This is a genomic window from Aeromonas taiwanensis, from assembly GCF_000820165.1.
Lineage (GTDB): Bacteria > Pseudomonadota > Gammaproteobacteria > Enterobacterales > Aeromonadaceae > Aeromonas > Aeromonas taiwanensis.
Window position 1 is genome coordinate 1 of record NZ_CDDD01000094.1, and the last position, 42,584, is coordinate 42,584.

44 protein-coding genes, 4 tRNA genes, 1 other RNA gene and 1 riboswitch are annotated in these 42,584 nt (G+C 61.4%); of the genes, 16 read left to right on the forward strand and 33 right to left on the reverse strand.

The genetic code is table 11. The annotated features are described in order from the left end of the window. Nucleotides 1–5 precede the first annotated feature (5 nt). The 4 genes from BN1136_RS16120 (at nt 6) to katG (ending at nt 3,109) form a co-directional block, all read left to right on the forward strand. Nucleotides 6–82: transfer RNA gene (locus BN1136_RS16120), tRNA-Pro, on the forward strand. Nucleotides 83–119: 37 nt separating this feature from the next. Continuing rightward, a tRNA-Arg gene (locus BN1136_RS16125) sits at nt 120–196 on the forward strand. A 49-nt stretch (nt 197–245) separates the two neighbouring features. Then, nucleotides 246–321: transfer RNA gene (locus BN1136_RS16130), tRNA-His, on the forward strand. Between the two features lie 613 nt (nt 322–934). Then, a complete protein-coding gene (gene katG / locus BN1136_RS16135) occupies nt 935–3,109 on the forward strand; it encodes a catalase/peroxidase HPI (protein WP_043760041.1) in 2,175 nt (724 codons plus the stop codon). Nucleotides 3,110–3,359: 250 nt separating this feature from the next. Here the strand turns inward: katG and BN1136_RS16140 are convergent, their stop codons facing one another. From BN1136_RS16140 to BN1136_RS16160, 6 genes are all read right to left on the reverse strand, one after another. Beyond that, the gene (locus tag BN1136_RS16140; RefSeq protein WP_043760038.1) at nt 3,360–4,793 is read right to left on the reverse strand and encodes a 6-phospho-beta-glucosidase; all 1,434 of its coding nucleotides are present in this window, start codon (nt 4,791–4,793) and stop codon (nt 3,360–3,362) included. Nucleotides 4,794–4,806: 13 nt separating this feature from the next. Then, nucleotides 4,807–5,955, reverse strand: a complete 1,149-nt coding sequence (locus tag BN1136_RS16145; RefSeq protein WP_197068461.1) for a PTS transporter subunit EIIC — start codon at nt 5,953–5,955, stop codon at nt 4,807–4,809. Beyond that, nucleotides 5,841–6,314 carry a PTS transporter subunit EIIB gene (locus BN1136_RS20440; RefSeq protein WP_197068462.1) on the reverse strand — a complete coding sequence of 158 codons (474 nt, stop codon included), beginning with the start codon at nt 6,312–6,314 and terminating at the stop codon, nt 5,841–5,843. Before BN1136_RS20440 ends, BN1136_RS16145 begins: the two co-directional genes overlap by 115 nt. Before the next feature lie 118 nt (nt 6,315–6,432). Continuing rightward, nucleotides 6,433–7,191, reverse strand: a complete 759-nt coding sequence (locus BN1136_RS16150) for a MurR/RpiR family transcriptional regulator (RefSeq protein ID WP_043760036.1) — start codon at nt 7,189–7,191, stop codon at nt 6,433–6,435. A gap of 229 nt (nt 7,192–7,420) precedes the next feature. Then, nucleotides 7,421–8,185: a DeoR/GlpR family DNA-binding transcription regulator gene (locus BN1136_RS16155; protein ID WP_043760034.1), complete on the reverse strand. Its 765-nt coding sequence runs from the start codon at nt 8,183–8,185 to the stop codon at nt 7,421–7,423. 43 nt (nt 8,186–8,228) lie between these two features. Further along, on the reverse strand, nt 8,229–9,038 hold the full coding sequence (locus BN1136_RS16160; protein WP_043760032.1) for an HAD family hydrolase: 810 nt from the start codon (nt 9,036–9,038) through the stop codon (nt 8,229–8,231). Between the two features lie 267 nt (nt 9,039–9,305). Here BN1136_RS16160 and BN1136_RS16165 point away from each other — a divergent pair, with 267 nt between their 5' ends. Then, nucleotides 9,306–9,821 carry a phosphoribosyltransferase gene (locus BN1136_RS16165; RefSeq protein ID WP_043760030.1) on the forward strand — a complete coding sequence of 172 codons (516 nt, stop codon included), beginning with the start codon at nt 9,306–9,308 and terminating at the stop codon, nt 9,819–9,821. Nucleotides 9,822–9,881: 60 nt separating this feature from the next. Here the strand turns inward: BN1136_RS16165 and BN1136_RS20010 are convergent. The 3 genes from BN1136_RS20010 to BN1136_RS16175 all read right to left on the reverse strand — a co-directional run bounded on the left by BN1136_RS20010 (nt 9,882) and on the right by BN1136_RS16175 (nt 10,994). Beyond that, nucleotides 9,882–10,010, reverse strand: a non-coding RNA gene (locus BN1136_RS20010) — RtT sRNA. Between the two features lie 206 nt (nt 10,011–10,216). Then, nucleotides 10,217–10,304 (reverse strand) — tRNA-Ser (locus BN1136_RS16170). A gap of 234 nt (nt 10,305–10,538) precedes the next feature. Further along, complete coding sequence (locus BN1136_RS16175) at nt 10,539–10,994, reverse strand: type III secretion system chaperone family protein (protein ID WP_197068463.1); 456 nt, start codon at nt 10,992–10,994, stop codon at nt 10,539–10,541. Nucleotides 10,995–11,151: 157 nt separating this feature from the next. Here BN1136_RS16175 and BN1136_RS16180 point away from each other — a divergent pair, with 157 nt between their 5' ends. After that, entirely contained in the window at nt 11,152–12,489 is a 1,338-nt protein-coding gene (locus BN1136_RS16180) for a flavohemoglobin expression-modulating QEGLA motif protein (protein ID WP_043760027.1), read from the forward strand. 68 nt (nt 12,490–12,557) lie between these two features. Here the strand turns inward: BN1136_RS16180 and BN1136_RS16185 are convergent, their stop codons facing one another. Both BN1136_RS16185 and BN1136_RS16190 read right to left on the reverse strand, forming a co-directional pair. Then, entirely contained in the window at nt 12,558–13,139 is a 582-nt protein-coding gene (locus BN1136_RS16185; protein ID WP_043760026.1) for a thymidine kinase, read from the reverse strand. An 85-nt stretch (nt 13,140–13,224) separates the two neighbouring features. Next, on the reverse strand, nt 13,225–14,805 hold the full coding sequence (locus BN1136_RS16190) for a Na+/H+ antiporter NhaC family protein (protein WP_043760024.1): 1,581 nt from the start codon (nt 14,803–14,805) through the stop codon (nt 13,225–13,227). Nucleotides 14,806–14,892: 87 nt separating this feature from the next. Beyond that, a riboswitch (Lysine riboswitch) is annotated at nt 14,893–15,064 on the reverse strand. Between the two features lie 317 nt (nt 15,065–15,381). Here BN1136_RS16190 and BN1136_RS16195 point away from each other — a divergent pair. Continuing rightward, nucleotides 15,382–15,786, forward strand: coding sequence for an H-NS family histone-like protein (locus tag BN1136_RS16195; protein WP_043760023.1), 405 nt, complete (start codon nt 15,382–15,384; stop codon nt 15,784–15,786). A gap of 70 nt (nt 15,787–15,856) precedes the next feature. Here BN1136_RS16195 and BN1136_RS16200 read toward each other — a convergent pair whose 3' ends face one another. From BN1136_RS16200 to BN1136_RS16220, 5 genes are all read right to left on the reverse strand, one after another. Next, nucleotides 15,857–16,420, reverse strand: coding sequence for a cob(I)yrinic acid a,c-diamide adenosyltransferase (locus BN1136_RS16200; RefSeq protein WP_043760022.1), 564 nt, complete (start codon nt 16,418–16,420; stop codon nt 15,857–15,859). Further along, nucleotides 16,417–16,647, reverse strand: coding sequence for a DUF3820 family protein (locus BN1136_RS16205; protein ID WP_043760020.1), 231 nt, complete (start codon nt 16,645–16,647; stop codon nt 16,417–16,419). Before BN1136_RS16205 ends, BN1136_RS16200 begins: the two co-directional genes overlap by 4 nt. A 1-nt stretch (nt 16,648) precedes the next feature. Then, nucleotides 16,649–17,320 (reverse strand): 7-carboxy-7-deazaguanine synthase QueE, encoded by a 672-nt coding sequence (gene queE / locus BN1136_RS16210; protein ID WP_043760166.1) that lies wholly within the window; start codon nt 17,318–17,320, stop codon nt 16,649–16,651. A 61-nt stretch (nt 17,321–17,381) separates the two neighbouring features. Then, nucleotides 17,382–18,089 (reverse strand): 7-cyano-7-deazaguanine synthase QueC, encoded by a 708-nt coding sequence (gene queC, locus BN1136_RS16215; protein ID WP_043760164.1) that lies wholly within the window; start codon nt 18,087–18,089, stop codon nt 17,382–17,384. Between the two features lie 22 nt (nt 18,090–18,111). Next, nucleotides 18,112–18,771: a tRNA-uridine aminocarboxypropyltransferase gene (locus tag BN1136_RS16220; protein ID WP_197068464.1), complete on the reverse strand. Its 660-nt coding sequence runs from the start codon at nt 18,769–18,771 to the stop codon at nt 18,112–18,114. On the opposite strand from BN1136_RS16220, the gene rrtA reads away from it, so the two are divergent. Continuing rightward, nucleotides 18,737–19,315 carry a rhombosortase gene (gene rrtA / locus BN1136_RS16225; RefSeq protein WP_231557904.1) on the forward strand — a complete coding sequence of 193 codons (579 nt, stop codon included), beginning with the start codon at nt 18,737–18,739 and terminating at the stop codon, nt 19,313–19,315. The genes BN1136_RS16220 and rrtA overlap by 35 nt on opposite strands. 94 nt (nt 19,316–19,409) lie before the next feature. Here the strand turns inward: rrtA and pyrF are convergent, their stop codons facing one another. From pyrF to cmk, 6 genes are all read right to left on the reverse strand, one after another. Then, entirely contained in the window at nt 19,410–20,108 is a 699-nt protein-coding gene (gene pyrF, locus BN1136_RS16230; RefSeq protein ID WP_043760018.1) for an orotidine-5'-phosphate decarboxylase, read from the reverse strand. 151 nt (nt 20,109–20,259) lie between these two features. Continuing rightward, nucleotides 20,260–21,426 carry a lipopolysaccharide assembly protein LapB gene (lapB, locus tag BN1136_RS16235; RefSeq protein WP_043760016.1) on the reverse strand — a complete coding sequence of 389 codons (1,167 nt, stop codon included), beginning with the start codon at nt 21,424–21,426 and terminating at the stop codon, nt 20,260–20,262. 9 nt (nt 21,427–21,435) lie between these two features. After that, nucleotides 21,436–21,720, reverse strand: coding sequence for a LapA family protein (locus BN1136_RS16240; RefSeq protein WP_010675000.1), 285 nt, complete (start codon nt 21,718–21,720; stop codon nt 21,436–21,438). Nucleotides 21,721–21,876: 156 nt separating this feature from the next. Then, the gene (gene ihfB, locus BN1136_RS16245; protein WP_005337145.1) at nt 21,877–22,161 is read right to left on the reverse strand and encodes an integration host factor subunit beta; all 285 of its coding nucleotides are present in this window, start codon (nt 22,159–22,161) and stop codon (nt 21,877–21,879) included. Nucleotides 22,162–22,253: 92 nt separating this feature from the next. Beyond that, a complete protein-coding gene (gene rpsA / locus BN1136_RS16250; RefSeq protein ID WP_005299919.1) occupies nt 22,254–23,924 on the reverse strand; it encodes a 30S ribosomal protein S1 in 1,671 nt (556 codons plus the stop codon). A 93-nt stretch (nt 23,925–24,017) separates the two neighbouring features. Beyond that, nucleotides 24,018–24,710 (reverse strand): (d)CMP kinase, encoded by a 693-nt coding sequence (gene cmk / locus BN1136_RS16255; RefSeq protein ID WP_043760001.1) that lies wholly within the window; start codon nt 24,708–24,710, stop codon nt 24,018–24,020. A gap of 261 nt (nt 24,711–24,971) precedes the next feature. Here cmk and ribA point away from each other — a divergent pair, with 261 nt between their 5' ends. Next, a complete protein-coding gene (gene ribA / locus BN1136_RS16260; protein WP_043759999.1) occupies nt 24,972–25,565 on the forward strand; it encodes a GTP cyclohydrolase II in 594 nt (197 codons plus the stop codon). A gap of 60 nt (nt 25,566–25,625) precedes the next feature. On the opposite strand, the gene BN1136_RS16265 is transcribed toward ribA, so the two are convergent. Then, complete coding sequence (locus BN1136_RS16265; RefSeq protein ID WP_043759997.1) at nt 25,626–26,522, reverse strand: LysR family transcriptional regulator; 897 nt, start codon at nt 26,520–26,522, stop codon at nt 25,626–25,628. Between the two features lie 93 nt (nt 26,523–26,615). Here BN1136_RS16265 and BN1136_RS16270 point away from each other — a divergent pair, with 93 nt between their 5' ends. After that, nucleotides 26,616–27,863 carry an MFS transporter gene (locus tag BN1136_RS16270; RefSeq protein ID WP_043759996.1) on the forward strand — a complete coding sequence of 416 codons (1,248 nt, stop codon included), beginning with the start codon at nt 26,616–26,618 and terminating at the stop codon, nt 27,861–27,863. On the opposite strand, the gene BN1136_RS16275 is transcribed toward BN1136_RS16270, so the two are convergent. The 5 genes from BN1136_RS16275 to BN1136_RS16295 form a co-directional block, all read right to left on the reverse strand. Then, the gene (locus BN1136_RS16275) at nt 27,848–28,402 is read right to left on the reverse strand and encodes a VOC family protein (RefSeq protein ID WP_043759994.1); all 555 of its coding nucleotides are present in this window, start codon (nt 28,400–28,402) and stop codon (nt 27,848–27,850) included. The two genes, BN1136_RS16270 and BN1136_RS16275, sit on opposite strands and share 16 nt — an antisense overlap. Continuing rightward, nucleotides 28,396–29,160: a hypothetical protein gene (locus BN1136_RS16280; RefSeq protein WP_043759992.1), complete on the reverse strand. Its 765-nt coding sequence runs from the start codon at nt 29,158–29,160 to the stop codon at nt 28,396–28,398. The genes BN1136_RS16275 and BN1136_RS16280 overlap by 7 nt, the downstream gene beginning before the upstream one ends. A 150-nt stretch (nt 29,161–29,310) precedes the next feature. Next, nucleotides 29,311–30,036 carry an oxygen-insensitive NADPH nitroreductase gene (nfsA, locus tag BN1136_RS16285; RefSeq protein WP_043759990.1) on the reverse strand — a complete coding sequence of 242 codons (726 nt, stop codon included), beginning with the start codon at nt 30,034–30,036 and terminating at the stop codon, nt 29,311–29,313. 68 nt (nt 30,037–30,104) lie between these two features. Continuing rightward, entirely contained in the window at nt 30,105–31,667 is a 1,563-nt protein-coding gene (locus BN1136_RS16290; RefSeq protein ID WP_043759988.1) for an AbgT family transporter, read from the reverse strand. A gap of 154 nt (nt 31,668–31,821) precedes the next feature. Further along, nucleotides 31,822–33,762, reverse strand: coding sequence for a putative bifunctional diguanylate cyclase/phosphodiesterase (locus BN1136_RS16295; RefSeq protein WP_043760007.1), 1,941 nt, complete (start codon nt 33,760–33,762; stop codon nt 31,822–31,824). Between the two features lie 170 nt (nt 33,763–33,932). On the opposite strand from BN1136_RS16295, the gene BN1136_RS16300 reads away from it, so the two are divergent. The 4 genes from BN1136_RS16300 to BN1136_RS16315 all read left to right on the forward strand — a co-directional run bounded on the left by BN1136_RS16300 (nt 33,933) and on the right by BN1136_RS16315 (nt 37,221). Beyond that, entirely contained in the window at nt 33,933–34,634 is a 702-nt protein-coding gene (locus BN1136_RS16300) for a DUF2982 domain-containing protein (RefSeq protein WP_043759987.1), read from the forward strand. Between the two features lie 82 nt (nt 34,635–34,716). Next, nucleotides 34,717–35,661: a LysR family transcriptional regulator gene (locus BN1136_RS16305; RefSeq protein ID WP_043759984.1), complete on the forward strand. Its 945-nt coding sequence runs from the start codon at nt 34,717–34,719 to the stop codon at nt 35,659–35,661. A 46-nt stretch (nt 35,662–35,707) separates the two neighbouring features. Beyond that, on the forward strand, nt 35,708–36,730 hold the full coding sequence (locus BN1136_RS16310) for a response regulator (protein ID WP_043759982.1): 1,023 nt from the start codon (nt 35,708–35,710) through the stop codon (nt 36,728–36,730). A 59-nt stretch (nt 36,731–36,789) separates the two neighbouring features. Beyond that, entirely contained in the window at nt 36,790–37,221 is a 432-nt protein-coding gene (locus BN1136_RS16315; RefSeq protein ID WP_043759980.1) for a PAS domain-containing protein, read from the forward strand. Between the two features lie 63 nt (nt 37,222–37,284). Here BN1136_RS16315 and ltaE read toward each other — a convergent pair whose 3' ends face one another. From ltaE to BN1136_RS16330, 3 genes are all read right to left on the reverse strand, one after another. After that, nucleotides 37,285–38,301 (reverse strand): low-specificity L-threonine aldolase, encoded by a 1,017-nt coding sequence (ltaE, locus tag BN1136_RS16320; protein ID WP_043759978.1) that lies wholly within the window; start codon nt 38,299–38,301, stop codon nt 37,285–37,287. A gap of 86 nt (nt 38,302–38,387) precedes the next feature. Continuing rightward, nucleotides 38,388–39,095 (reverse strand): SDR family oxidoreductase, encoded by a 708-nt coding sequence (locus BN1136_RS16325; RefSeq protein ID WP_043759977.1) that lies wholly within the window; start codon nt 39,093–39,095, stop codon nt 38,388–38,390. Between the two features lie 74 nt (nt 39,096–39,169). Then, nucleotides 39,170–39,577 (reverse strand): transcriptional regulator, encoded by a 408-nt coding sequence (locus BN1136_RS16330; RefSeq protein WP_043759975.1) that lies wholly within the window; start codon nt 39,575–39,577, stop codon nt 39,170–39,172. A 159-nt stretch (nt 39,578–39,736) separates the two neighbouring features. Here BN1136_RS16330 and BN1136_RS16335 point away from each other — a divergent pair, with 159 nt between their 5' ends. Then, the gene (locus BN1136_RS16335) at nt 39,737–40,636 is read left to right on the forward strand and encodes an aldo/keto reductase (protein WP_043759973.1); all 900 of its coding nucleotides are present in this window, start codon (nt 39,737–39,739) and stop codon (nt 40,634–40,636) included. Nucleotides 40,637–40,705: 69 nt separating this feature from the next. On the opposite strand, the gene BN1136_RS16340 is transcribed toward BN1136_RS16335, so the two are convergent. Then, complete coding sequence (locus BN1136_RS16340; RefSeq protein ID WP_167332224.1) at nt 40,706–40,984, reverse strand: RNA recognition motif domain-containing protein; 279 nt, start codon at nt 40,982–40,984, stop codon at nt 40,706–40,708. A gap of 212 nt (nt 40,985–41,196) precedes the next feature. Then, nucleotides 41,197–41,739, reverse strand: coding sequence for a hypothetical protein (locus BN1136_RS16345; RefSeq protein WP_043759969.1), 543 nt, complete (start codon nt 41,737–41,739; stop codon nt 41,197–41,199). 175 nt (nt 41,740–41,914) lie between these two features. On the opposite strand from BN1136_RS16345, the gene mepA reads away from it, so the two are divergent. Further along, nucleotides 41,915–42,584, forward strand: a 670-nt coding sequence (mepA, locus tag BN1136_RS16350; protein ID WP_043808913.1) for a penicillin-insensitive murein endopeptidase, incomplete at its 3' end; no start/stop codon positions are given.

The window sequence follows — 42,584 nt, forward strand, 5'->3', positions numbered from 1 at the left end:
ATTTTCGGTGATTAGCGCAGCCCGGTAGCGCATCTGGTTTGGGACCAGAGGGTCAAAGGTTCGAATCCTTTATCACCGACCAGGTTCATCGGGAAGTCCTCCGGATTTCTTGATACAACGCGCCCTTAGCTCAGTCGGATAGAGCAACGGCCTTCTAAGCCGTGGGTCGCAGGTTCGAATCCTGCAGGGCGCGCCATCAATGTCGCGGCGTTATAATAAGCGCACATTGACGGCAGATTTCAGTGGTGGCTGTAGCTCAGTTGGTAGAGTCCCGGATTGTGATTCCGGTTGTCGTGGGTTCGAGCCCCATCAGCCACCCCATTATTCCCCCAGGTTGCCCACAACCTGATGATGCGACACTGCGGTGTCGCCTTGACCGGCCCAGTGCCGGTCTTTTTGTTTTTACGCTCTTCTCCCTTTTTCCTATTTCTCTTCCCCCCTCTTTATCTCTTTGCTCCCCTATCTCTCACTCTCTGGGGGCGCCTCCTGGAGGCGCAATCTGCCCGTCTTGGCCCCTTTCCCCACTTTTATCCATTATCCCTCTACGCTTTATACCGTCGTCAGGCCGGGTGATGCGGCTCAAGTGCCTGGGTCACAGAAATGGACGAAAGCACCAGCCAGAGCCCGTGATCCCGGCATGCCATGACACAGCGCAAATTTCGGGGCTGGCGCCCATGATATAGATAAATAAATCAATAAGATCCCAGATCCCGCCGAAACAGGGTCACGGCAGATCGCCAAACTCGATGGCCGTGATTCATCTTTTCGTAATCCATTCCCATCAAATTCAATCAATTAATTGAAAAGCAAGGAGTAATTGAAAATCCACCCGTCGTGGCGAGAGGAAAACAGCCTCATGGTACCCCACCGTCCGGTGGAAATGTTTCCATACTAAGTTGTCAGCAATGTAGATGCCCTCCAAGGAGAGACCGAGATGAGTGAAGAAAGCAAATGCCCCTTCAACCACACCGCCGGCGTCGGCAGAACCAATCGTGATTGGTGGCCGAACCAGTTGCGGCTGGATCTGCTGCACCAGCATTCCACCAGCTCCGATCCCATGGGCAAGGATTTCGACTACGCCAAGGCCTTCGCGAGCCTCGACTATCAGGCCCTCAAGAAAGACCTGGTCAAACTGATGACAGATTCCCAGGAGTGGTGGCCGGCGGACTTCGGCCACTACGGCCCCCAGTTCATCCGCATGACCTGGCATGCCGCGGGCACCTATCGCACCACAGACGGCCGTGGTGGCGGCGGTCGCGGTCAGCAGCGCTTCGCCCCGCTTAACAGCTGGCCGGACAACGTCAACATCGACAAGTCGCGCCGCCTGCTCTGGCCCATCAAGCAGAAGTACGGCAACAAGATCTCCTGGGCCGATCTCTTGATCCTCGCCGGCAACGTCGCCCTGGAGAGCATGGGATTCCGCACCTTCGGGTTCGGCGGTGGTCGCCCGGACGTGTGGGAGCCGGATCAGGACGTGAACTGGGGGGATGAAATCGCCTGGCTCGGGGTCGACCCGGATCGGGTCAAGGGGGACCGCGAGCTCACCGCCCCCTTCGGCGCCACCCACATGGGTCTCATCTACGTCAACCCGGAAGGACCGAACGCCAGCGGCGACTATATGGAGGCGGCCAAGGACATCCGCTCCACCTTCGGTCGCATGGCGATGAACGATGAAGAGACGGTGGCCCTTATCGCGGGCGGCCACACCTTCGGCAAGGCCCACGGCGCCGCACCAGAATCCCACAAGGGACCCGAGCCGGAAGCCGCCCCCCTGGAGGCCCAGGGGCTCGGCTGGATGAGCAATTACGGCAGCGGCCACGGCAAGGACACCGTCTCGAGCGGCCTCGAGGTGACCTGGACCAAGACCCCGGCCCTGTGGAGCAACAACTTCTTCGAGAACCTGTTCAAGTACGAGTGGGAACTGACCAAGTCGCCGGCCGGCGCCAAGCAGTGGGTGGCCAAGGATGCGCCCGAGATCATTCCCGATGCGCACATCCCGGGCAAGTTCCACAAGCCGACCATGCTCACCACCGACCTGACCCTGCGCTTCGACCCCGAGTTCGGCAAGATCTCCCGCCACTTCTACGAGGATCCGCAGGCCTTCGCCGATGCCTTCGCCCGTGCCTGGTTCAAGCTGACTCACCGTGACATGGGACCCATCGCCCGCTACCTGGGGCCGGAAGTGCCCAAAGAGGAGCTGATCTGGCAAGACCCCATCCCCGCAGTCAATCATCCCCTGATCGATGACAAGGACGTGGCCATGCTCAAGGAGAAGATCCTGGCGGCCTCCCTGTCCGTGGCCGAGCTGGTGTCGACCGCCTGGGCCTCTGCCTCCACCTTCCGCGGCTCCGACAAGCGTGGCGGCGCCAACGGTGCCCGCATCCGCCTCGCCCCGCAAAAGGATTGGGCCGTCAACCAGCCGGCCCAGCTCGCCAAGGTGCTGCAGGCCCTCGACGGGATCCAGCAGGCCTTCAACGCCTCGGCCACCGGTGGCAAGCGGGTATCCCTCGCCGACCTCATCGTGCTGGCGGGTGGCGTGGGGGTCGAGCAGGCCGCCAAGCTGGCCGGTGTCGCTGTGACGGTGCCTTTCTCCCCCGGCCGGATGGATGCCTCCCAGGCCCAGACGGATGTCGATTCCTTCGCCGTGCTCGAGCCCCTTGCCGACGGGTTCCGCAACTACGCGGGCGAGTGCGCGGGCTTCGCAGAGGCCATGCTGATCGACAAGGCGCAACTGCTCACCCTGAGCGCGCCGGAGATGACGGTACTGGTGGGTGGCATGCGGGTGCTCGGCACCAACGCGGGCAACTGCCACGGGGTCTTTACCGCCACCCCGGGCACCCTCTCCAACGACTTCTTCGTCAACCTGCTCGACATGGGCACGGAGTGGAAGCCGGCGGCGGGCAGCCCGGGTGTCTATGAAGGCAGCGATCGCCAGAGCGGCAAGGTCAAGTGGACCGGCTCCCGGGTCGATCTCGTGTTCGGATCCAACTCTCAACTGCGCGCCCTGGCCGAGGTGTACGCCAGTGGGGATGCCAAGGAGAAGTTCGTGAAGGACTTCGTGACGGCCTGGACCAAGGTGATGAACCTGGATCGCTTCGACCTCGCCTGAGGACGCTGACAGACGCCCCGTTCCCGACGCCCCGGGAACGGGGCATTTTTTATGGATCGCCTCCTGCTCCCTACCTCTTTCCCCTCTTCTCGCGGCGATAGAGCTCCCTTCACCAGCCCCCTCACGACCAGGACCGGCCCCTCTCCCTTCCACACAACGCGCCAATAAAAAGCCTCCATCAGGTTCCTACGCCGTGATGGAGGCTGCGATGACCGTGGCCTGTCAGGCCAGCTCGACTCGGTCTGCCGGGTCAGAGCGTCTCGCCGTTGCTGGCGATGACCTGCCGATACCAGTCGAAGCTGCGCTTTCTGGTGCGGGCGAAGCTGCCGCTACCATCGTCATGCCTGTCCACGTGGATGAAGCCATAGCGCTTGCTGTACTCCCCCGTGGTAAAGGAGACACAGTCCAGGCACCCCCAGGGGGTGTAGCCCATCACCTCCACCCCGTCCTCGACGATGGCGAGCTTCATCTGCTCGATGTGGGCTCGTAGATAGGCGATGCGGTAGTTATCGTCGATCTCGCCCTGCTCATTCTTGACGTCCCGCGCCCCGAAGCCGTTCTCGACGATGAAGAGCGGTTTCTCGTAGCGCCCGTAGAGCTGGTTCAGGGTGTAGCGCAGCCCTACGGGGTCTATCTGCCAGCCCCACTCTGACGCCTTCACATGGGGATTGGGCACGCTGCCCTCGAAGCCCGACAGGGCGGTGCCCGTGCCGGCCCCCAGGGCCCGCACCGCGTTGCTCATGTAGTAGCTGAGCCCGATGTAGTCGGCGCAGCCCGCCCGCAGTATCTCTTCGTCCTCCGGCTCCATCGCGATCCGGTAGCCCTTGCGTTGCCATTCCCTGCGGATATAGGCGGGGTAATGGCCGCGCATGTGCACATCCCCGAACAGGAAGCGCTCGCGCATGGCGATCTCGGCATACATGACGTCGTCCGGGTGGCAGGAGTAAGGATAGAGCGGCACCATGGCCAGCATGCAACCGATCTGCAAGTCCGGATTGATGGCATGGCCCAGGCTGACCACCCTGGCGCTCGCCACGAACTGGTGGTGCAGCACCTGGTACATGCACTCCTCCGGGTTCGGCTCCTGGGGATAGATGACCCCGGAGCAGCAGTAGCCGAACAGGGGGACCTTCCAGTTGCGCTGGTTGTTGATCTCGTTGAAGGTCATCCAGTATTTGACCTTGTGCTGGTAGCGGCGCAGCACCACCTCGCTGAAGCGCACGAAGAAGTCCACCAGCTTGCGGCTCTTCCAGCCTCCGTATGCCGTCACCAGGTGGTTGGGCATCTCGAAGTGAGAGAGGGTGATGACGGGCTCGATGCCATGGCGCAGCAACTCGTCAAACATATCGTCATAGAAGCGCAGTCCCTCCTCGTTCGGTTCCAGCTCGTCCCCCAACGGGAAGATGCGCGACCAGGCGATGGAGGTACGAAAACACTTGAAGCCCATCTCGGCAAAGAGCGCGATATCGTCCCGATAGCGGTGGTAGAAGTCCACCGCCTGGTGGTTGGCGTAGCGATGGCCTTCTTCAATCTTGTCGGTGATGATGCGCTCCACCCCGTGGGCGCCGCTGGTGAGCACGTCGACGATGCTCATCCCCTTGCCCCCCTGATCCCAGCCCCCTTCGACCTGATGGGCGGCAACCGCCCCGCCCCACATAAAATCTTTCGGCAATGCGTTCTTCATGACTTGTCGCTCCTTAAACGGCTTTGGATGTCAGTGGCTGGGGCTGGATCACCTCGGCATCGGTCTGAAAGCCCGCCAGCCAGGAGAAGATGACGCCGAGGGTAAAGGCGACGCCGATGGAGAGCAGGAAGCCCAGGAACTGCGCCATGTGGCCCTCCTTGAAGAAGACCGGCAGCACGGCGATGCCGGGGATGCAGTAACTCCAGGAGACCGCATTGAAGGCCCCCGCCACCGTGCCGCCCAGGGCGCCTGCCAGGCAACCGCAGATGAGGGGGCGCTTGAAGCGCAGTGCGACCCCGTAGATGGCGGGCTCGGTGATGCCAAACAGGGCGGTCACGCCGGCCGAGAGGGTGACGCTCTTGAGCTCGGCGTCTTTCGCCTTGAGATAGACCCCGAACACGGCCCCGGCGATACCAAACACGGCGGAGGCCTGCAGCCCGGTGAAGGTATCATAGCCCAAGGTGGCGTAGTTGCCGACGGTGACCGGGGTGATGCCCCAATGCACGCCCAGGGTCACCAGCGGTGTCCAGACTGCGCCGACCACGAACCCGGCGATGGCGGGGCTCAGGTGATAGAGGGTGTTGTAGATGCCGCCGATGGCGCCACCGATCAGGTTGCCGATGGGGCCGAACGCGAGCAGGGTCAGCGGCACCATGATGGCGAGGCAAAACATGGGGGTGAAGAGGTTGCGCACCACCACGGGCAGGATCCGCTCGAAGAAACGCTGCACATACGACATGGCCCACACCATCAGGATGATGGGGATCACCGCCGCGGTGTAGCTCAGATATTGTACCGGCAGGCCGAAGAAGGTGAGCGGCGCACTGTTGAGGGGGATCCCCGTCAGGTTGACGATGGCCTCGTTGATGGCCGGGTTCTCCATGGCCGACTGCATCAGCGCCTGGACCGCCGGATCCGCGGAGTTCGCCAGAACGATCTTGTTCGCGGTCAGCATGTTCATGTAGTCAGGCGAGACCAGGGCACAGGCCGCGATGACCGCGGTGAAGGGGTTGACGTTGAACTTCCTGGCGGCGGTGAAGGCCACCATCACCGGCAGGAAGGTGAACCCGGTCCAGGAGACGAAGTTGAGAATGCGGAAGGTCCCGCTGCCTGCGTCCATCCAGCCGATGGCGGCGAAGAAGGAGATGAGCCCCTGCAACACGCCGCAGGCGGCCAACGGATAGAGGAAGGGGCGAAGATGCTGGAGATGATGTCCATCAGGTGGTTGACGAGCCCTACCCTGGGGGCGCTGACCGCGGCGCCCTCGTCGATCTGCACCAGACGCAGCACCTCCCGGTAGGCATCCCCGACGTGATTGCCGATCACCACCTGCAACTGGCCGCTGGATTCGATGACGGTGATGACCCCCTTCACCCGTTTCAGCACCTCCTTGTCGACCCGCCCCGTCTCTTTGAGGACGAACCGCAGGCGCGTGGCGCAATGGGTGACGCTCACCACGTTGTCATCACCACCGATTAATTCGACGATCTGTTTCGCCGAATCCGCATAGTTAATTGCCATAGTTATTCTTCCCTGCCATGAATTAATTAATATCGACGTTATGCAAATTTCGATAATGGATGGTAGGGAAAGCATTTCACCTTGTCACGGCATAACAAATCCCCAACGATGTCACTTGTTACGGAAAAGACACGCCCTGTGACAACTCGGCGCTGATTGTTTTTGCCAATTGGCGACCAATGGATTCGATAATATAAATCACCGGCACCTGGGTAGTAATATCATATTCATTGTCGACCACCACTCTCGCCGCATGATATGAAATATTGAAATCCGCCATCTGTGCCAATGTGGATTTATTGTCGCTGGTGATGGTGATGACCTTGCAGTGATGCAGCAGGAATTGCTCCGCCAGCTTGATGATCTCCGTCGTCTCTCCCGAGACCGAGAGCACGATCGCCACCGCCTGCTTGTACATGTCGGTGTTGACCGGGTAGTAGGGATCGTCGATGTGGTTGCTGAACTTGCCGATGTTGGAGAAGAAGCGCGCCCCGTAACGCCCGAGCGTGCCCGAGGTGCCGGCCCCCACGAAGATCACCCGCTCGGCACCGGCGATCTGCTCCGCCGCATTCAGGATCAGGGCATCGAACTCCTCGTTGTTGATGCTCTTGAAAAATGCGAGAAACTCGTTGGCACCGTGGGGAACGGATATTTGACTGCGCTTCTCGGCATTCATCTTGAGATAGGCTTTTAATTCCGCATAGCCACTGCAATTCATTTTCTTGCAAAAGCGCAATATGGTGGCTGTTGACACATCGCTCGCTTCGGCCAGCTCCCTGATCGTCATGTAAATAACCATCTGATGATGTTTCATCACATAGTTATAAACTTTAAACTCAAAGGTATTTAACGTGGAGACCAATTGATTATTAAACATTTCCGCTCACCCTGAGTCGATATAAATTTGATTTGTAGCGATGTCACGCAGTGTAACAAAAGGACCAAATCAATCGAGAAGGGCGAAAATTAAATGCGGGAAACGTGATGATTATCACGCCAGACTCATGGAAACGCGGCCGGGCAATACCACGGGTGCCGTGCTCATCCTGATGAGCAGTGCGCCCGGGATCCACGGCCGATGCTTTCTGATTAGGCCGGGCCCGGCGTCAGCCGGCGGTGATGACGGTGCAGCCCTCCCCTTCGAACGCCTTGAGCAGGGCGGGGTCCTGCCGGGTGCAGATCAGGTAGTCGAGATCCGCGGCGTGCAGATAGGGGTAGGAGGCCAGGGACTCCAGCTTGTCGTCATTGCACAGCACCGCCAGCGAGCCGGAACGCTCCGCGACCCGGCGCTTGAACTCGCTGTCCTGGTAATGCACGGCGCTGAAGCCGAGATCCGAGGACCAGGCGCAGACCCCCAGGAAGCCGAGGTCGAAGCGGAACTTTTTGATGGTCTCGGCCGCCGTGATGTCGACGGCCCCGCCGACCAGCGGATCCTGCTCGCCACCGAGGAGGATGGTCCTGATGCCGGGTCTCTCCAGCAGCCGGCAGGCGATAGCCGGGCTGTTGGTCACCACCGTCAGGCCCTGATGCTCCGGCATGAGGGAGGCCAGTAGCAGGTGGGTGCTGCTGGCATCCAGGAAGATCAGCTGGTTCGGTTTGACCAGGCTCAGGGCGGCCACGGCCAGCGCCTGCTTCTGTGCCACATGCTGGGTACTGCGCTCGGTCAGGGTCCCCGTCTGGGGCGACAGGGAGATGGCGCCACCGTGGATGCGCTTGCAGCGCCCCTCATCGGCCAGATAGCGCAGATCCCGCCTGATAGTCGCCTCCGTGGTGCCCAGCGGCTCCGCCAGCTCCGCCGCCATCACCTTGTGGTGCGCGGCCAGCAGATCCAGAATGAGGAGGCGTCGCTCCTCCGGTGAATACTTGTCCATGGTGTTCCCTTGTAATGGCCGGGCGATCATCGCCCGGCCCGTCTCACGACCCCTGCCGCTGCAGTGCGAGCAGTTGCAAGATGGTGTGCATGACGGCGTCTTCATCGTTCGAGCGGGTGATGAAATTGGCGGCGTCCTTGGTCTCGTCGTGGCCATTGCGCATGGCGAAGCTGAAGTCGGCGCACTCCATCAGCTCGATGTCGTTGAGCCCGTCGCCAAAGACCAGGGTCTCATGGCGACCGGCGCCAACCAGCTGCTGCAACCTGGCCACCGTCGTCCCCTTGTGCACGCCGGCATTGGCGATGTCTATCCACTGCTTGTCGGACGCCACTATGTAGGCCTCGTCATCAAACTCGTCAAGCTGGCCCCGCAGCTCCAGGCAGCGGCCCTGCTCGTCATAGACGGTGATCTTCACAAAGTCCGCGGTGATGTCGCCAAAATCGGCGACCGTCTGCACCTGGGTGTAGGAGCGGCGCACCAGGGCTTTCAGATGATCCGGCACCTCCTCCCGGATCGCCGCACAGGCCGCCGTGCAGGCGATGACGATATGCTCGCCCGGCAGACGCTCCAACCGACGGATGATGGCCTGGCCCAGGGCGTTACCCAGCAGCGACTGATAGACGTAGCGCCCCTGGTGCTTGATGCGGGTGGCGCTGTCTCCCAGGATCCAGAAATTGGCGCTCTGCGCCCCCAGCAGCTCCTCGACCCGGTCGACCTGTTTTCCCGTGCAGGGCGCAAAATGTATCCCCTGCTGTGCCATGGCGGCCACCACCTCGGCGAACAGGGCTCGGTTGTAATCCCCCCTGCTATTGAGGAAGGTGCCGTCCATGTCCGTGATGATGAGTTTGATCATGCTGTTACCTCGGATGTATCCATTCTGACCGCGGTCATCATATCGCCACAATGAACACACACAAACAAAAACAAGATCATTTATGTTCATATTTAAACGATATGATCATAGCATGACCTCCTCGCTCGGAGGATCCCAGGCACAGCCCCCTCTTTCGATTGTCATTCAAGGAGACCCCATGTTGTCCACACTCTCCAGCCGGCGGCCCCGGCGCAACCTACTGACACCGCAGACGGCCCCTCTTTCAGCACTCTGTCAGGAGGGATCATGAGATACCCGATTTTCGGCGACGTGGTATTGAAAACCGAGGACATTGCGCTCGGCGTCGAGGTCATCGCGAAGCGGCTCAACGAGCGATTCACGGAGGCGGTGGTGATCACCGTGGTGCCGGGCGGCATGCTCTTTACCGCCGATGTCGTCAGGGCGCTGCGCTTTGATGTCGCCATGGACTATATCTCCTGCCCCCACACTCCGGGGGAGCGCCATAATGCCTCCCCCATCGTCTTTCACGACAATGTCGGCATCCGTGGCAGAGACGTCATCCTGATGGACGACGCCATCGAATCGGGCGGCACCATGAAGCGGCTGGTCGCACATCTGCAGGCGTTCGCGCCACGCTCGCTGTCCATCGCGACCCTGTTTGTCAAACCGGGGCGCGTGGCTATCCCCGCCGAGCAGTTTTATGCCTACGAAATGACGAGCGATGACCTGCTGGTGGGCTACGGCCTGCCCTGGGAGCACAAGTACCGGAATATCCCCTATGTCTCCAGACTGAGGCGATAACGAGAGCAACGGGCAAGGCGGCGGAAAGGCTGAGAGCAAAAGACCCTTCAGGGTAAAGCCTGGCGGTGAGGGAGGAATGATTCACCACTGCGTGACTCACTCCTTCGGGGCGGCCCCCGGCCGTTCATCGCAGCCAGCTACTCTGCACGAACCCGGCGAGGGTTCTCACCCTCCCGAAGTTCTGAGCGAGATGCGAAAAGGGCCCACCTGAGTGGACCCTTCTGAAGTGAGCTTCCCGGTCGGGATTGTCCCCCTCCCTGACGCCCGCCCTGCGGGCGGCCTCTGGTCGTCCAGGCGGGCTATTCTGCCCGCCTGTCGAACAGGGTTCGAACCGAGCCACCCATCATCGGATAAAGCAAAAGGCCCCGTCGCAAGACGGGGCCTTTTGCTTTATTTGGCGGTGAGGGAGGGATTCGAACCCTCGATACGTTGCCGTATACACACTTTCCAGGCGTGCTCCTTCAGCCACTCGGACACCTCACCAAATTTTTACTTCTTGAAGTGGCTTTCGGAGCACGCTGCGCGTGCATCTTGCCGACTTCGTCGGTGGGCAGCCTCTCGGTCACCTCACCTAATTTTGGTCTGCAGTTTAACGTATTCAGCCAACACGAGTCCGCTGCGCCGTTGCGCTGGAACGGGGCGTAATGTAGGGGAAAGCCCCGCCGCCGTCAACGGCTTTTTGGCCGCAGCGAACCGTTCGCACATTAAACGCACAAATCAGTGCACGGACTCCGGCGCAACCTGGATTTCCGGCAGGTTCAGGAAGCCCAGACGCTCGCATTCGGCCACCACTTCGTGAGTGGCAGACGTGGTGCTCTCCACGAACAGCAGGAACTGCTCGACACTGAGCCCCGCCCGGGTAAAGACGGTGTGACCGACGATGAGGCGCGGCAGGTTGTCGTCGATGATGTCGAGGAACACCTTGAGAGAGGGATACTGCATGTTGAGACGCCCCAGCTCGGCCATCAGCGGCAGCAGGGATGAGGGGCGCACCTCCAGCTCGGATGAAAACAGCAGCCCTTCCTCTTCGACGAAGATCCGGCTCTCCTGAATGCCCTCGACGGACTGCAGGGAGACCATGTGGATGCCGTGGCACTGATCGCACACATAGTGCTCGATCCGGGCCTGCTGCAACCAACGCATTATCATTTCAGAGCTGGGGATATTCATCATTTCCACGACGCTATAGGGATCAAGGGGCGCAGTCTAAACCAATTTTCAGACAACCAAAAGCACACAGGCCGGATCAGCCGCGGTCCCGCTTCTTTTTGCCAATCCCTGTGCCTATACTCAGCCATTCTCGTCGCTCCCCGCCTCCATGGAAGGCCAGATGACCATCCAAGAAAAGTATCGCCTGCACCTGAAATCCCTCTCGGATGAACTGCTCGCCCTGCAAAAGCCCATCCGCATCCTGGATGCGATCAAATGGCCCCGCCACCTGCAAGACGGCTTTCTCGCCAAGGGTGGGAGGGCGCTGCCCGCCATCGACGCAGACTTCTATCACGCCCTCCCCCTGGGATTCGATCCCCGCAACAAATACCTGGAGCTCAAGGAGCTGAGGGACCGGATCCGCCGGCGCCTCGGCCCCCAGGACGATCTGGGGCGGATCCTGCAAGAGACGGTGGATCAGTACATGGTGGTGATCGAGATGCTGCGCCAGCGCGGGCAACCGGATTTCCAGCGCTACAGCCAGCGGCTTTATGGCTCGGCCAGCGATCACCTGCGCGGGGATCGCAAGACCCTGAAAGAGCTGGGGGCGAGGCTGTGCGACATCTTCTCCCTGCCCGGCGCCCGCCATCTGGTGCGCCCCTACCCCAAGGAGTTCGAGGGGGACGCTGCGGTGGCGAGGCTGCAGGGCAAGCTGTCGAGTTACTTCAGCGACGGCACCGTGCAGGTGAAACTCAGCGATGGCATCGTCTCCGATGCCGCCGCCGGGGGGGATTACATCAAGCTCAACTCCCACGCCCGCTTCTCCGAGCTCGACCTGCAGGTGCTGGAGGTCCACGAGGGCTGGGTCCACGTGGGCACCACCTTGAACGGTCGTCAGCAATCCTACGCCACCTGGCTCGGCGCCGGTTCGCCGCGCATCACCGCCTGCCAGGAGGGGCTGGCCGTGCTCATCGAGACCCTCACCTTCAGCTCTTTCCCGGACAGGGCCAAGCGCATCTCGGATCGGGTCATGGCCATCGACATGGCGGAGCGGGGAGCGGACTTCATCGAGGTGTTCCGGCACTTCGTGGACAAGGGGGCCAGCGAGCACGATGCCTACAAGATCACCCAGCGGGTCTTTCGCGGTGGCATGGTGGCCGGTGGTGCCTGCTTCACCAAGGATCTCTCCTATGTAAAGGGCTATGTGGAGACGGTCAACTTCATCCGTAGCGCCGTGCTGGAGGGGGTGCCCGAGATCCTGCCCATGCTGTTCGTCGGCAAGGTGACCCTGGACGACATCCCTGTGCTCTACCAGCACTATCTGGAGGGGCTCATCGATGCTCCCCGCTACCTGCCCCCCATGTTCCGGGATCTCACCGGCCTCTACGTCTGGATCGGCTTCGCCTCCGGCATGTCCCTGGTGGACATAGGCCGGGTGCAGCAGCATTTTCGCCAGCTGTTCCACCGCCTGCCGGTGGCCGATCCCATCATCGCCCCCGTCGATATCGAGATCGACTGAACCGTCAGAAACAAGAAAGGCGCCATATTGGCGCCTTTCTTGTTCACGTTGCACACATCAGCCACGGGTTACTTGAAAGCCCGCCCCTCCAGATAGTGCTTGCGGCAGAGCGACACATAGCGATCGTTGCCGCCGATCTCCACCTGCTCGCCATCACGCATCACCTGCCCTGCTTCATTGACGCGAGAGTTCATGTGGGCCTTGTTGCCGCACCAGCAGATGCTTTTCAGCTCCTCGAACTTGTCGGCCAGGCAGAGCAGGTGGTAGGAGCCGGGGAAGAGTTCGCCACGAAAATCGGTCTTGAGGCCGTAGGCGATCACCGGGATGTCCTGCTCATCGACGATGCGGGCGAGCTGATAGACCTGTTCACGGGTCAGGAACTGCGCCTCGTCCACGATGAAGACATCGATGTGACGCTCGGCGTGACGCGCCTTGACCATCTCGAACAGATCGCAGGTGTCGCTGAACACTTCCACCCTCAGCTCCAGCCCTACCCTGGCACTGATGACCCCGAGCCCGAAACGATCGTCGATGGCCGGGGTCATGGCCAGCGGAACCATGCCGCGCTCCAGATAGTTGAAATGAGCCTGGATGAGCTGGGTCGATTTGCCTGAATTCATGGTGGCAAATTTGTAGTGCAGTGAAGCCATGATGGAGTTCCGAAAGGGGAATGATGGGGCGCATGCTAACGAAAGCCCCCGCCAAAACCAAGGGGCCCGAAGGCCCCTTGTGCTCTTATGCGACGGCCAGCGCGCGATGCTGCCGGGTTTTGCGCAAATGGTAGCCAGAGAATATCAGGAACCAGAGCGCACTGACGGTGAAGCCGGCCAGCACAGAATGCATCAGCCCCATCACCAGGTAGCCGAGGGCGGCACCGAAGGCGACAGCCAGCGCATAGGGAAGCTGCGTCATCACGTGATCGATGTGATGGCAACCGGCGCCGGTGGCCGACAGTATGCTGGTGCTGGAGATGGGCGAGCTGTGATCGCCGAACACCGACCCCGCCAGCACGGCCGCCAGCATGGGCAGCATCAGGGCCGCATCGCTGGCCGCTGCCATGTCGCCGGCAAGCGGCAGCATGATACCAAAGGTGCCCCAGCTGGTGCCGGTGGCAAACGCCATGGCGCAGGAGAGCACGAAGACCACGGCAGGCAGTACTTCGACGGGCAGGTTGCCGTTGGCCAGGGAAGCCAGGTACTTGCCGGTCTCCACGTCGCGCACCACGGCGCCAATGGTCCAGGCAAACAGCAGGATGTTGATGGCCGGCAGCATGGCCATGATCCCCTGAGGCGCGGCCTTCATCCAGTTGCTGGCGCCCAGCTTCAGGCGCATGGCCAGGCCGATGGAGACCACCAGGCTGCACAGGGCGCCATAGACCAGGGAAGAACCCACATTGGTGTTCTCGAAGGAGCCGAGCACGCTGAACGGCAGCCCCTTGTCGGCCAGCACGGTGGCACCGGAGTCGATCATGAAATAGACGGTAGCCAAGGTCAGGGTCAGGATCGGCAGCACCATGTCAATCATGCCGCCATTGCTCTCCTCCGGGCTCTCCATGTCCAGACCGATGGGGCGGCCCTTGGACTCATCCCACAGCTTGCCCTCCAGGGCCCACTGCTCGTGCTGGCGCATGGGGCCGATATCGAGCTGGAAGGCGATCACCACCAGCACCATGATCAGGGTAAACACGGCATAGAGATTCATGGGGATCATCTCCACGAAGGCCGAGATGGGGCTCTGCTCGGTCAGACCGTGAGCCGCCATGATGCCCCCCACCAGGGCGATGATGTAGGCCCCCCAGGAGGAGATGGGCATCAGCACGCAGACCGGTGCGGCGGTGGAGTCCAGCAGATAGGCCAGTTTGGCGCGGGAGATCTGGAAGCGATCGGTCACCGGACGACAGATGGCCCCCACCGACAGGCTGTGGAAGAAGTCATCGATGAAGAAGGCAAACACCATCAGACCGGTGAGCGTCTTGGCCCCCTTGCGGGTCTTGGCGCGGCGCTCGGCCCACTCTGCAAAGGCCCGGGTCGCCCCGGAGACGCTCATCAGGCTGATGAGGCCACCGAGCAGCAACATGAAGATGATCATGTTGACGTTGTCACGATTGAGCGCACCGTCGACCCAGAAGATCTTCAGCACTGTGTTCAGCATGTAATGGAGGGAGTCGAGAGGAGAAAACTGGTTCAGCAGCAGGCTGCCTGCGACTATGCCCACCCCCAGCGACACCAGGACGCGGCGGGTGATGATCGCCAAGGCGACGGCCAGCAAGGGGGGAACGACGGACCAACCGGAGTCGGCGAAGTGAACGATGTCCATGATCTCTTTGCACCTAAAGACAACAGGTGGAGATCTACCGAGAGGATCAAAGAAACAAAACCCATGGGGAGGTCATACTCCTCAGCCCCTTCAGGTAGCGCTCCATAGTGGATGACTATGGCAGTCCTGCACCTATTAGATGCAGAACCAGCAACCCGGAATGATGGCCTGGTCACTTCGGCGCTGACTCCTTTCCTTGTGCATCATCGGCATCACCCTCCGCACAAGTAGTCATAGGCAGCGCGCCTCTACTTAAAGGTATTCGCGGCACATTTTATCGAGCCACCGGGTGATAGCAAGTTTTTTGATTAAATTTCAAGGCAGCTATGGCAAAACAAGGGGAAATGGTAGTCAAATGGTTCGCCATCATGGCCATTGACGACATTTTTGTCTATCAGGGGCTCTTTCGGAAATGAACACATCCAACAGGATAAATATATCTTCAAGAATATTTACGCTTCATAATTTATCAGCCTAATTAATTATTTCGGTAGACTTGACTTGATGCCAAGCCCCCCTATAAATTACCGAAAAACATCTTCCCCTCCATAATATTCTGCTCGCGTGGTAGCCAATATGAACGAGTTTTTGAAAGTACTGTTGAATATCCGTAGCCTGCGGGCAACTTGCCGTGAATTGACGCTGGAACAGCTGGAAGAGGGATTGGAGAAACTCTCCGCCGTGGTCGCTGAGCGTCAACAGGATGAATCTGCCGAACGCCAGGCCCGCGAAGAACATCAAAAGAAAATTGCCGAATACGCCGAAATGCTGAAAGCCGCGGGAATCGATCCGGCTGAATTGGTGACCACGGCCGCCATCGACAGCCCCAAGGCCAGCAAAGGCAAACGCGCCCCCCGTCCCGCCAAATATCGTTATCTCGATAATGGCGTGGAAAAGACCTGGACCGGCCAGGGTCGCATGCCCTCCGTCATTGCCAAGGCCGTGGCCGAAGGCAAGTCCGTGGAAGACTTTGCCATCTGAGCGTGAATGCCCTTCCCCGCCAAATAAAAAACCTCGCCAGGCGAGGTTTTTTATTGCCAGAGTCTGCCCTTCAGCGCCGTTCGGCGGCCTTGACCCAGAGCACCTCAGGGATAGCTTGCGAGACCAGCAGATATCTGGCGACCGTGAAAAACCAGTCACTTAGCCGGTTAAGGTAAGGCAGAACCGCCGGGTTCACCCGCTCTTCCCGGCTCAGGCCAAGGAGCAGCCGCTCGCAACGGCGAGTCAGGGTACGCACCACGTGGGCCTGGGCCGCCGCCCGCGATCCGCTCGGCAAAATGAAATTGCGCAACACCGGCAGCTGGGCGCTGTAGGCATCGATCTGCTGCTCCAGTCTCTGGGTCCAGCTCTCGTTGACCTGCCAGAGGCTGGCCTCTTGCGCCTCGCTGGAAAAGGCCAGCTCGCCGCCCAGATCAAACAGCTCTTGCTGCAGCAATATCAGCTCGGCCAATAATACCGTCTCGTCGGCGGGTATTTCGGCCATCAAGAGTCCTATCTGGGAATTCAGCTCGTCGATGGCACCATAAGTTTCCACACGTCGATCATCTTTGGCCAGGGAAGTGCCATCGGCCAGACGCGTGAGCCCCTTGTCACCCTGTCTCGTATATATTCTCATTCTGACATCCTGTTAATAATGGGAATAATCATGGACTCCAGCCCATTGAGTTTTATCTCGTAAGCCAGCGCCAATGACTGGCCAAGGGCGCCGGCAGGAAAGCCGCTGCGCGCCATCCATACCAGATAGGGTTCAGGAATATCGATGATGCGCCGCCCGCGATATTTCCCGTACGGCATCTTCTGCGTCAAGGTTAGCAATACCCTCTCATCACCGAGTCCGTCCATATCAATCGATATTCAGGTATTTATGGGTCTGGATGGAGAGCCGCCAGTTGCGGGCGATGCAGGTCGCCATCGCCAGCTCGGTGGCTCTGGGTTTCTGGCTGATGGGTTGCAGCGCGATCACCACATCCTCGCGCAGCCGGGCGCTCGCCAGCAGGGCGTCGAGCTCCTCGATGTGACGCTCCGTCGCTACCGGGTGCTTGATCTCGTTGGCCCGCTCCAGGGCCGACACCAGCACCGGCAACCCCCCTTTCATGCCGATCTTGGGGGAGACGGTCACCCAGGTCTGTTCGTGGGTCAGGATCTCGCTGGTACCGCTGGTCTCGATCTGCACCTGGTAACCCGACGCCACCAGGGCCGACGAGAGCTCGTTCAGATCATAGAGGCAGGGCTCGCCACCAGTTAACACCACGTGGCGCGCCCGGTATCCCAGGGTATCGAAGCTGGCCAGGATGTCGTGGGTGCTCATCTTGCTCCAGCCATCGGATTCGTTGGATCTGTCCAGCACCTCACCACGCCCGACCTCACGGGCGGGATCCACCACCCAGGTATGGCGGGTGTCGCACCAGGGGCACCCCACCGGGCAGCCCTGCAGGCGAACGAAGATGGCGGGCAGGCCGGTGAAGACCCCCTCCCCCTGGATGGTCTGGAAGATCTCGTTGATTGGATAGTGCATCTTGATCACGACTGGCTACAAAAGGCGCGGATTATACCCCAAAGCCCGGCGCGGCACAGGCTCAACTTCCGCTTTTCTCACCGAGCCCGGTTTTCTCGTACAACCGGGCCGCAATGGCTGCCCGGTCGGCCAGATAGAGGTCTAGCCCCCGTCGGCGCAGCTCGCAGGCAGGACAAGCCCCGCAGCCATCCCCCTGGATGCCGTTATAGCAGGTCAGGGTCTGGTGGCGCACGGTATCCAGGTGACCGTAGTGATCCGCCAGTGCCCAGGTCTCGGCCTTGTCGAGCCACATCAGGGGGGTCTCGAAGCGAATGGCGCGATCCAGCCCCAGGGAGACCGCCTGATTGAGCGCCTTGACGAACTCGTCGCGGCAATCGGGATAGCCGGAGAAATCGGTCTCGCACACCCCGGTGATCACCGCCTCGGCGCCCACCTGATAGGCGTAAATGGAGGCCAGGGTCAGGAACAGGATGTTGCGCCCCGGTACGAAGGTATTGGGCAGGCCGTTGTCCTGCAGCTCACCGCTCACCGGGATATCGTCCCGGGTCAGGGCCGAGATGGCGAGCTCCCCCAGCATGGTGACGTCCATAACCTTGTGGGCGGCAATGCCAAGCGCCCCGGTCAGCCGGCGCGCGGTTTCTATCTCCGCCCGGTGGCGCTGGCCATAGTCGAAGGTGATGGCGTGCACTTCGTCATAAAGAGCCAGAGCCTGCACCAGACAGGTGGTGCTGTCCTGTCCTCCACTGAATACCACGACGGCTTTTTTCACTTTCATCACTCCTCTGGGCAGTTCAACGGCGACGACCCTGTGCAAAGTCATGCCACTGCCGGTTCAAATGGGTAAAAAGGGTCATCAGAGGGGCGAAGCGCTCAGGCTCGCCCTCCCATTGGGATAACAGATGGTAGCCCGCCTCCAGGGTCGACAAGGCGCCGGGAAACGGCTTTTTGCGAATGGAATATTGCCCGGCAAGCTCGCCGAGCGTGATCCGCGGCAGCCCGAGCAGGGCCGGCGAGCTGTGCAGCATGCGGTATGCCTTGCGCCAGGTGCCATCTAGCAGAATGAAGTGCGCCCTCGCCTCTCCCCCATCAGCACGGCGTGCGAGGTGCGACCTCGCCTGTGCCGGAGTCATCGCATCCTCATCAGGCCACAGCAGATAGCACTGTACTTTGGGGTCGGCCAGCAGGGCATTGAGCGCCTCGTCGCCGGAGAAATCCTCACCCACGTGGATGCGGACATCGGTGAGAGACGCAGCAAGCAGCGCGGCCGTCCCCTTGGGGTGTCCCACCTCGCCGGGGTGTTGCAGGATGTGGAGCGGTGCGAGATGAGGTACCCGTCGGATATAATCGCACAGGCACGCTTTGAGGGCTCGGGTGCAGCGTGTACAGTATCGGCTCTCTTTGTCGTTGGGCTGTTTCATGTTGTCTGAAAAATCGGGTCTGCTCTGGGTCATCGCGCTTTCGCTCGTCACTGCCTTGCTCTTCTTCACCGTGCCGAACCATCAACTCGCCTTCGAACGCGACCTGATCGCCCAGGGCGAAGGGTGGCGCATCATAACAGGCAATCTGGCCCACACCAATGGATGGCACCTGCTGCTCAACCTCTGCGGGCTCGCGGTACTCTACAGCCTGTTTCAGGAGTATCTGACAGGGTGGCGCCTGCCCGTGCTGCTGCTCTTGCTCGGCACCGCCGTCGGGCTCGGGATCTGGTGGTGGTGCCCGCAAACCCTGTGGTACATGGGCCTCTCCGGCCTGCTTCACGGCCTGTTCGTATGGGGGGCCATGCAGGATATTCGCTACCGTCGTCACTCCGGATGGCTCATGCTGCTGGGTATCGTCATCAAGCTGGGTGTGGATTTCTACAGCGCAGGAGAGAGCCCGGTTTCCGCCCTCATCGGGGCCAGGGTGCATATCGAATCGCACCTCATCGGGTCCGGCGCTGGTCTGCTCCTCGGCCTCTTCCCCATCAGCCTGGGTGCCCAGGTCAGCAAGACCTGAGCCCGTCCACCGGGCAGCCGTCAGCCATTCCCCAAAATGCAACAGGCCGGATCTGGGATCCGGCCTGTTGTGTTATCGAGCGAGGCTCAGTCCGTTAGCGGTTCAGCTCGGCGTTGATCGCCCCCAGCACGGCAGCAGGCTCCCCTGACTGGGTAATGGGGCGCCCGATGACCAGGTAGTCGGCACCCGCCTCCACCGCTGCCAGCGGTGTCATGACGCGGCGCTGATCCCCGGCGGCGGATCCGCTTGGACGAATGCCCGGGGTCACCAGCTTGAACTCGGCCCCGAGCAGAGCCTTCAGCTCGCGAGCCTCCTCGGCGGAGCAGACCACGCCATCCAGTCCCGCCGCCTTGGCGAGGGTGGCCAGACGGATCACCTGCTCGGCCGGGGTCACATCCAGCCCCAGAGGCGCCATGTCGGACTGCTCCATGCTGGTCAGCACCGTCACCCCGATGAGCAGGGGGGCCTTGTCGCCGTATGGCAGCAGCGCCTCCTTGGCGGCACGCATCATCCGCTCGCCGCCGCTGGCGTGGACATTCACCATCCAGACGCCAAGTTCAGCGCTTGCCGCCACCGCCTTGGCCACCGTGTTGGGGATGTCGTGGAATTTCAGATCCAGGAAGACGTCGAACCCCTTGGCCACCAGCTGGCGGACGAACTGGGGGCCAAACAGGGTAAACATCTCCTTGCCTACCTTGAGGCGGCACTGGGCCGGGGAGATCTGCTCGATGAAGGCGAAGGCGTCGGCTTCGTGCTGATAATCCAGCGCAACCAGTACTTTGGGGTCTTGCATGTCACTTCCTATGGGTTGTTATGCCACATCCAGGGGCAGCCGGACCGCAGACCGGGTGCACACTGGCATCTGAATTACTTGGGTGTCCTTGGCCGCCAGGGTGGGCAGCGCACCTGTCCCACATGGGGGCTGACGTCTTATCTGCTGGCGCTTATTCCCCATCCAGGCCACGGATCGGTTTGATGGAGCCCCACTGCCGGCAGGAAGGACACTGCCAGAACAGCGAATGGGTCGCAAAGCCGCACTGACGGCACTTGTGGGTCGACTTGATCTTGATCTGCTCGCCGACCAGCTGCTGCAGCAGCTCGAGGCTCTCCTTGGCCGGCCCCTCTTCGGCGCTTGCCAGCTGGAAGCCGACCAGCTGATAGAAGCCTTTCATGGAGGGGTGGCGGCGCAGTTGGCGCAGCACCAGAGCACGGGCCTGGCTCAGGCCATCGCGTGCCTCGACCAGGTTGGCCAGTGCCAGCGTCACGCTGACTCCGGCATGATCCTCCACCGCCTTTTCCAGCAGCGGGATCAGCGCCTCGCTACGGCCGAGCTCGCGATAACAGTCGAGCAGCTTGGGGATGGCTTCGGAGGCAAAATCGATGTCCTGTTCGAACACCCGCAGCAGCTCCTTGCTGGCCTCCTCGAACTTGCCCTCCTCTATCGAGAGATCGGCCAGTCGCAGGCTCGCCCGTGCGCATGCCGGATAGGCGCCGAGGGCACGCTTGAGTTTGGCGATGCCCGTTACCTTGTCGCCGTCGCGCAGGGCGTTTTCCGCCTGTTCGCAATAAAAATGGGAGATGGGTTCGGCCAGCTTCTTGCCCTGGAATTTCTGCAGGCGACTGGCCACCTCGATGGCCCTGTCCCAGTCACGCAGTTTCTGATGGATGACGAGCAGCTGGGCCAGAGCCGTCTCCTCGAAGTCACTGTCGTCGCAAAGCTCCTTCCAGAGCGCTTCGGCCCGATCCAGGAGCCCTGCGGCCAGAAAATCGCGGGCCAGCTCTTGCAGGGCGAGCTGGCGCTGCTCCCGGGTCAGCTGGCGGGCGACCAGGTTCTGGTGGATCTTGATGGCACGATCGACTTCGCCCCGCTGACGGAACAGGTTGCCGAGGGAGAGATGGGTTTCGATGGTTTCGCTGTCCACCTCCAGCAGCTGGATGAAGAGATCCACCGCCTTGTCGGATTCATCGGACAGCAAATAGTTGAGACCCGCCACGTACTGGCGGGAAAACTTGTTACTCTGTTGCTGGGTGTCCTGGCGAACACTCCTGCGTCCCATATACCAGCCATAACCGGCGGCAATGGGCAACAGCAGGAAAAGCAGTTCAAGCATCGAGGGACATTATTCCTTGGTTGTCGACCGGGCAAGCTCCAACTCGCGGGATTGACGACGCATGGTTCGATTCAGAGTGCGGTTTTGCAGTTTGAGGCGCAGGAAGAGCAGGCCGAATACCAGCCAGCCCAGCAGGAAACCACCGGCGAAGAAGAATCCCAGCAACATGGAGAGCGAGAACTCCCCCTGGGCGATCAGATAATTGAACTGTACCAGCTGACCGTTTTGCGAACCTATGGCCAGCGTCAGAACAAACACCAGCACCAATGGGATGAGGGCCAAGATACGCTTCATGGGAGCTCCCTGTCTGTAGCTAATGAGAAACTGATTATCCTTAAAATCACCGGCAGACTCTAGAGCGAATGGGAAAAGACTGCGAGAAACCCGACAATGCGCAGGTTAAAGACGGTAAAAATAAAAAAGGCATACCCTGGTATGCCATTTTCTGCATTATTCGACGATGTTCACGCGCTCGCGCAACTCTTTGCCAGGCTTGAAGTGCGGGACATATTTCCCGGTCAATTCAACCTTGTCCCCTGTCTTGGGGTTACGACCCACACGGGGCGCACGATAGTGCAGTGAAAAACTTCCAAATCCTCGGATTTCAATCCGGTCGCCGTTTTGCAAGGTCGATGCCATCTGCTCAAGGATCTCCTTGATGGCGGCTTCGACATCCTTGGCCGGCATATGCATGCGGCTGGCTGCCAGTTGTTCGATGAGATCTGATTTGGTCATAAGGTTAAATCTCCTTCCCCGATCACATGCAATAAACATTTTGCCAAGATAAAAAAGGGCGGCGCAATGCCGCCCTTTTCTTGCATCAAGGATTACTCACCCTTGGCGGCTTTGAACGCTTCGGCCATGGCATTGCTGAACACAACTTCTTCTTGTTGGTTCAAGTTGTCGATGGCAACACGCTCGTCAGCCTCGTCCTTAGCGCGGACAGACAGGCTTACGGTGCGGTTCTTGCGATCAACACCCATGAATTTAGCTTCAACTTCATCACCAACAGACAGCACCAGAGTGGCGTCTTCTACGCGGTCACGAGCAGCGTCGGAGGCACGCAGGTAGCCTTCTACGCCGTCAGCCAGTTCGATCACGGCGCCCTTGGCATCAACCTCGGTAACCTTACCCTTCACGATAGCACCTTTCTTGTTGTCAGACAGGTACTTGTTGAACGGGTCTTCTTCGATCTGCTTGACGCCCAGGGAGATGCGCTCACGCTCCGGGTCAACTTGCAGAACAACAGCTTCGATCTCGTCGCCCTTCTTGAATTCACGCACAGCTTCTTCACCCTGGTTGTTCCAGGAGATGTCAGACAGGTGAACCAGGCCGTCGATGCCGCCGTCCAGACCGATGAAGATACCGAAGTCAGTGATGGACTTGATCTTGCCGGAAACACGGTCGCCCTTGGCGTGAGTTTCGGCAAACAGCTGCCACGGGTTGGACTTGCACTGCTTCAGACCCAGGGAGATACGACGACGCTCTTCGTCGATGTCCAGAACCATCACATCAACCACGTCGCCAACGTTAACAACCTTGGACGGGTGGATGTTCTTGTTGGTCCAATCCATCTCGGATACGTGTACCAAGCCTTCAACGCCTTCTTCGATTTCAACGAAGCAGCCGTAGTCGGTCAGGTTGGTCACGCGGCCAGACAGACGGGTGGTCTCCGGGTAACGCTTGGCGATAGCAACCCAGGGATCTTCGCCCAGCTGCTTCAGACCCAGGGATACACGGGTACGCTCGCGGTCGAACTTCAGAACCTTGACTGCGATCTCGTCGCCAACGTTGACGATTTCGGAAGGATGCTTAACGCGCTTCCACGCCATGTCGGTGATGTGCAGCAGGCCGTCAACGCCGCCCAGATCTACGAATGCACCGTAGTCGGTCAGGTTCTTGACGATACCCTTAACTTCTTGACCTTCTTGCAGGTTGGCCAGCAGGCTTTCGCGCTCGGAGGTGTTCTCGGTTTCGATCACGGCACGACGGGAAACAACAACGTTGTTGCGCTTCTGGTCCAGCTTGATGACTTTGAACTCGAGTTCTTTGTTTTCCAGGTGAGCGGTGTCACGGATAGGACGCACGTCAACCAGGGAACCCGGCAGGAAGGCACGGATGCCGTTCAGTTCAACGGTGAAGCCACCCTTGACCTTGCCGTTGATGATACCGATAACGGTAGCTTGCTCTTCGTAAGCTTTTTCAAGCTGCAGCCAGGCTTCGTGGCGCTTGGCTTTTTCGCGGGACAGCTTGGTTTCGCCGAAACCATCTTCGATAGAGTCCAGAGCCACGTCAACGGAGTCACCTACGTTGATTTCCAGCTCGCCCATGGCGTTCTTGAATTCTTCAGCCGGGATAGCAGACTCGGATTTCAGACCGGCATCAACCAGTACGAAACCGTTCTCGATAGCAACGACAGTGCCCTTGACGATGGAACCTTGACGGGTTTCAACGGCGTTCAGGGACTCTTCAAAGAGTTGAGCAAAAGATTCGATCATTGTTTATGTCACAAATGAAACATCCACCTGCAATCCTGCACAAGCGGGGTTGTTTTAAATTATCTGCGCCATCCATGGTGCAGACGACTGGCATCAGCTTGCGCCGATGTCACCAAGTTGTTGCTCTGCATAGGCAAGTACCGTCACCAGCACTTCATCTATGGTCATAGACGTTGAGTCTACCACAAGAGCATCTTCCGCGGGTTTCAGGGGGGCGACGGCGCGATTTCTATCGCGATCGTCCCGCTCCCGAATCTCGGTTAAAAGACGCTCAAAGTTAACATCAAAGCCCTTATCTTGCAACTGCTTATAGCGGCGCTGGGCCCGCTCCTCGGCACTTGCATCGAGGAAAATCTTCACGTTGGCCTCGGGGAAAACCACTGTGCCCATGTCGCGACCGTCGGCAATGAGACCAGGGGCTTGGCGGAATGCACGCTGGCGGCGCAACAGGGCTTCGCGCACGCGCGGGAAGGCGGCGATCTTGCTCGCGGCATTGCCGACCTCTTCGGTGCGGATGGTGCGGGAAACGTCCTCCCCTTCCAGCACCACCTTGACCAGATCACCCTCCACCTGGAACTGCACGTCCAGATTGGCGGCCAGGGGGACCAGCGCGGCTTCGGCATCGAGCTCCACATCGTGATGCAGGGCCGCCAGGGCCAGTACCCGATAGATGGCCCCGGAATCGAGCAGGTGCCAACCCAGTTTCGCAGCCAACAGCTGGCACAGCGTGCCTTTTCCTGCGCCACTCGGGCCATCAATCGTCATAACGGGGGCCATGTGAGGCATATTCGTTCTCCTGCGTACTCGGCATCTTGACTGGTTACGCATCCCTGGTCGGGATGGGGTAATGGGCGCCGATTATACCCGAATGCACCGGCGCTGGCAGTTGTCGGGGCACACAATTGCGCAAAAGTCGTCGCGATTGCGCCAATTCTGACCAATCCGCTAACCCCCTGCGCACGCAAGGTTTTGTTCTTATGGTTGTTATGCACAAGGCGCGCTACACTAGCCGCCCTTTTTCAAGCAGCTGTAGTCAGGAGCAACCATATGAGCAGCGTTACCCTCGTGGCCAAATCCAAGTTGCCGACCCCCTGGGGCACTTTCACGCTGGTTGGTTTTCAGGAAACCGGCACCGGCAAGGACCATGCCGCGCTGGTGATGGGCGATATCGCTGACGGTGAGCCAGTACTGGGGCGCATCCATTCCGAGTGCCTGACCGGGGATGCCCTGTTCAGCCTGCGCTGCGACTGCGGCTTCCAGCTGCAGGCCGCCCTGGAGAACATCGCCAAGACAGGCCGCGGCGTCCTGCTCTATGTACGTCAGGAAGGGCGAGGCATCGGTCTGCTCAACAAGATCCGTGCCTATCATCTGCAGGATCAGGGGGCTGATACCGTCGAGGCCAACGTGGCGCTCGGTTTTGCCGCCGACATGCGCGATTACACCATCTGTGCCGACATGCTCAAGGCGCTCGAGGTCAAGTCCCTGCGTCTGATGACCAACAACCCGCGCAAGATGAAGGCGATGGAGTCCTTTGGCATTCCGGTGGCGGAGCGCGTGCCCCTGCAGGAAGGGCGCAACCCCCACAACGAGTTCTATCTCTCCACCAAGGCCAACAAGCTGGATCACCTGCTCAAGAAGTGATGCCGCCTTCGAACTCGACATGAAAAACGCCTCCCCTGGGAGGCGTTTTTGTTGGCGTCGTCACCCCGGGCCGGGGTCTGCTCCTGGTGCAGCCTGTGACAGCAGGAAGTCGCGCAGCGCCCGGTTCGCCATGGAGAGGGGATCCCCCCGCCGCCAGGCCACGCAGAGATCGAGAAAGATGGGGGGAGCGAAGGGGATGCCGGTGAGCGCCGGCTCCTCTTCCAGCGCCATGCGCAGGAAGGTGGTCACGGCAAACCCCTGGCGCACCACGGCCTTGAGCAGCGGAATGAGGTTGCTCTCGAAGGCGATGTTGGGTTCTAGCCCAAGCCCCTGTGCCAGCACCTCCATGTGCTCCCTGTGGTAGAACCCTCGCCGGAACATGGCGAGCTCCTGGCCGAAAAACTGCGGCAACGAGACGGCCCCCGCCTCCCGCAGCGGATGCTCCTCCCCGACCACCATCAGCATCTCCTCGCGCAGGAGCTGGGCCCCCTCGAGGGCCGGCGGCAGATCGCTGGTGATGAGGATGGCGAGATCCAGGCTGCCGTCCACCATGCGGCTGAGCAGCTCCCGGGTCCCCGCCTCCTCTACCCTGATCTTCAAACCGGGATAGCGGTGCTTGAAGGCCATCAGGATAGGGGGAAAATAGTAGGATCCCATCATGTAGGGGATGCCGATGCGCACCTCCCCCCGCTCCAGCCCCTTGAGCTCGGCCATCTCTGCCTCTGCCTGGTGCATCTGGCGCAGCAGCCGCTCGGCGTGGCGGCAGAGCACCTCCCCCTCCGGTGTGAGACGCACGCTGCGGTCCTGCCGGTCGAACAGGCGCAGATCGAGCTGTTGTTCCAGCTTGGCGATGGCCATGCTGACGGCTGGCTGGGCAACGTGCAGCGCCTGTGCCGCCCGGGTGAAGGAGCCGGCATCGCGCACCGCCAGCAGATAACCAAGCTGTTTCAGATCCATATCAATTTCATTTATCGGAGCAATAATTTAAATATATTATATTTATAGTAAGCGCCGCACTACTCTGCACAAAAGTCGTCGGGACAACTCCACATGATCGAAGTAGGTAGTCGCGAATGGATACGCGCCACCCTGGCCCTCAGCCTGGGATCCTTTCTGGTATTTCTCAATCTCTACCAGACTCACCCCCTGCTGCCCCTCCTGGCAGAGGTGTTCTCCGTCAGCTCCTTGTCCGCCAGCTGGACCCTGGCCGGCTGCACCGCCGGGCTCGCAGGATCGCTGCTCATCTGCGCCCGCCTGGCGGACAGGTTCGGGCGGCGGCGGATCATGCTATGGACCCTGAGCGCCGCCATCCTGCTCTCCCTGTGCATCCCCTGGGTGACCCGGTTCGATCTGCTGGTGAGCTTGCGCATCCTGCAGGGGATGCTGCTGGCGGGGCTGCCAGCCACAGCCATCGCCTACATGGGGGAAGAGTTCAGCAAGCGAGCCCTGCTCTCTGCAGTCGGGGTCTACATCGCCGCCAACTCCCTGGGGGGCATCGCAGGCCGGGTGGTCGGCGGTCTGCTGGCCGGCGGATTCGGTGACTGGCAGCACACCTTCCTCGGCATCGGCCTCATCAGCCTCGCCCTGCTACCTCTGGTCATCTGGCTGCTGCCGGCCCAGACCCGCTTCGTGGCCGTGGAAGCCGCCCCCGGACAGCTGCGCCGCGCCATCCAGAGCCACCTCGGCAACCCGCTGCTGGCAGGGGCCTACCTCATCGGCGGGCTCAACTTCATGGTCTTTCTGAACCAGTACAGCTACCTCACCTTCCTGCTGGCCAAGGCCCCCTTCTCCCTGCCAACCCAGTGGCTCGGCATGCTGTTCCTGACCTACCTCACCGGCACCCTCGCCTCCTCCCTGAGCGGGCGCGGCGCCCATCGCTGGGGCCCGCAACGCATGTTGCTGGCGGGGATCACCCTGATGGCGCTCGGCAGCCTAGCCCTGTTGCAAGGCACCCTGGTCGCCATCATAGGGGGGCTGCTGGTCTCGAGCTTCGGCTTCTTCCTCGCCCACGCCTGTGCCAGCGCCTGGGTCGGCCAGCACGTGGAGCACAACCGGGCACTCGCCTCATCGCTCTATCTGGTGGGGTACTATCTGGGAGCCAGTCTGGGTGGCTTGTATCTGCATCCCTTCTGGGAGCGGGGGGGCTTGGGCGGGCTGGTGCTCGGCATCGAGCTGGTACTGTGCGTGACCGCGGGCTTGAGCCTCTGGCTGGGGCAGTTGAAGGGGCGCGCGGCGGCGCAGCCCCCTGTCCTCACCCAGCCCGGCGCCGGCGGGCCGTCGACTCACAGGCCGTCGTAGTAATCCGCCGGCACGGGCACCACGGCACCGGTACACAGCTCTTCGTCGATCACCTCAGATAGCGGGCGCAAGTGAAACTTGATCTGCCCGGAGGGCAGCATCAGGCCCACGTCAGGGTTGCGCCCGTCATCCATATTGGCCGTCTTGAACGCCACATCGGGATGGGCGGCCACCAGGGCCTGGAGCGACGGTACCACCAGCTCGATATGCTCGAGACCGGCCTGATGGCTGCGTCCCGCCTTAGGGGCGGCCAGCTCGATGCAGGGCACGGTGACCTGCTCCCAGCAGACAGGCCGATGCAGACGATAGGTGGCGATGGGGCGCCCCCCTATCATCCCCTCCACCAGCAATACCCCGTGCGCCGCCAGCGTCTCTTTCAACTCCAGATATTCCGGCAGGGTGGCGGCCCGGTAGCAGAGATGGTCCACCACGGGGGAGTCTGATGCCCCCATGACGGTGTGCATTTCCGTGAGCAGTTGGCAAACGAATGGGGCCATGGGCCCCAGCGTGGAATCCAGTGGATGAGACATGGTCACCATTTCTTCTTCGGTTGGAACAGGACGTCGAGTTCGTCGGCCTCTTTGTCCTTGAGGTTTTGCAGCTCCTTCTCGCTGTGCTGCTGCAGATGCTCTTCCAGCTGCCGCATCCCCTGACGCATGTCCTCTTCCCGCGCCAGCAGGTAGGGATCCTTGTCGGAGACGTTGGCCAGGGCGCCGAGCCCCTTGGTGTAGAGCTGGCGGCAGGTGCCGTACTGCCCCTGGATCTGGGCATCCATGGCCCGCTTGAGCAGGTTGGCGATGTTGATCTTGAGCTGCATCAGCTCGAGGCGGCGATCCTCCTGAGCAAACCCCTGGGGATCTATCTTGCCCTTGTTGTGCTCGACCCGCAGCACGGCCCGCATCTTCTTGGCCAGCTGCAGCATCTGGATGGCCTGGCGGTCGGACTCCGGCGTCTTGAAGTGGCCCTCGTCCTGGCTGCTGTAGTTCTCCTGCACATTCTTGATCTGGGTCTGGACGTCGGCGATACGCTGCTTGATCTGCGCGTTCGGCATGACCAGGGCGATGGCGCGATAGGCATCCAGAATACGGTGCTGCATCAGCAGCACCATGTTCTTGGAGAAGGGTACCAGGTTGACGTTCAGCAGCACCTCTTCGGTCTCGTCGGCCACGGCCTTGTGACGGGCGATGGCCTGGCGCTTGTCCGCCTCGGCCTTCTGTTTGTATTGCTGCACCACGTTGTAGGCGATGACCAGAAACAGGAGTGCGCCAATTGACAGCAATATCAAGGTTAAAATCATAGGGTATTCACACTCCAGTCCCAATCCAATTGCGTGATCCTACAACAGCTTAGCTCCATAGGATAGCGCCCTGATCCCGCCCTGCCTCACAAGAACGCGAGCAGGGGGCGAAACCTGCGGCGCCCTGTTCCATATCGCCCGCCGCCCCCATTACTTGAGGCAAAAACCCTTCGACTGCAGGAACCCCAGCATGAAGGGCCTGGCCTCCTTGCCGAGGATGGCCCTGATCTGCCCGCTCCAGGTCTGCTGCTTGTTGTTGCTGCTGCGCCCCTGATAGTAGTCGTGGATCTGCTGGTCATACCGGGCCAGCAGGGCGCGATCCAGGGCCGCCGGATAGCGGTTCTCATGCACCACCAGCGCCCGGGGCAGGCGGGGCTTCTGCTCCGGCTGCTGGGCGGGATGGCCGAGGCAGAGGCCAAACAGCGGTATCACCTGTTGGGGCAGCCCCAGCAACTCGCTCACCGCGGCCGGATTGTTGCGAATGCCACCGATGTAGACCCCCCCCAGCCCCAGGGACTGGGCGGCCAACAGTGCATTCTGGGCCATCAGGGCACCGTCGATGGCGCCGATGAGGAGCTGCTCCACAAACCCGGTCTGGGCCTCGGGGACGATCTGGCTGTGGCGCTGGTAGTCGGCACAAAACAGCAGAAACTCCGCCGCCTCGGCCACGTAGGCCTGGTGGCCGGCCAGCTCGGCCAGGGTGGTGCGCAGCCCCTTGTCGGTGACCCGGATGATGCTGTTGGCCTGCAGGAAGCTGGAACTCGCGGCGCTCTGGGCGGCACTCAGGATCTGATCGAGCTGCTCTGCGGTAACAGGCTGCGAAGTGAACTGGCGAATGGAGCGATGGGAAAGGATGAGATCGATGGTCGGGTTCATGGTACCTCCACATATGGAGGCCACACTGTACCCAAAAAAATCGAGGGGCCCAAGGCCCCTCGCCGCCCTCAGGGGGCCGGATACACATAGGGTGCCTGCAACCCGAGCGGGAAGCCCAGCCCCCAGTAGACCAGCAGGAAGATGGTCCAGCTCACCAGGAAGGCCAGGGAATAAGGCAGCATCATGGAGACCAGGGTGCCGATGCCGGTGCTCTTCACATACTGCTGGCAATAGACCACCACCAGGGGGAAGAAGACCATCAGCGGGGTGATGATGTTGGAGGCGGAGTCGCCCACGCGATACGCAGCCTGGGTCAGCTCCGGCGAGATACCGACCGCCATCAACATGGGCACCAGAATGGGACTGATGAGGGCCCACTTGGCGGAGGCCGACCCCACCACCAGGTTGACGGTGGCGGTGAGCAGGATCATCCCGACGATGGTTACCTCCCCCGGCAGCGCCAGGGCGTGCAGCACCTCGGCGCCCGAGAGCGCCAGCAGGGTGCCCAGGTTGGAGTCGCCAAACGCCTTGATGAAGAGGGCGCAGAAGAAGGCCATCACCATGTAGGAGCCCATCTTGTTCATGGTGGCCGACATGGCGTCAATCACGTCCTTGCCGCTCTTGAAGCTGCCAGCCACGAAGCCGTATACGATGCCGGGCAGGATGAAGAGCAGGAAGATGAGGGGCACGATGGACTTCATCACCGGGGCGGCGAAGGTGGTCAGGGAACCATCCGGTGCCCGCAGCGGCGAGTCACCCGGCGACAGGGCCAGCCCCAGCAGCACCACGGCCGCCAGCATGGCGAACCCGGCCCAGTTGAAGGCACGGCTCTCTCGTTCGCTGTAGCGTCCCATCTCGTCGGCACTCTCCAGATCCTCGTTGAGAGGCACCTGCTTGAGGCGCGGCTCGACAATTCTCTCGGTGACGAACCAGCCCACACAGATGATCAGCAGGGAGGAGGCGCCGGTGAAGATGATGTTGCACAGGGTATTGACCATGTAGTCGGGGTCGAGCAGCTGGGCAGCGGACTGGGTGAAGCCCTGCAGCAGGGCGTCACCGCCCGAGGGCAGAAAGTTCGCCGCAAAGCCGCCGGAGACGCCGGCAAAGGCGGCGGCAATCCCCGCCAGCGGATGACGACCCGCCGCGTGGAAGATGATGCCACCGATGGGGATCACCAGCACGTAGCCCGCATCGGCTGCGGTATGGCTGACGATGGCCACCAGGATCAGCATGGGGGTCAGGAAGCGCGCCGGCGTGACCTTGAGCAATTTCTTGAGCCCGGTGTTGATGAAGCCGGACTGCTCGGCCACCCCGACACCCAGCATGGCGACCAGCACGATGCCAAGGGGGGCAAAACCGGTGAAGGTGGTGACCATGCTGGAGAGGAATTCGGCCAGGCCCGCCCCGGTCAGCAGGTTGTTGACGACCACGGCCTCCCCGGTACGGGGATTGACCAGATCGAAGGTGAACTGGGAGCCTATCCAGGAGCCGACCCAGACGATCAGCAGGGCATAAAGGAACAACATGGCGGGATCCGGCAGCTTGTTGCCCGCCTTCTCGACCCCGTTCAGAAAGCGGTTCAACCAGCCACCGGCATTGGCCGGACGCTCGTTCACTGCGGCTTGACTCATTATGGTGATACTCCGTTACCAAGGAATGAGCGCGCATACTAGCGATAACGTCCAACGAATCCCATGATTCGAGACAAATATTCGATTAATTATGTTTAATTTGGCATGTCCCGCTTCATAAATGGGACATGCCGCACATTTATCGGCAAGGATCTCAACGGCTTGCGAGGGGATAATGCCCCAGTCGGCACTGGACGCCGAACCCCGCCGCCGCCACCGCGTCAGGGGTCATGGGCTGGCTGAACAGGAACCCCTGGAAGACGTGACACCCCTGGGCCTGGAGCGCCGCCAGTTCGTGCTCGTCCTCCACCCCTTCCGCCAGGATCCCGAGCCCCAGGCTCGTCGCCATGGCCACCGTGGCCCGGATCACCGGCAGGTTGAGGCCGACCACGAAGGAGCGATCCAGCTTGATGGTGTCGATGGGCAGCCGGTTGAGATAGGCCAGGGAGGAGTAGCCGGTACCAAAGTCGTCGATGGCGATCTTGATCCCCTGCTCGCTCAGGGCATCGAGGATCTCGATGCTTCCCTTCATGTCCAGCATCAGCACCGTCTCGGTCAGCTCCAGGGTCAGCAGTTCTGCCTCCACGGCGAACTCCTCGAGCTGCCGGGCCACCAGCTCGGGCAGGTCGGAGGAGAGCTGGAAGCCCGACAGATTGACCGACACCGGCACCCGCACCTGCCATTGGCGCTGCCACTCCCCCATCTGGGCCAGCGCGGTGGAGAGCACCCAGCCGCCGATCTCACGGATGAGCCCCATCTCCTCCGCCAGGGGGATGAACTCCGCCGGCGATACATGTCCGAGCACGGGGTTGTACCAGCGCACCAGGGCCTCGAAGCCGATGACCCGGCCCTGAACCGCATCCACCTGAGGTTGATAACACAGGTTCAGCTCCCCCCGGCCGACGGCCTTGGCCAAAAACTGCTTCAGGGTCAGCTTGCGGTGCAGGCTCTGCTGCATGCTGGGGGTGAAGCGCTGCCAGCGCAGGCGCCCCATCTGCTTGGCCTGGTACATGGCCATGTCGGCTCGCGTGATCAGGTTGTCCCCGTCATCGGCATCGTCCGGATAGATGGCGATGCCGATGCTGCCACCTATGGTGACCTCGGGCACACCGCTCAACTGCAGCGGCTTGCTCATCTGGGAGAGCATGAGGTCCGCCACCTCCTGGGCCCGCTCGCTTGCCTGATTGAGAGGCACCAGGGCCGTGAATTCATCTCCCCCGAGACGCGCCAGTTCCACGTCCCGGGGGCAGATCTGCTTTAGGCGGCCGGCGACCCGTTCCAGCAGACGATCCCCGGCCTTGTGGCCATAGTTGTCATTGACCAGCTTGAAGTTGTCCAGATCCATGAAGACCAGGGCGAAGCGTCCCCCAAGGCCGCAATAGGCCTCGAGGGACTTCATCAGTCCGTAGCGGTTGAGCAGTCCGGTGAGGGAGTCGTGCCAGGCCAGGTGGCGGTGTTCCAGCTCCTCGAGCTTGCGGTCCGTGATGTCCCGCATGGTCAGCAGGATCCGGGCGCCCTGCTGGATGTGGCGAAACTGGTACTGGAACCAGCGCATCCCCTTGAGGGTCCGGCACTCCCCCTCGGCCACCACTTCATCCAGGCGGGAGAGGCGGTGATAGAAGGCATCGTCCGCCCCGGAGAAGACCTGGTCCAGGCTGCCGATACCATCTCCGAAACACATGTCGAAGTGGTAGTTGCCGCTCTCGAGCACGCCCAGGTTGTCAAACAGGCAGGCCAGGGTGTCGCCGGTGGCGAGAGAGGACTCCTGATAGAGGGTGTCCGCATCGATGACCGCTTCCGCCATCATCATCTGACGCCCGGCAAGCTGGATGCCGGAAAGACGCAGGTAGACCTGCTTCTTGACGCCCTTTGGGGAGAGGGTCCACCACTCGTTGTAGCTGCGATTCTGTTGGAAATCGCCGAGATAACGTTGCAGCAGCAGATCGATGGCGGCGGCCATGTCGGAGGAGAAATCCCGGGACTGCAGCTCGGCCAGCGAACTCGCCTCCCACAGCCCCAGCGCCGAGCCGTTGGCCCAGTAAATATGATGGCGCTGGATGTCATAGACCCAGACGGGCGTATGGAGTACATCCATCACGGTGAGCTGGCGTTCGTCTAGCGTATTCATGTTGAGTGATGATTCATGCTGAAAAACTCATGGCCGGACCAGCCATCACCACGCCGCTCGGACGCGATCCCGCTGGTACAAAATCCGTTTCGGCCCATAATCTGGTAACAAACATGTAAAAAAAGGGCCGAAATCATATGAAAACGCTGCATGTGAGACCCATGGTCAGGAGAAATGGACTCACACTGGTATTGTTGGGCATGGTGATAACCATTGCTATGATTTTTATACTTTTTTTTCTCAGTGAACAACTACTAATGCCCGCGATTTCCCTCCTCCTGGCGGGACTGATGACAATTCTTGTCGGAGCATTGAAGCTGGGTGAGCCTCATTTTAGTCTCTCTTTGTGTCAGGATTGTCTGCAATACCACCACAAGTACGGTGGCTGGATACTGAAGTGGAGAAATATTCAGCGAATTGACCAACCACGCATCCATTCCGGGTGGGATCTCGTGGACCTGCCCTACATAGGTTTGAAGATAAAAGATTACGATGATTTTTTGACGCTGATCACACCCAGGCTCGCCGTGCGCCTGCTGACCGAGCAGCGCGCCGTGCTGTTGCAGGCCATGAACAGCGAGCGGCCCGATTGCCCCACCGGCGGCTGCGGTGGCGGCCTGCTGGGAGAAGGCCTGCTGGAAGAGAGCCGCTTTCGCTCCCCGTCGGGCCACCACTACGAGGGGGTGATCGCCATGCTCGGCAACCGGATGACCCGGCTTCGGGATCTCCTCGGCTACGATCTGCTGGTGCCGGACAACAGCCTGGACAGGCCCCCCGCCGATTTTGTCCATTTGCTGCATCAATACCAGCGGGAGTCGAATCTAATCCAGATCAATTAAACGCCGGATTGCGCTTGCCAAGCCTGGCGACACTTCATAAGGTCTCTGGCCTGTTACAGCCAGCACACCCCCTAAACCGCTTATGAAGTACATCGAAGAGTTCTATCTGTTCGTCAAGGTGGTGCAAGAGGGCGGTTTCTCCCACGCCGCCGCCGCCCTGGGCATGCCGACCGGCACCATCAGTCGCCGGATCTCCCAACTGGAAGAACAGCTCGGATGCAGCCTGCTGCACAGATCCACCCGCAAGCTGCGCCTCACCGACGAGGGGCTGCGCTATTACGAACGCCTGTGCACCCCGCTGGCCGAAATCGAGCAGGCGACCGGCGAGATCCGGGGCGAGGAGACCGACATCAGCGGCCTCATCCGCCTCGCCGCCCCCATCGCACTCTCCAACACCATCCTGGTCGACATGCTGGCGGACTTCGGCCTGCGCTATCCCGGGGTGCAGTTCGACATCCGCCAGACCAACGACCATGCCCCCCATGCGGATCAGGACAGGGATCTGGTGTTTTTCAACGGCGAGCTCTCCCAGACCCTGCCCAACGCGATCTGCCTCGGGCACATCGAATACGGCCTCTTCGCCTCCCCCCTCTATCTCGAGAAGATGGGTGTGCCGTCCCACCCTGCCCAGCTGGAAGATCACGCACTCATCTACTGCTGGCCTCACCAGTACTGGCAGCTGAGCGGCCGGGACGAGCAGACGGTCTGCATCAAGCGCACACCACGCCTTTGCATCGACCAGACCCAGGCCGCAGTGCGGGCGGCCCGCCGCCACCTCGGCATCGTCAATGCCCCGCTGCACTACGTCCACCCCTTCCTGCAGGACCAGCAGCTGGTCCCTGTACTGGCGGACTGGCAATCCGGGAGACGCCCCTTCTACATGCTCCATTGCCAGCCCCAGTTCACTCCGCTGCGTGTTAAGATGTTCGCCGATTTCGTCGAGAAATATTCCGTGCGCTATCGCACCCATCAGCGGGACGATCAATTCTTGCCGGCCCTGCCGCTGCCCGTTGCATCTGACGGCTGATGACCCACACTTAGCGCAACCTTCGTTGCACAGGTCGGCTAACACTATGAATGTATTGGTATGTGATGACTCAGGGTTCGCACGCAAGCAGCTGATGCGTGCCCTCCCTGCCGACTGGCATGTCACCCTGCACCAGGCCGCCGATGGCCTGGAGGGGGTGGAGCAGATCCTGATGGGCCACGGGGATCTCATCTTTCTGGATCTCACCATGCCGGAGATGGACGGCTACGGCGTGCTGGAGACCCTGCGGCGGGAAGGGCTGCGCAGCAAGGTGATCGTCGTCTCCGGGGACATCCAGCCGGAGGCCCATGAGCGCGTCATGGCGCTCGGGGCCCTCGACTTCATCAAGAAACCGGCGTCCCCCGAGGCCCTGCTGACCCTGCTCAAGCGCCACGGCCTGTGGCAGCCGGCGGAGAAGCCCCCCGTTCTCCCCGCCCTGCCCGCCAGCGACCACCAGCCAAGCCCCGCTCCGGCCCTGCTCACCCCCGAGCTGCGGGATGTCTATCAGGAGCTTGCCAACGTCGCCATGGGCCAGGGGGCGGATCTGCTGGCTCGCCTGCTCGGCGCCTTCGTCCAGCTTCCCATCCCGAACGTCAACGTGCTGGAAGTCTCCGAGCTGCACATGGCCCTCTCCGCAGCCGCCGAGTCGGATACCCTCTCCGCGGTCTGCCAGGGCTTCATCGGTGCCGGCATCGCCGGCGAGGCGCTCCTGCTGTTCCACGACGCCAGCTTCCAGGATCTGGCGCGGCTGATGAACCATCAGGGGGCACTGGATCACGGCGCCGAGCTGGAGCTCTTGATGGACACGGCCAACGTGCTGATCGGCGCCTTCCTGCGCGGCTATGCCAACCAGCTCGATACCCCTTTCAGCCAGGGCCATCCCGTGGTGCTCGGCCAGCACAGGCCCATCCAGGAGCTCATTCGCACCAACCAGAGCCGCTGGCGCCGTACCCTGGCCATCGAGATCAACTACCGGGTGCAGGGTTACGCGGTGCAGTGCGATCTGCTGCTGCTGTTTACCGAAGATTCCATCGCCACCATGAACAACAAGATCATGCATATGCTCTAGCGATTTGGTCCCATCGCCAGCATCAATAACAACATCAAGCACCTGCTCTAGGAGTGACCATGGATATTCGGGAATTTCATTGGCTGATGAACATAGTCCAGAACCTGGACGTGGGGTTGGTCGTGCTCGACAAGGCATACCGGATCCAGGTGTGGAACGGCTTCATGGAGAGCCACAGCGGCCGACTGGCCAGCGAGGTGCGCGATCAGGGGCTGTTCGAGCTCTTCCCCGATGTCGACAAGGCCTGGTTCGAGCGCAAGGCCAACATGGTCTTCAAACTCAACAACCGCGCCTTCAGTACCTGGGAGCAGCGCCCCTATCTGCTGCGCTTCTCCAACTACCGCCCCATTACGGGCTCGGCCCCCTACATGTACCAGAACCTGACCCTGGTCCCCCTGGCCGACTTCACAGGCGAGGTCACTCACCTCGCCATCATGATCTACGACGCCACCGACGAGGCCATGCTGATCACCAACCAGCGCCAGGGCTGATCCAGTGAACCAATGCAACAAGGGCGCCGATGGCGCCCTTGCTCTTTGCGGTTGAGGCCGCGCTCAGTCGTTCAGAAACTCGGTGAACGCATCGATCACCTCGTCGATGTCGTCGTCGGTGATCTGCAGGTGGGTGACCAGTCTGAGCTCTCCGTACCCGGAGAAAAGGATGCCGCGCTCCTTCATGAAGGCGAGCAGCTCTGCACTATCCCCCTTCGCCAGGCGCAGGAACACCATGTTGGTCTGCACCTCCCCCAGGTTCAGCACGATGCCGGGCAGGGCGGCCAACCCCTCGGCCAGGCGCCTGGCGCGGCGGTGATCGTCCGCCAGCCGTGTCACGTGCTGATCCAGGGCAAACAGGCCAGCCTGGGCCAGGATCCCAGCCTGGCGCATGCCACCGCCCAGCATTTTTCGCAGGCGCCTGGCGCGTGCGATGAAGGGAGAGCTGCCCACCAGCAGGGAACCAACCGGCGCCCCCAATCCCTTGGAGAGGCAGACGGAGACGCTGTCGAAGGGGGCCGCGATGGCCGCGACCGGTTCGCCGCTCGCCACCACCGCATTGAACAGGCGGGCGCCGTCCAGATGCAGTCGCAGACCGTGCACGTCTACCAGGGCGCGCATCTCGCGCAGATAGGACAACGGCAGCACCTTGCCATTATGGGTATTCTCGAGACAGACGAGGCGCGTCTGGACGAAGTGGGCGTCGTCGGGGGCAATGGCGGCCCGCACGTCTTCCAGTGCCAGGGTGCCGTCGGCCTGCATGGGCACGGACTGGAGGGCCACCGAGCCCAGCACGGCAGAGCCTTGCGCCTCGTAGCGATAGATGTGGGAGGCCGCCCCCAGTATGGCCCCTTCCCCGCGCTGGCAGTGACTCATCATGGCCAGCAGGTTGGACATGGTGCCGGAGGGCACAAACAGGGCCGCCTCCTTGCCGAGCAGCTCCGCCCCCCGGCGCTCCAGCGCATTGATGGTGGGATCTTCCCCGTAGACATCGTCCCCCACCTCGGCATGGAGCATGCTCTGGCGCATGGCCTCCGTGGGCCGGGTCACCGTATCACTTCGCAAATCGATATAGCGCATGTCATCCTCCTGATGCAGGACGATGACATTAACCAGCCGGAACCCGGCTGGCAAGGGAAGGGAGACGGGAATGTGAGCCCGGCGACTCACCAGGGCAAGGGGTCGCCCTGCAAGTCCACGAAGCGGCCGGAGTGTGCCGGCGTCAGCGTCCCCAGGAGGTCCAGCAGGCGGCTTGCGACCCGGGCGGGATCCTGCAACTGGGCAGCGCCAATCTCCTGCCGGAAGGGTTGCTGCATGGGGGTGTCCATGAGTCCGGGATGCACAGTGATGACCCCGGCACCGGGGAAACGCTCGGCCCACTCCCCCGCCAGGATCCGGGCCCCCATGTTGAGGGCTGCCTTGCTCATCCGGTAGCTGTAGCGGCGCACCGGGCTCCGATCGGCGGCCGCCAGGCTGCCCGCCAGATCCGAGAGGGAGCAGAGCCAGAGCCGGCTCTCTGGAGTCATCAGCCTGCTCAGGCAGGCGCCGAGGGCCAGGTGGGGCCAGGCATTGGCCTGCAGACTCTCCTCCAGCCACTCGGGGGTCACCTCCTCCACCCGCCGCTCCGGCATGTGGGCGAGATCGTGCAGCAGGCCTATGGTGTTGATCACCACTGTGGGCAGGGAGTCCCCATCGTAGAGGGTGAACAGGGCCTCGAAGGAGAGCGGGTCCACCTCCTGCAACGGGAAGTAGCAGGCCGGATCCAGCCCCTTCGGCAACTGCCTGCCCGCCAGCAACCACGCTTCACCGCGCTCCGCGAGCTCGTGCGCCAGCGCACAACCCAGTCCGCCACTGCCCAGGATCAGATAGCTCATCTGCGTGTCCTTGGATGTATTCACTGCTTAGAGGGTATCAGAAGAACGGCGGCCTGCCGCACGCCGCCCCCGGCTCAGGCCTCAGCCAGGTGACGGCCAAACTCCCGCGCCCGCGCCAGGTCCAGAAAGCCGTCGGCCTGCTTGTGGCTGCGCAGGAACTGGTAGTAGGCGAGCAGGGTCACCAGATGGGCCTCGTCCGGCATCGGTTGGCCGGGGAGTTTCTCCTGCACCAGGGCCCCTGCCGCCGCCAGGGCGTCCCTGTCCACCACCTCGGCCTGACGATAGAGGTAACCGCAGCCGGTGGCGAGCCACTCCAGGGAGCAATTCGCTCCCATGGCGATCTGGTTCGCCTTGCCAAGGCCGGGCTCGGCCCCTTTCAGATACTTGCGGATCAACGCCTCGCTCAACCCCACCTTGCGGGCAAACGCGCTGACACTCCCCTCCCCGATCAGGCTTTGCAGCCTGGTGGCAAATCCTTCCATCACAACCTCTCTCATCAATCGGGCATGCAGGCCCGGGCTCGTCTGTCGGCCAGAACCATAGTTCGAAATCAAGAAGGGCGCATTATTGCCTTGTCCAGCGGAAGAGACCAAGATGCTGGCAGCACTTTTATCCGTCTCTTTATCCTCAGAGGAATCACCATGTCCGTATCCCGCCTGGCCCTGCACGATCAAGGCCCCACCTTCTCCCGCCTCATCATGGGTTACTGGCGCCTGATGGAGTGGCAGCTCTCCCCTGCCGCCCTGCTGGACCTGATGAAATACCACCTGGATCTCGGGGTCACCACCATAGATCACGCCGACATCTACGGCGGCTACCAGTGCGAGGAAGCCTTCGGCAACGCCCTGCGCCTGGAGCCTTCCCTGCGCCACAAGATGGAAATCGTCAGCAAGTGCGGCATCGCCCTCACCGCCAACCCGGCGCACGCGCTGAACCACTACAACACCGGCAAGGGGCACATCGTCGCCAGTGCCGAAGCCTCCCTGCAAAAGCTCGGCACCGACCACCTGGATCTGCTGCTGATCCACCGCCCCGATCCTCTGATGAACGCCGACGAGGTGGCCGAGGCCTTCATCAGCCTCAAGCAGGCCGGCAAGATCAAGCATGCCGGGGTCTCCAACTTCACGCCCCACCAGTTTGCCCTGCTGCAGTCCCGCCTGCCCTTCCCGCTCGTGACCAACCAGCTGGAGATCTCGCCGCTGCACCAGGAGGGCACCCTGGACGGCGCCCTGGATCAGTGCCAGCAGTTGCGCATCAAGCCCATGGCCTGGTCCTGCCTCGGGGGCGGACAACTGTTCAACGATCCCGCCTATGCCCCGCTGCGCGCCGAGCTCGAGCAGATCCGCCAGGAGGTGGGTGCCGAGCAGATCGAGCAGGTGGTCTACGCCTGGGTCATGATGTTGCCGAGCCAGCCGCTGCCCCTCATCGGCTCCGGCAAGCGGGAGCGGATCGCCGCCGCCGTGGCGGCCGAGTCCATCCAGCTCAACCGCCAGCAGTGGTTCCGTATCCGCAAGGCGGCCCTGGGGTATGACGTGCCCTGAGTCTTGCCCAGACCCTGAAAACAAAAACGGCATGGAAGATTCCATGCCGTTTTGCGTTATCGAGACGATTCAACGATGGCGCTGGGGGCGACCACGTGGTGCATCTGTCTTCGGTTTGGCCTGATTGACCGTGATGGTGCGGCCGCCTACCTCGGTGCCATGCAGTTCGGCAATGGCCTTCTCGGCATCCCCGTTCACAGGCATTTCAATGAAGCCAAATCCCTTGGACTGACCGGTATCCCGGTCGATGATGATATCGACCTTGTCTACCTGCCCAAATTGGCTGAACACGGTTGTCAGTTCGTCGGCCGTCATCCGGTACGACAGATTACCTACATAAATCTTCATGCCATCCACTCTCGATTCAAGGTGCCTTATCTATGCATCCACCGATCTGGGAGTAAGGGCACAACCCCCAGGCCGGACCAGCCATGGCATCATGCCGTGGCGCTTCCCGCTTCGCATTCCAAGTCGTTGATCTCTTGGATTATCGGAGCAGAAAAGATCAAATCGAATCAGACGCAGTATCTGAGCTTTGGCACGAGTTGTCGAGAAAATAGTCAGACGGGGTAGAGCGTGGCCAGCACCCTGTCCAGGGCGCGGCGGCTGTGCCAGGCCCGTTTAAACCCGAAGCGATAGACACCGGGTGCCGTCTCATGGGTCCCTTCCCGGCCCAGTCCCAGCAGGGTGGTGGCGTCGGCCAGTGCAGTGTCATCCAGTCCGAGATCCAGGCTGAAGTCGAGCCACTGGCCATCGTGGCCCACCTTGCGATCCCGCGTGATACCCACCAGTACCGCCCTCGGCAGGGCCAGCGCCCTGTCCTCGCCGCCGTTGAGCAGGTAGAGGTGATGCTCATCCCAGGCGATCTCCGCCAGGCGCCAGCGCTGCCAGTTGCGCGGCAACACCATCATCACCAGCACGATGCCGCCAAATACCAGGCCGACCCAGGGCAGCAGCCCCATCTCGGGATAGCCCAGCCAGAGCGCGGCCACCACAGTGCCCAGGCTCGCCAGCAGCAACACGCTCATGATCCCGTAGAAACGCCGTGCCGGGGGCATCAGCCAGTTCACGTTCTCCCGCGTTGCCAGCTCACTGACTCTCATCTCCACTTCTCCTCATATGGTTGCAGACGGTCCTACCGTCGCCGCGTTGCCGCGCATTGTGCGCGAGCCGGGCTGCCGGTTGCAATCGGCACGCGGCGCGGATGACGGCTGGCGGGCACTCTTGGTATGCTTGGGGCTGTCTGAGCCCGCACCGGGCGTCATCACCGGGAGTCCCATGTTCGCCACTGCCCTGCTGTTCACCACCAGCGCCCTCTATGCCGAAGCCATCGGCGGCTACTCGGCCGGCTGCCTGAAAAATGCCGTGGCCCTGCCGCTGGAAGGACCGGGCTATCAGGTGATCCGCAGCAAACGGCTGCGCTATTACGGCCACCCGGATCTCATCCACTATCTGCAGCACCTGGCGAACCGGACCAGGCTGGCGGGCATGCCGGATCTCTATATCGCCGATCTCGCCATGATGCACGGCGGCCCCTTCACCTCCGGCCATCGCAGCCACCAGACCGGCCTCGATGCGGACATCTGGTTCCGGATGGCCGACAGACCCATCAGCAAATGGGAGCAGGATGCCCCCAGGGAGTGGGCGTTGATCGACGAGCCCAGCTACCGCATGCTGCCCGGCCGCTTCGGCCCCCGGCAGCTCAATTTGCTGCGCATGGCGGCCGATCAGCCCGAGGTGGCGCGCATCTTCATCAACCCCGTCATCAAGGCCGAGGTGTGCAAACAGGCCCCCGGCGAGGCCTGGGTCGCCAAGCTGCGCCCCTGGGTCGGCCACTTCAGCCACTTTCACGTGCGGCTGCGCTGCCCGGCGAACAGCCCGGATTGCCAGCCCCAGGCCCCCATCCCCCCCGGCAACGGCTGCGGGGAGGAGCTGGCCTCCTGGATCA

What these genes read in the sequence shown, in the direction of transcription:
- katG (WP_043760041.1), top strand. Translation starts at nt 935, where the DNA reads ATGAGTGAAGAAAGCAAATGCCCCTTCAACCACACCGCCGGCGTCGGC.
- BN1136_RS16140 (WP_043760038.1), bottom strand. Translation starts at nt 4,793, where the DNA reads ATGAAGAACGCATTGCCGAAAGATTTTATGTGGGGCGGGGCGGTTGCC.
- BN1136_RS20440 (WP_197068462.1), bottom strand. Translation starts at nt 6,314, where the DNA reads ATGGCAATTAACTATGCGGATTCGGCGAAACAGATCGTCGAATTAATC.
- BN1136_RS16150 (WP_043760036.1), bottom strand. Translation starts at nt 7,191, where the DNA reads ATGTTTAATAATCAATTGGTCTCCACGTTAAATACCTTTGAGTTTAAA.
- BN1136_RS16155 (WP_043760034.1), bottom strand. Translation starts at nt 8,185, where the DNA reads ATGGACAAGTATTCACCGGAGGAGCGACGCCTCCTCATTCTGGATCTG.
- BN1136_RS16160 (WP_043760032.1), bottom strand. Translation starts at nt 9,038, where the DNA reads ATGATCAAACTCATCATCACGGACATGGACGGCACCTTCCTCAATAGC.
- BN1136_RS16165 (WP_043760030.1), top strand. Translation starts at nt 9,306, where the DNA reads ATGAGATACCCGATTTTCGGCGACGTGGTATTGAAAACCGAGGACATT.
- BN1136_RS16175 (WP_197068463.1), bottom strand. Translation starts at nt 10,994, where the DNA reads ATGATGAATATCCCCAGCTCTGAAATGATAATGCGTTGGTTGCAGCAG.
- BN1136_RS16180 (WP_043760027.1), top strand. Translation starts at nt 11,152, where the DNA reads ATGACCATCCAAGAAAAGTATCGCCTGCACCTGAAATCCCTCTCGGAT.
- BN1136_RS16185 (WP_043760026.1), bottom strand. Translation starts at nt 13,139, where the DNA reads ATGGCTTCACTGCACTACAAATTTGCCACCATGAATTCAGGCAAATCG.
- BN1136_RS16190 (WP_043760024.1), bottom strand. Translation starts at nt 14,805, where the DNA reads ATGGACATCGTTCACTTCGCCGACTCCGGTTGGTCCGTCGTTCCCCCC.
- BN1136_RS16195 (WP_043760023.1), top strand. Translation starts at nt 15,382, where the DNA reads ATGAACGAGTTTTTGAAAGTACTGTTGAATATCCGTAGCCTGCGGGCA.
- BN1136_RS16200 (WP_043760022.1), bottom strand. Translation starts at nt 16,420, where the DNA reads ATGAGAATATATACGAGACAGGGTGACAAGGGGCTCACGCGTCTGGCC.
- BN1136_RS16205 (WP_043760020.1), bottom strand. Translation starts at nt 16,647, where the DNA reads ATGGACGGACTCGGTGATGAGAGGGTATTGCTAACCTTGACGCAGAAG.
- queE (WP_043760166.1), bottom strand. Translation starts at nt 17,320, where the DNA reads ATGCACTATCCAATCAACGAGATCTTCCAGACCATCCAGGGGGAGGGG.
- rrtA (WP_231557904.1), top strand. Translation starts at nt 18,737, where the DNA reads ATGTTGTCTGAAAAATCGGGTCTGCTCTGGGTCATCGCGCTTTCGCTC.
- BN1136_RS16220 (WP_197068464.1), bottom strand. Translation starts at nt 18,771, where the DNA reads ATGACCCAGAGCAGACCCGATTTTTCAGACAACATGAAACAGCCCAAC.
- pyrF (WP_043760018.1), bottom strand. Translation starts at nt 20,108, where the DNA reads ATGCAAGACCCCAAAGTACTGGTTGCGCTGGATTATCAGCACGAAGCC.
- lapB (WP_043760016.1), bottom strand. Translation starts at nt 21,426, where the DNA reads ATGCTTGAACTGCTTTTCCTGCTGTTGCCCATTGCCGCCGGTTATGGC.
- BN1136_RS16240 (WP_010675000.1), bottom strand. Translation starts at nt 21,720, where the DNA reads ATGAAGCGTATCTTGGCCCTCATCCCATTGGTGCTGGTGTTTGTTCTG.
- ihfB (WP_005337145.1), bottom strand. Translation starts at nt 22,161, where the DNA reads ATGACCAAATCAGATCTCATCGAACAACTGGCAGCCAGCCGCATGCAT.
- rpsA (WP_005299919.1), bottom strand. Translation starts at nt 23,924, where the DNA reads ATGATCGAATCTTTTGCTCAACTCTTTGAAGAGTCCCTGAACGCCGTT.
- cmk (WP_043760001.1), bottom strand. Translation starts at nt 24,710, where the DNA reads ATGCCTCACATGGCCCCCGTTATGACGATTGATGGCCCGAGTGGCGCA.
- ribA (WP_043759999.1), top strand. Translation starts at nt 24,972, where the DNA reads ATGAGCAGCGTTACCCTCGTGGCCAAATCCAAGTTGCCGACCCCCTGG.
- BN1136_RS16265 (WP_043759997.1), bottom strand. Translation starts at nt 26,522, where the DNA reads ATGGATCTGAAACAGCTTGGTTATCTGCTGGCGGTGCGCGATGCCGGC.
- BN1136_RS16270 (WP_043759996.1), top strand. Translation starts at nt 26,616, where the DNA reads ATGATCGAAGTAGGTAGTCGCGAATGGATACGCGCCACCCTGGCCCTC.
- BN1136_RS16275 (WP_043759994.1), bottom strand. Translation starts at nt 28,402, where the DNA reads ATGGTGACCATGTCTCATCCACTGGATTCCACGCTGGGGCCCATGGCC.
- BN1136_RS16280 (WP_043759992.1), bottom strand. Translation starts at nt 29,160, where the DNA reads ATGATTTTAACCTTGATATTGCTGTCAATTGGCGCACTCCTGTTTCTG.
- nfsA (WP_043759990.1), bottom strand. Translation starts at nt 30,036, where the DNA reads ATGAACCCGACCATCGATCTCATCCTTTCCCATCGCTCCATTCGCCAG.
- BN1136_RS16290 (WP_043759988.1), bottom strand. Translation starts at nt 31,667, where the DNA reads ATGAGTCAAGCCGCAGTGAACGAGCGTCCGGCCAATGCCGGTGGCTGG.
- BN1136_RS16295 (WP_043760007.1), bottom strand. Translation starts at nt 33,762, where the DNA reads ATGGATGTACTCCATACGCCCGTCTGGGTCTATGACATCCAGCGCCAT.
- BN1136_RS16300 (WP_043759987.1), top strand. Translation starts at nt 33,933, where the DNA reads ATGAAAACGCTGCATGTGAGACCCATGGTCAGGAGAAATGGACTCACA.
- BN1136_RS16305 (WP_043759984.1), top strand. Translation starts at nt 34,717, where the DNA reads ATGAAGTACATCGAAGAGTTCTATCTGTTCGTCAAGGTGGTGCAAGAG.
- BN1136_RS16310 (WP_043759982.1), top strand. Translation starts at nt 35,708, where the DNA reads ATGAATGTATTGGTATGTGATGACTCAGGGTTCGCACGCAAGCAGCTG.
- BN1136_RS16315 (WP_043759980.1), top strand. Translation starts at nt 36,790, where the DNA reads ATGGATATTCGGGAATTTCATTGGCTGATGAACATAGTCCAGAACCTG.
- ltaE (WP_043759978.1), bottom strand. Translation starts at nt 38,301, where the DNA reads ATGCGCTATATCGATTTGCGAAGTGATACGGTGACCCGGCCCACGGAG.
- BN1136_RS16325 (WP_043759977.1), bottom strand. Translation starts at nt 39,095, where the DNA reads ATGAGCTATCTGATCCTGGGCAGTGGCGGACTGGGTTGTGCGCTGGCG.
- BN1136_RS16330 (WP_043759975.1), bottom strand. Translation starts at nt 39,577, where the DNA reads ATGGAAGGATTTGCCACCAGGCTGCAAAGCCTGATCGGGGAGGGGAGT.
- BN1136_RS16335 (WP_043759973.1), top strand. Translation starts at nt 39,737, where the DNA reads ATGTCCGTATCCCGCCTGGCCCTGCACGATCAAGGCCCCACCTTCTCC.
- BN1136_RS16340 (WP_167332224.1), bottom strand. Translation starts at nt 40,984, where the DNA reads ATGAAGATTTATGTAGGTAATCTGTCGTACCGGATGACGGCCGACGAA.
- BN1136_RS16345 (WP_043759969.1), bottom strand. Translation starts at nt 41,739, where the DNA reads ATGAGAGTCAGTGAGCTGGCAACGCGGGAGAACGTGAACTGGCTGATG.